Raw genomic sequence first — 57253 nt, forward strand, 5'->3', positions numbered from 1 at the left:
CGCTGCGCACCCGTCTGCGCTACAGCGCGCACAAGCCGCTGAACGGCAGCGGGGTGGACGATTGGCTGGCGATGGACAGCGAAACCCTGATGCAGGTGGAGGGCGCCAACGAAACCACCTTGCAGCAGACCTTGCGCACTTACCACGAGTTGATTGGGAACGCGTTCTTGCATGGCCGCCTGGCCAGCCAGCAAACCCTGCTCAATGGCACGACCAGTACGACCTTGTATGAATACAAGACGCTGCCGAGCGTGTTGACCGGTGAAACCGTGTTGGAAACCACTGAAACCTTCATCGGTTACGATGACGCGCCCGATGGCGAGGTTCGAAAAACGATCGTCAGTGAAGACTCATTGCTTCACGGTCAGCCATTGCTGACTCGCGACGACAATGAAGTGAAAATTCGCTACACGTACGACGCCCTGACTCGCGTCGTGACCGAAACCGTCGCGCCGGACGAACCGGAGTTCGAAGCAACGCGTCAGTATTCGTACCTACTGACCGCCCTGGATGGACAGCGGGCCGAGCAATTGGTCACTGACGTCAAGGGCGTGAAGACCCGGACACGGGTCGATGGGCTTAACCGTCCGGTGTATGCAGAACGCCAGGACGCCGATAACCTTGTGCGTGCCGAAGAGTTCCGTCAGACGTATTCGGCGAGTTACGACGTGTTTGGGGACCTGACCGAGGAAACTCAATACGACTGGCGCGATGAGCAGCAGGCGGCGTTGGCCTCCACCTACGAGTACGACGGGTGGGGCGCGCAGCGCAGTGTCACCGGACCGGACGGGATCAAGGTCTACGAAGAGACGAATCCGATTGGTTCTGAGCTATGGCAAGGCCCTATCCAGACCGCTTGGCGGGAAGGAACCGACACTGAGGCGAAGGTCAGCGGTAAAACGGTGACCTACTTGAACTTGTTGGAGAAGCCCGATCATGTGGAGCGCTTCGAGACCGACGGAACGCTGATTAGTCGGCACCGTTATGGTTATGACGGGCTCGGGCGAACTGTCGAGGAAACTGACGCTCGCGATGCCACTACAAAGTACACCTACGATATCTTTGACCGTATGGTGACCACTGTTCTTCCCGGTGGTGCTACGGTTCGACGCAGCTATGCACTGCATAGTTCGGAAGACCTTCCGACGGAAATAAGTGTCAACGGTATTGAATTGGGCCAGCAGGTTTTCGATGGATTGGGACGCAAGGTCGAGTCGACTACGGGGGGACGCAAGCAAACGTTCACCTACGATTCGGGGCAAACCCAACCGGCGACCCTGACCACCGCCAGCAATCAGCTGATCAATTATGTCTATCAACCTCAATTGGGTGAAGAACCCAGCCAGCGGAGCCTACCAGGAGGCGTCACGGCGGAATATGTACGAGACGGTAAAAATGCTCGACTTGTCAGTTGCAAGGAAGGCGGATTGGAGCTCTCCCGTGATTATTTCACGACCGGCGAGCTGAAAAGCGAGACGCGGGTACAAGGGGAAGACACTTATGCGATGCACTACCAGCACAGTCGATTGGGTCTTTTACTGAGCTATACCGATGTGCTGGAACAGACCCAGTCGTATACCTACGACAAGGCGAACCGTCTCGAACAAACCCGTCTTGGTAACACGCTCTCTTCGGATTTTACGTTCGATAGCCTGGGGCAGCTCAGTTCAGTCAGCACCCAGGACCGCGTCGGCGGGCAGGGCGTGACAATCAGCCTGCATTACGACGGGTTGGGGCGTGAAATACAGCGTAACTTCGACCTTGACGGTGTCGAGCAGCAACTGACCCAGGTATATAACAGCGTTGATGCATTGATCGAGCGAACCCTGTCCAAAGGCGAGACGTTGTTGCGCAAGGAAACTTACGAATACGACCCGCGTGGGCGCTTGGTGCTCTACACCTGTGAAGGCAGCGAACCGCCAGTGGACCCCTACGGTAAAGTCATTCTCAGTCAGCTGTTCCGATTCGATGCGCTGGACAATCTGATCCGAGTGAATACCACGTCTCCTAAAGGTATCAATGTGGCTGTCTATATCTATGACGACCCGAAGGACCCGACGCAATTGCGCAGAATAACCAATACAGGAGTCCCCGGTTACCCACCCGAAATAGTGCTCGAGTATGACGCCGACGGCCATCTGATCCGCGACGAAGAAAACCGCAGGCTCGAATATGACCCTCTCGGTCGGTTGGTTTCCGTCAGTGATCCGTCGGGAGGGGGGGATACCGGCTACAGCTACGACCCATTGGACACGCTGGCCGGCCTGGATGATGGGAGTGGGAAAGAGCAGCGCTTTTACCAGGGCGGTGAATTGACGAGCCAGGTCAAAGGCGCCAGCAGCAGCACTTTCATTCGCGCGGATGGTGTCGTGCTCGCCGAGCACCAGGCGGGTGCTGACCCAAAGTCGTTATTGTTGGCCGGTGATGACAAGAACAGCGTGCTGTGGGAAATCGATCGCGATGCAACCCAGGAGGTTGTTTATGCACCGTATGGCCATCGCGCGGATGAAGCGTCGGTCAGCAGCCACCTGGGTTACAACGGTGAGCGGCGGGAAACCCAAACGGGTTGGTACCTGCTGGGGAAGGGCTATCGGGCGTTCAATCCGGTGTTGATGAGGTTTCATAGCCCGGACAGTTGGAGTCCGTTTGGGGATGGGGGGCTGAATGCTTACACCTATTGCCTGGGGGATCCGATTAGTTTTACGGATCCGACGGGGCATGTGATAGGTCGGCTATTCGCGCCCCCCAAGATTATGACGCCAATCAAAGTGCCTCCCCAATTGGTCAAAAGTCCGGTTAAGGCATTAAACACTAGAGTCGCATCCGGTACCGCCAACGTGTCAGAGGTGTCCGGTGGCGCTCTTCCGTCGACTACCAGCCAGCCCAGCCGCCTAGTTGTTGAAACCGGCTATATATCTGAGCTTCCAAAAGAAAGACGCTACATTGCCCGACCCAGGAATCAAAATTTTGAAACAGGCAGTATTGCTGATCTCGCAAGAAACCGCAGACCTCCAGGATTCATCGATCATTCACGACGAAAGCCAATGCCTCTTCCAGACGCATCGAGGTCGGCACCTGATCCGGTGCCTATCCAGCCTAAGCAAGTTGCACCTATACCAGATGTGCCTAGGACAAACCCCAATCAAGCCAAGATAGATGCTTTGCAAAAGAGAATAGATAAAATGCGGAACAGTAAACGGGAAGGCGATATAAGTGCTAACGATCTGGCTAGTTGGCGTGCGCAGATACTCCGTTTGAGCTGAGTTCAATAAAAAAGAGCAAACGTCACCATCCCACCGTCATGGCCAGGTCCGAACTGATCATGGCGGTGCGCTTTTGTCGGATGATGGTTTCAGAACGCTCAGATCAAGCCGCATTCCCGCGCAATCTTCCCCGCGAGATGCCGCGAACTGACGCCGAATTTTCGGCGGATGTTATTGAAGTGATAATTGACGTTAGCTTCGCTGCAATCGACGATCATGGAAATCTCCCAGGAAGATTTGCCGGCTTCGCTCCACTGCAGGAATTCCTTTTCACGTTTGGTGAGTCGAATCGCTTGGGGTGGGTTGCTCTCCGTGGAATGGAGAGGGCCCTGATATGGCGACGAACGTCCAGAAATCGCGGTGCTGTGGTACATGACTGAAACTCCCATTCATCATCAATGATGGCGTGGGGGCGGCGGAATCTTCCTACTTCTTGATGGCATGGTTCACACGACCCGTCTTCAAGCCCTGAGGCAGGGCTGGAGGCACGGGGTCGTTATATCTCGATTCAAGCCACCTGAAACCTGTCAGACATTACAGGTGGTGAATGTCCATCAAGGGTTATCGGAACGGCTTTGAGGCAAAAGCCTTTGATAATCATGGTTTTTTCTATGCGCATGAGACCGCGAGCAAAAGCGCAAGAACGGATGACGGGAAGGACGCAGCGCTGCGAGGTCTGTGCACAATCCGGAAAAACTGTGGGAGCGAGCTTGCTCGCGAAGGCGGCGGCACAGTCAACATCACTACAAGCTGACCCACCGCTATCGCGAGCAAGCCCTTCTTTGATGAGTGCTTCGCACTCAAGCGGGAGCAAGCTCTCTCGTCACGGATTCAATCAATCCTTAAATGAGCAAGACCGAAACGCCTCATTTAAATTTGCATTCCGCCAACCCCGGGTATATACACGCACCATGCTTCCTTCCCAATGTCTGTGCATCAACCTGCGTCGTGCCGCCCGTGGCGTCAGCAGGTATTACGACGGCGCCCTCGACGGCTTCGGGATCAATGTCGCCCAGTATTCTTTGCTGAGCAACCTGGCGCGCCTGGACCAGCCGAGTATTTCTTCCCTGGCCGAGGCCATGGGCCTGGACCGCAGCACCCTGGGGCGTAACCTGCGGGTTCTGGAAGGCGAGGGGCTGGTGGCGCTGGCCGAGGGTGACGACCTGCGCAACCGCATTGTCGTGCTCACTGAAACGGGGCAGGCCCGGCTGGCGGCGGCGTTGCCGGCCTGGGAAGCGGCGCAGCAGAAACTGATCGATAAGCTGGGCGCGGAAAAGCGCGCGACCTTGCTAGCCTTGCTGGATGAACTGGCATGAAGCCGGTTCGTTCGATGATAAGTGGGTATATACCCGCGAGCGGAGAATAAGAATGACATCGATGTGGCGTACCTGTGGTTGGGTCCTGGTGGGCAGCGCGCTGATCCTGGCGTTGTCCCTGGGCGTGCGGCATGGCTTCGGCCTGTTCCTGGCGCCCATGAGTAGCGAGTTCGGCTGGGGCCGCGAGGTGTTCGCCTTTGCCATTGCCTTGCAGAACCTGATCTGGGGCCTGGCGCAGCCGTTCACAGGTGCGCTGGCCGACCGCTTCGGTGCGGCGAAGGTGGTGTTGATCGGCGGTGTTCTTTATGCCGTCGGCCTGGTGTTTATGGGCATGGCCGACTCGCCATGGTCCTTGTCGTTGAGCGCGGGTCTTTTGATTGGCATCGGCCTGTCGGGCACGTCGTTCTCGGTGATTCTGGGTGTAGTCGGACGGGCCGTGCCGCCGGAAAAACGCAGCATGGGCATGGGTATCGCCAGTGCCGCCGGATCCTTCGGCCAGTTCGCCATGCTGCCCGGTACGCTGGGGCTGATCGGCTGGCTCGGTTGGTCGGCGGCGTTGTTGGCGCTGGGGCTGCTGGTGGCGTTGATCGTGCCGCTGGTGAGCATGCTCAAGGACGCGCCATTGCCGGTCGCCGGCCATGAGCAAACCCTGGGCGAAGCCTTGCGCGAGGCGTGCAGTCACTCCGGGTTCTGGCTGCTGGCGGTGGGCTTTTTTGTCTGCGGGTTCCAAGTGGTGTTCATTGGTGTGCATTTGCCGGCGTACCTGGTGGACCAGCACCTGCCCGCCAGCGTCGGCACCACCGTGCTGGCCCTGGTCGGGTTGTTCAATATCTTCGGCACCTATACCGCCGGTTGGCTGGGCGGGCGCATGTCCAAGCCGCGCCTGTTGACCGGGTTGTACCTGTTGCGGGCGGTGGTGATCGGTTTGTTCCTGTGGCTGCCGGTGACGACCACGACAGCGTACTTGTTCGGCATGGCGATGGGCTTGCTGTGGCTGTCGACGGTACCGTTGACCAACGGCACCGTGGCGACTCTGTTTGGTGTACGAAATCTCTCGATGTTGGGTGGGATCGTGTTCCTGTTCCACCAGTTGGGCTCTTTCCTCGGTGGTTGGTTGGGCGGGGTGGTGTACGACCGCACCGGCAGCTACGACTTGATCTGGCAGGTGTCGATCCTGCTCAGCCTGTTGGCGGCGGCGTTGAACTGGCCCGTACGTGAACGTCCGGTGGCGCGCCTGCAAGTCCAGGCCAGTGCAGCATGAGCCGCATCGGCCCGTGGTTGATCGCTGCGGGCGCCGGCCTGCTGCTGGCGTTCGCCTGGTGGGGCTGGCATCAGGGCGGGCTGGCCTTGATGCAACTGGGCATGGGCAACTGCTGAACAATGGACGGCATCGGACGCTGCGAGTAACGTCGTGGTCTGACGTGCTTTTAAGGAAAATCGACATGTTGATGCGCTGGTTTGCTGTTCCCGTCCTGTTGCTGGCTGTGACCGGGCAAGTCTGGGCCGCCGATTGCCCACCGTTGCTGGAGGGGTCGTTGCCCAAGCTGCGGGCCAAGGAAACCATTGATTTGTGCCAGCGCTTCGCCGGCAAGCCGCTGGTGGTGGTCAACACTGCCAGCTTCTGTGGGTTCGCCCCGCAATTCAAAGGCCTCGAGGCGCTCAACCAGCGCTACAAGGACCAAGGGCTGCAAGTGCTGGGCGTACCGTCCAATGACTTCAAGCAGGAATCCAAGGACGGTGCTGAAACCGCCAAGGTCTGCTACGTCAATTACGGTGTGACCTTCACCATGACCGAACCACAACCGGTGCGCGGCGCGGATGCGATACCGTTGTTCAAGCACCTGGCTGAACAATCCGGCGCGCCGAAATGGAATTTCTACAAGTACGTGGTGGACCGCCAGGGTAAGGTCGTTGGTAGTTTTTCCAGCCGGATCAAGCCTGATGATCCCGATTTCATCAAGGCGGTCGAAGTGGCCATTGCTTCCAAGCCCTGATCGCAGACCACGAAAAAGCCCCGCCTCTTTGCAGAGCGCGGGGCTTTTTTCGCTTCAGGTGGCGAGTGGTTCATGTTCGCCGTGAAACATCAGAAGCGGTAGGTTGCACCGACGCCGAAACCGTTGGCGCTGTTTTCGTATTCAGCGTTGTAGGATTGGCCGAGCGCATTGCTGCCGCCGACTTTGACTTTTTCTTCCTTGAGGTAGGAATAAGCCACGTCGATGGTCAGGTCTTCTGTCGGGCTCCAGCCGGCACCGAGGCTGAAGATGGTCCGGTCGCCGGTCGGAATGCGTGGCGAGCGGTCCTGGTTGTTGGTCGGCGACTGGTCGAAGGTCAGGCCGGTACGCAGTACCCACTGCTTGTTCAACTGGTAGGAGGTACCGATGGCGTAGGCCCAGGTGTCGTGCCAGTTTTGCTCTTCGGTGATGGTGCCCAGAACAGGGTTCAGTGCACCGCCACTGCTGGTGCCTTCGTTTTCCACGGTGATCTCTTTCAGGCGGCTCCAACGCGTCCAGGTGCTGCCGGCGTAAACGGTCCAGGCATCATTGATTTGTTGGGTGACCGAAAAGTCCACCGACTCAGGCGTGGTGATGTCCAGCGAAGCGTCGTAGCGACCGTCGGTGAGCAGGAAGGCAGGGGTACCGGCGCCCGGGCTCACTTCAGTGTGGCCTTCAAGCTTGTACTTGACCTTGGAATGGTAGGTCAGGCCGACACGAGTGGTGTCGGTTGCCTGGACCAGCACGCCAATGTTGTAGCCGTAGCCAATGTCGTCACCCTTGATCTCCACGCCCGCCTCGGGCAGGCCTGGTACGCCCAGTTTCGATTCCAGGGAGCCGGAAATACGGTTGATGGTTGGGCCGAAACCGATCGATACCTTGTCGTTGAAGGCATAGCTGACGGTTGGCTGGAACGTGACGACTTTCACTTCGCTCTTGCTGCCGAAGCTCCGGCCCTGGAAGCCATTTTCGTAATCGGTGATCAAGCCGAACGGTGCGTAGACACCCAGGCCGAACGCCCACTGATCATCGATAGGCTTGACGTAATAACCCATCGGAACGCCGGTAAGCGGGACCATGTCGCCCTTGTTGGTGCCGGACTGGGTGCCGCTGGCATCGTCGATATCGGTGGAGGCATCAATGGCGGCGAAGCCACCGGTGACTTGCTGGCGCTTGAGGCGCGACATGCCGGCAGGGTTGCCAAACACGGTGCTGGCGTCATCGGCAGCGGAAGAACGACCTGCGAAACCAGTGCCCATGCCACTGATGCTTTGTTCGTTCAAGGCAAAGCCACTGGCGAAAAGTTGAGTGGATGCCAAGGTAACGGCAAGGCCAAGGGTGGTTTTGAGCATCATTTTTTTCATTGTTAGAACTCCTGGTGATCACCGGGGCGAAAATTACCAACATTTTCGGCCAAGCGCTATAGCCTTTATCGCTTGATTTAGAGTGGTTTTGTAGGACAATCAGACCAAATTCGCGACCGTTGTAGGAAGTTTCCAAATTTCCCGTCAGCAAGCGACTTGGTTCAGTGGCGAGACGTAGCTTCGCCAGGCACGGGTGAAATCTCGCAGGCGCCCTTGGGGGTGAAAGGTCTGTCGCCAGATGCGGGCCATGCCCAGCAGGTCATCGGCTTCGGGAAGCGGGGTGTTCTGTTCCTCCACCAGCAGCCAGGCAATGGCGGTGGCGTAGCGCAGGTTGACGGTCAACTCCAGGTGCGGGCCGCTGAGAAAGGCGTGCTGGCTGGCCAGGCCGCGTACCAGGCTGGCACGCTCCGGGTCCAGCGCCAGGTAATGATCCCAGAGTGCCTGGTGTCGGGGTTCGGTAATGCGATACAGGCCGTGCCCGCGGCGATCATGCAGGGCCGAACCGAGGGCGGACTGGCTGGCGGCAATGCCCAGCAACAAGGATTCCGCGGTTGCGCTATGACGCTCAAGGTAGAGGAGCGTCGGGCGGATCACATATCGACACAGTTCGCTGGCAGCGATACCCATAAAACCCTCGAAGTGTGAATGGGCGGGGCCTGAAGAGTGTGGGCTTGGCAGCGGTGGATCGGTCCAGGCCCCGCCGGAAGCGGATCATGCCGCTTGACTTGAAGTGTAGTGTCATATTTGCGCTGTAAAGGACTGTTTTTAAAACATCTTAAACGAACGGTTATAACTGTTATATCCCTTGGTACTTACGCCGTTTCGCTTGAGCGAGAAATTCCAGGCAATAAAAAACCCCACTTTCTAGGCGGGGTTTTTGGGTTTTCAGCCTTTCTGGCGTGTCAGGCAACCAGTGCCTGGCGGGTACGCTCGATCACGGCCTGCAGCGGTTCGGCGCTGGAGTACTGATCGGGGTACAGGCGTTCGCTGTGACGGGCGATGCCGTGTTCGTTGACCAGGGTGAAGCTGAAGCAGCCTTTGCGAGCGGCCATGATCAGGCAGTTCATCGGGGCAAAAGCGTTGGTGAGGGTGCGGATAGCATCCTGTGCGTGGATTTGAGTAGACATGTTATGGGTGTTCCTACAAATGACACGGTTAAGAACCGTGCAACGTTAAAACGTTCCAGTAACGTCGACCACCATTGGTCGAACGAAGAACCCGACTGGAACAAAGCAGCCAGTTTGAGCGCTATATGAAGTGCGCGCTTGGGCTGGCAGGTAGGTACTTAGGAGGGCAGGCAGCACATCAAGGGCAAAGGTTCTGGGCCCAGGGTGAAGATCCTGATCAATTTGCAGGTTGGTTCGGTCAGAGTAATGAGCCTGGCAACACCCTTTGCATTCGATCAAAGGCTGTGTTGGCGCAAGGTTTACCTGGAAACCATCGAGGGGGCCGGTCTCTTTTTTTCGGTGAGGCGTCCTTTGAAGGATGGCTGACCGTGGAGATGTGTTCGACCCGGAATTGACTTTCAGCTTGGTACTAACGCCGCGGATAGTAACGGATCGAACGGGTGAAGGGAAGGGCATTGGTTAAAAAATATTCAAATAGGGCCTCACCCTGATGCCGATTAGTTAAGAGAACAGCCTAGTAATATTCTCGTGGCGAGGGAGCTTGTTCCCGCTGGGCTGCGTAGTAGCCCCAAAACAGGGCCGCTTCGCGCCCCAGCGGGAGCAAGCTCCCTCGCCACGGGTTTATCCCCAGGTTTTACCGCCAGATGCGCCAAAAAATCGCAGCGTTATAACCAGTTCGGCTGTTACTTGTGCACACTCGCTACACCACTTGTCACTGTACTGTCATGTCGAAACAATCCGGGGTGGGTGCCTGTATCCAAAATTTAAGTCAATGAAAAACATCGCTTTTTTTTGCTGGTGAAAAAATCGTCAGTTTAAGCGCAGGCCCCGTTCCACAGGGCTTTGCGCGAGTTCAGGGTGGGTTGTCCACTGAGTTATCCACAGCTTCTGTGGATTGTCCCAAGCGCTTGCTCTAGCACGGGCGTGCTGGTTTTTTTCGGCTTTACCCGTGCGAAAAAAGGAGTAGAGTGGCGCGCCTTCCGATCTGCCCCACAGTGTTTTATGAAGTTTCGCTCAGTATCAAATCCTGTTACCTCCACACCCCCTGGTGTTACCCCACCCAAGCGTATTTCGATGCGGGTGGCTGAGTGGTTGCTCGACAGCCCGCGACTGGGGGACAGCCCCAGCGTCAAGCACTTGGCCGGCCGTTTACTCAAGCAACCGGCCCGTGAAGGCGTGGTGGCCGCGCAAAGTCGCCTCGGGCAGTTGATGTGCCGTGAATGCGGCAACGCCCGGGATCGACGTATCGGCCATGACCTGCTGCGCCAGGCCGCGCGGGCCGGCGATGATCGAGCCCGCCGGGCCCTCGGTGAAATCGAAGGCTGAAAACGAAGACCGCGCTGGGCAACCCCCGGCCGCTTGGTTAACCTTCGGGCTTTAATTGATCGGCAGGAATTGTCATGGCTATGGATTTGACCAGCCTGTTGTTTGGCCTGGCAGGCGCTGCGGTGCCGTTGCTGGCACTGGCCTGGCACCTGCAACGCCAGGCCGGCGCTGCGCAGACCGAACAGGCCCTGCTGGAAGAACGCCTGGCCACCGCGCACATGGCCCACGACGGCCTCAACGCCCAGCTCGATGCCTGCCGTGACGAGATCAGCGACCTGAGCCAGGCCAACGCTGCCAAGCAAGCCGAGCTCGCCGCAGCCTGTCGTGAAGTCGAGTTGTTGCAGATCGAGCGCGACAATGCCCGGGATGCGGCCCACGCCTGGAACCTGGAGCGCGCCAACAAGGAAGCGGAACTGCGGCGGCTCGATGCCCAGGCGGCGTCGTTGCATGCCGAACTGCGCGAGCAGCAGGAAAGCCATCAGCAACGCCTGGATGATCTGCAAGGTTCGCGCGACGAGTTGCGGGCACAGTTCGCCGAGCTTGCCGGAAAAATCTTCGATGAGCGTGAGCAGCGTTTCGCCGAGACCAGCCACCAGCGCCTGGGTCAGTTGCTCGATCCGCTGAAGGAGCGCATCCAGTCCTTTGAAAAACGCGTCGAAGAAAGCTATCAGGCCGAGGCCCGGGAACGTTTCTCCCTGGGCAAGGAGCTGGAGCGCCTGCAGCAACTGAACCTGCGCTTGAGCGACGAGGCAACCAACCTCACCCGCGCGCTCAAGGGCCAGAAGACCCAGGGCAACTGGGGTGAGCTGATTCTGGAACGGGTGCTTGAACATGCCGGCCTGGAGAAGGGCCGCGAGTATCAGACCCAGGTCAGCCTCAAGGGCCCGGACGGTGAGCGTTTCCAGCCGGACGTGTTGATTTATCTGCCTGGCGACAAGCAGGTGGTGGTCGACTCCAAGGTCAGCCTCACGGCCTATCAGCAATATGTGGCCGCCGAAGATGACGCCATTGGCCAACTCGCCCTCAAGCAACATGTGGTGTCGTTGCGCGCCCACGTCAAAGGCTTGGCCGGCAAGGACTACAAACGCCTGGACGGTTTGCACAGCCTGGATTTCGTGTTGTTGTTCGTGCCGATCGAAGCGGCGTTTTCCGCCGCCCTGCAAGCCGAGCCGAACCTGTTCCAGGAAGCCTTCGACCGCAATATCGTGATCGTCAGCCCGACCACATTGCTGGCGACCCTACGGGTGATCGACAGCTTGTGGAAGCAGGAACGCCAGAGCCAGAACGCCCGGGAAATCGCCGAGCGGGCCGGGTGGCTGTATGACAAGTTCGTCTTGTTCATCCAGGACCTGGACGAGATTGGCAGTCGCTTGCAGCAGCTGGACAAAGCCTACAGCGCGGCGCGCAACAAGCTGACGGAAGGGCGCGGCAACCTGATCAGCCGCAGCGAACAGCTCAAGCTGCTCGGCGCCCGGGCCAGCAAGAGCTTGCCCAGCGAATTGCTCGAACGGGCGATGACCGATGCGGATGGGCTGCCTGAGTTGCCGGAAGAAGCCAGCGAGAAAACCCAGGGCTGAAGCAGATCCCAAGGCTGAAGCAGAAACTTGTGGCGAGGTCATCTTGTGGGAGCAAAGCTTACCCACAATGGAATCTTGTGGGAGCAAAGCTTGCTCGCGATGGCATCCTTGAGACCGCCATCGCGGGCAAGCCTTGCTCCCACAAGATTTTCCATCGCCACAGGGAACCGCGTGTTCCTCTGCCCATTACAACGGCAAATGCCGACTCAACAACGCCCGCAACGCCGCCGGCTTCACCGGCTTGGCAACCTGATCAGCCGCAGCGAACAACTCAAGCTACTCGGCGCCCGGGCCAGCAAGAGCTTGCCCACAATGGAATCTTGTGGGAGCAAAGCTTGCTCGCGATGGCATCCTTGAGACCGCCATCGCGGGCAAGCCTTGCTCCCACAGATTTTCCATCGCCACAGGGAACCGCGTGTCCCTCTGCCCATTACAACGGCAAATGCCGACTCAACAACGCCCTCAACGCCGCCGGCTTCACCGGCTTGGCCAGGTAATCCAGCCCTGCGGCATGCACCTGGGCTATCATCTCAGGTCGGCCGTCCGCGCTGATCACCACCCCCGGCACCGGTTCCCCCATGCGCGTGCGCAACCAGGCCATCAGTTCGGTGCCGGTCTCGCCGTCGTCCAGATGAAAATCCACCAGCGCCAGTTGCGGTCGGCCGCCCTGGGCCAGCCAGCGCTCGCATTCTTCCCGGTTGCGTGCTGTCCACACCTGGCAACCCCAGCGCGTCAGCAGGCTGTTCATGCCGATCAGGATGCTGTCTTCGTTATCGACGCACAGCACCAGCGCGCCGCTTGGCAAATGACCGTTGGGTTCGACCACGGGGCTCGGTACGACGGCTTGTGTATGGGCCAAGGGGACGCTGACGCTGAATACGCTGCCGCGCCCCGGCCAGGAACGCACGCGCAAGGTATGGCCCAGCACACGGCACAGCCCGTCGGCGATGGCCAGGCCCAGGCCCAGGCCTTTTTCGGCGCGGGTCTGGTGGCTGTCCAGACGCTTGAACTCTTCGAAAATGACCTGCAGCTTATCCTCGGCGATGCCCGGCCCACGATCCCAGACTTCCAGGCACAACTCGCCGTTGCGCCGACGTACCCCCAACAGCACCGGGCCCTTGGCGTAGCGGAAAGCGTTGGTCAGGAAGTTCTGCAAAACTCGCCGCAACAACTTGATGTCGCTGTCCACCCGCAGCCGTGAGCCGCGCATTCGGAATTTCAGGCCTTGTTCCTGGGCCAGCGCCGTGAACTCGGCGCCCAAGGTGTCGAACAACTCGTTGAGGACGAATGGCTTGCGGTCGGGGTTGATCTTGCCGTTTTCCAGACGGGAGATGTCCAGCAGGTCGGTGATCAGGTCTTCAGCGGAACGCAGCGAACTGTCCAGATGCTGCACCAGTTGCCGGGCCTCGCTCGGCAAACCCTCGTGCTGGTGGGACAGCGCGGCAGAGAACAGCCGCGCGGCGTTGAGCGGTTGCATCAGGTCGTGGCTGACTGCCGCCAGGAACCGGGTCTTGGATTGATAGGCCGCTTCGGCGGTGCTCTTGGCTTCGGTCAGGGCCAGGTTCAGCTGTGACAATTCCCGAGTGCGTTCGGCCACCCGTTGCTCCAGCCCCTCGTTGGCTTCGGTCAGCGCTTGTGCGGCCTCGCGGAACGCGGTGATGTCGGTGAAACTCATGACGAAACCGCCACCGGGCATCGGGTTGCCGATCAGCTCGATCACCCGGCCGTTGGGGAACAGTCGCTCAGAGGTATGGGCGCGGCCCTGGCGCATCCAGTGCAGGCGTCGGGCGACGTGAACTTCGGCTTCGCCCGGCCCGCAGAGGCCACGTTCGGCGTTGTAGCGGATGATATCGGCAATGGGCCGGCCGACACTGATCAAGCCGTCCGGATACTTGAACAGCTCCAGGTAGCGCCGGTTCCAGGCCACCAGCCTGAGGGACTGGTCGACCACGCTGATGCCCTGGCTGATGTTCTCGATGGCGCCTTGCAACAGCGCACGGTTGAACTGCAGCACTTCCGACGCTTCGTCTGCGATCCGGACGACGTCTTCGAGCTGCATCTCCCGACCTTCAATGGCGGCTTTTACCACAGCCCTGGTCGAAGAGGCCCCGAGTACACCGGCCAGCAGGCGTTCGGTGTGGGCGATCCATTCGCTGTCGGCGTTCTGGGTCGGGTTGAAGCCTTTGCCCTGGCGGTAGGCAAAACGGATGAAGCTCTGCCGCGCCCGCTCCTCGCCGACGAAACGGGCGGCCAGTTGCAACAGGTCTTCGATGTGCACCGCCAGCATTGAGCGCGGGTTGGGGCGGGCGCTGATTTCCTGGCCGATGAAGCGTCCGGCCTGCCAGTGTTCCGAAACGCGTGTGCGCGACAGCACGGAGATCCAGGCAAACAGCGTGAAGTTGCCGGCCAGGGACAGCACCACCCCCTGGGTCAGCGGGGTAATCGGCAGGTTAAAGGGATTGCCATGCAACCAGGCCAGGCCCGGAAAGCTACTGAGCGACCAGCCCAGGCTGTGGGCGGCAATCGGCAACACCAGGGTGTAGAACCACAGGAAGATCCCCGTGGCGAGGCCGGCGAACACACCGCGGCGGTTGGCCTGTTTCCAGTACAGCGCGCCGAGCATGGCCGGGGCCAGTTGGGTCACGGCGGCGAAGGCGATCTGGCCGATGGTCGCCAGGCTCGCCGTCGAACCCAACAGCCGGTAGCTGACATAGGCCAGCAACAGGATCACGACGATGCTCACCCGCCGCACCGAGAGCATCCACTGGCGGAACACTTCGAAGGGCCGTTCGGCGTTGTTGCGGCGCAACAGCCACGGCAACAGCATGTCGTTGGAAACCATGGTGGACAGCGCCACACTCGCGACGATCACCATGCCGGTGGCCGCCGAGGCGCCGCCAATGAACGCCAGCACGGCCAGGGCCGGATGGGCCTGGGCCAGCGGCAGGCTGATAACGAACGAGTCCGGCAGTACCGAACTGGGCAGCATCATTTGCCCGGCGAGGGCGATGGGCACCACGAACAGCGCGGCCAGGGCCAGGTAGGCGGGGAATACCCACTTGGCCAGGCGCAGGTCCTGGGGTTCGATGTTTTCCACCACGGTCACGTGGAACTGCCGCGGCAAGCAGATGATCGCCATCATCGCCACCCCGGTTTGCACCACCATGGATGGCCAGTTGATGGTTTCTTTCCAGTACTGCTCCAGGCGTGGGGCGAGCATGGCCTGGTTGAACAGGTCGTCGAAGCCGTCGTACAGGCCGTATGTCACGAACGCACCGACCGCCAGGAAGGCGAACAGCTTGACCAGGGATTCGAAGGCAATCGCCAGCACCATGCCACGGTGGTGTTCGGTGGCGTCGAGGTTGCGGGTACCGAATACGATGGTGAACAAGGCCAGGATCAGCGAGACGATCAGCGCGGTGTCCTGGGCGCGGGTGCCCATGGCATCGGCGCCGGCACCGATCAACAGGTTCACCCCGAGCACGATGCCCTTGAGTTGCAAGGCGATATACGGCAACACGCCGACCAGGCAGATCAGCGCGACCACCACTGCCAGGGATTGGGACTTGCCGTAGCGGGCGGCGATGAAGTCGGCGATGGAGGTGATGTTCTCCTGCTTGCTGATCATCACCATTTTCTGCAGGACCCACGGCGCCAGCACCAGCAGCAGGATGGGCCCGAGGTAGATCGGCAGGAATGACCAGAGCTGTTCGGCCGCCTGGCCGACGGCACCAAAGAACGTCCAACTGGTGCAATACACCGCCAGCGACAGGCTGTAGACCCAGGCCCGCACCCGCGGCGGCAGCGGTGTGCTGCGCCGGTCGCCGTAGAAGGCGATGGCGAACATGATGGCCATATAGGCCAGGGCGACAACGGCGATCAGCCCGCTGGACAACGACATGGAAACTCCCGGACGAAGACACCGGGACTTGAACCCGGCACGACAGTCTCGCATGCCCGCACGGGTTCGTCAGTGTCGACCAAGGTCGAGGCGTGGTGGGGTGTCGCGGGTGGGGTAGTTGCTCAGTTATGCAGTGTATGTGCAGGCCTCATCGCGAGCAGGCTCGCTCCCACCTTCGATCTGAAGTGAACTCAAGTTTTGCATTCACTGGAGATCAAGTGTGGGAGCGAGCCTGCTCGCGAAGGCGGCCTTACTGAGCCAACGCGATATCCACCAGCCGATACAACTCCTCACCCGCTAACGGCGCGGTAGCAAAGAGGATACGGAACACCGTCGGCGCCACCACTACATTGATCAGCCGTTCGACGCCTGGATTGGGCTCATCGGGGTAGCGATCCAGGATGATCTGCAACTGACGGCTGAGGATCCCCACGCAATACCCCGGCGTGGCGCAGGCCTGGATGTCGCGCATCATGTTGCGACCGGGCTCGGAGCTCATTTCGTCCAGGTATTGCTCAGCCCAGGCGCGCAGGTCGCCGCGCAAACTGCCGGTGTCGGCTGGTTCGCCGTCAGGGCGCATGCGCGCGATGGCGACGTCGGCCAGTAGCGCCGGCAGATCGCCCCAGCGCCGGTAGATGGTGGACGGCGTCACCCCGGCGCGCGCAGCGATTTGCGGCACGGTCAGGGTCGCGCGGTCCTGCTCTTGCAGCAGGTCGCGGACCGCCGAATGAATCGACTCTTGGACCCGGGCGCTTCGACCGCCGGGGCGTAAACCTTCTTTGATAGCCATGCGTCAGACCTTAACACAAAGAATTTGCTTTAAGCGCACGCCGGTAGCACACTTCGCAAAAGCAAAAAATTAGCTTTTGCGAGTACTCCTGTGGAGTGTGCCCATGTCCCGTCCAGCTTCGACCCGCGCCAGCCTGATATTCCTGGCGCTCACCTTGCTCGGTTTTCTCGCTGCGTCCAGCGCGCCGACGCCGTTGTATCACCTCTATCAGGAACAACTACAGTTTTCCCCGGCCGTCCTGACGCTGATTTTCGGTGTGTACGCCTTCAGTCTGCTGGCGGCCTTGCTGACAGTGGGTTCGCTGTCGGATTACCTGGGCCGCAAACCGGTGATCTTCGCGGCATTGTTGCTCAACATGCTGGCGATGCTGCTGTTCATCAGTGCCGACAGCGTTGCCTGGTTGATCAGTGCTCGGTTGATCCAGGGATTTGCCACCGGCATGGCCACCAGCGTACTGGGGGCAGCCTTGCTGGATTTCGACCGTCGCCAAGGCCCGCTGATCACCAGTGTCGCGCCGCTGTTGGGCATGGCATGCGGGGCACTGGGCTGTGGCCTGCTGGCTGAATTCGCGCCATTGCCCTTGCAACTGACGTACTGGCTGCTGTTGGGCTTGTTCCTGGCCCAGGCCGTTTACCTCTGGCGCCTGGCGGAAAGCGTCAGCCCGCAACCGGGTGCCTGGCGGTCCCTGCGGCCAACCCTGCACGTGCCGCCCCAGGCGCGGCAAGCCTTGTGGCGAGTCCTGCCACTGGACCTGGCGGCCTGGGCCGTGGGCGGTTTCTACCTGTCACTGGCACCGTCCCTGGTGCGGACGGCAACCGGATCGACCTCCAATCTGATCGGTGGCGCGCTGGTGGCGGCGCTGACCCTCAGCGGCGCGTTATCCATCTACCTCTTGCGCAACCAAGGCGCAGACAAAATGTTGCGCCTGTCCGCGAGCTTGCTGGTGATTGGCCTGGCATGGGTGCTGGTGGCGGTGCATGGCGCTAGCTTGCCATTGTTCTTCATTGGCACGCTGGTCACCGGTGGCGGCTTTGGCGCAGGATTCCTGGGCGCGCTGCGCAGCATCATGCCGCTGGCCTTGCCCCACGAACGGGCCGGCTTGATGTCGGCGTTCTATGTGCTCAGTTACCTGGCCTTCAGCCTGCCGTCGCTGCTGGCGGGGAACCTGACGCGGGTGTTCGGGTTGATCCCGACCACCGATGGCTATGGCGCGGTGTTGATTGTGCTGTGTGTCTTCGCGTTGTTGGGGTTGCGTCAATCCATGAGACCGGTCAGCGATGGCGCGCGGTCTTGAAACCAAGCATGCAGGTGCTGCTGGCGGTGGGTTAGTCTTGGTGCCTCAGCCTTTTTCCGGACGATCCCTTGAAAATCATTCGCAGCAAATCCTTCACCGGGGACCGCGCCTGGGCGGCGCTGGATATCGCCAACATGAACGGCATCACCACGCGCCTGCACTGGACCGACCAGCCGTACAAATGGCACGTCAATGACGGCGAGGAAGTCTTCGTGGTGCTCGATGGGCAAGTGCGGATGTGTTATCGGGAAGAGGGTGTCGAAAAGGAGACCTTGCTGGAGGCCGGGGACATTTTCTACGCATCGGTGGGCACCGAGCATGTGGCCAGGCCCTTGGGCGAAGCGCGAATCCTGGTGATCGAGACCGAAGGCAGCGTCTGATAGCTATCTGTGAAATCGATAACATATAGAGAAATTACCCGTTATATAGATATTCGATCCGGCTCTAGCATGGCTCCACCTCATCCGAGGACAGGAGTTCGTCATGACATGCTGCGCTGCAAAAAACCGCTTGCGTCCATTGAGCCATTTGCCCAGGCCGCTGGAGGCCATTCGCCAATTCACGCCTAACTGGTTTGCCGTGGTCATGGGTACCGGTGTGCTGGCGCTGGCCTTGGCGCAATGGCCTGGGGATGTGCCGGGCCTGCGCCTCTTGGGTGAAGGCTTGTGGTTGTTCAACACGCTGTTGTTCGTGGTGTTCGCCCTCATGTACACGGCCCGTTGGGTGCTGTTCTTCGACGAAGCGCGACGGATTTTCGGCCATTCAACGGTCTCGATGTTTTTCGGCACCATTCCGATGGGGCTGGCGACCATCATCAACGGCTTTCTGGTTTTTGGGCTGCCGCGCTGGGGGGAGGGCGTGGTGGCGGTGGCTGAGGCGTTATGGTGGATCGACGTGGCCATGTCGCTGGCCTGTGGTGTGCTGATCCCATTCTTGATGTTCACCCGCCAGGAACATCGCATCGACCAAATGACCGCCGTGTGGCTCTTGCCGGTGGTGGCCGCCGAAGTCGCGGCGGCCAGCGGCGGGCTGTTGGCGCCGCATCTGGCCGACGCCCATGGGCAATGGGTCATGCTGGTGACCAGCTACGTACTCTGGGCCTTTTCCTTGCCGGTGGCGTTCAGCATCCTGACGATTTTGCTGTTGCGCATGGCCCTGCACAAACTGCCTCACGAAAACATGGCCGCCTCGAGCTGGCTGGCCCTCGGCCCGATCGGCACCGGCGCCCTGGGCATGTTGCTGCTGGGCAACGATGCCCCGCTGATTTTTGCCGCCAATGGCCTGCCCGGCGTAGGCGAAATCGCCGCCGGGTTGGGGCTGGTGGCCGGCATCACGCTGTGGGGGGTGGGTTTGTGGTGGATGTTGATGGCGCTGTTGATTACCGCGCGCTACCTGCGTGCAGGCATTCCCTTCAACCTCGGTTGGTGGGGCTTTACCTTTCCCCTGGGTGTGTACGCGCTGACCACGCTGAAGCTTGCGGACCTGCTGGGCCTGGATTTTTTCAGCGTGTTCGGGGCTGTGCTGGTGGCGATGCTGGTGGTGATGTGGCTGATCGTCGGGCGGCGTACGGTGCAGGGCGCCTGGCACGGTGAGTTGTTTGTGTCGCCCTGTATTGCAGGGCTGGCGAAATAATCGCTAAAGACAGGTAATGTGTGGCCTGGATCGAAAAAACGTTCATTCCAATAAGCGTCCACGCCACTCAGGAACATGGAAGATGAGTCACCCTTCGCAGTTCACCTTGCTTCGCACGCGGCGTTTCCTGCCGTTCTTCATCACGCAGTCCTTGGGCGCGTTCAACGACAACATTTTCAAGCAGTCGCTGATCCTCGCCATCCTCTACAAATTGACCATCGAGGGCGACCGCTCGATCTGGGTCAACCTCTGCGCACTGCTGTTTATCCTGCCGTTCTTTCTGTTCTCGGCGTTGGCAGGGCAGTTCGGGGAAAAATTCGCCAAGGACGCGTTGATTCGTCTGATCAAGCTCGGCGAAATCGCCATCATGGCAGTCGGCGCAGTAGGGTTTCTGTTCGATCACTTATCGCTGATGCTGGTGGCGCTGTTCGCCATGGGCACGCATTCGGCGCTGTTCGGCCCGGTGAAGTATTCGATCCTGCCCCAGGCCTTGCGTGAGGAGGAGTTGGTCGGCGGCAACGGCCTGGTGGAGATGGGCACCTTCCTGGCGATTCTGGCCGGCACCATCGGCGCCGGGATCATGATGTCCTCGGCGCAATACGCACCCGTGGTGTCCACCGCGATCATCGGCGTTGCCGTGCTCGGTTACCTGGCCAGCCGCAGCATTCCGCGCGCGGCGGCGGCCTCGCCGCAAATGCGCTTGAACTGGAACATCTTCAGCCAATCCTGGGCCACCCTGAAACTGGGGTTGGGGCAAACCCCGGCAGTGTCCCGGTCGATTGTCGGCAACTCCTGGTTCTGGTTCGTCGGTGCGATCTACCTGACGCAGATCCCCGCCTATGCCAAGGAGTGGATGCACGGTGACGAAACCGTGGTGACCTTGATCCTAACGGTGTTCTCGGTGGGGATCGCCTTGGGTTCGATGCTCTGTGAAAGGCTTTCCGGGCGCAAAGTCGAGATCGGCCTGGTGCCGTTCGGCTCGTTCGGGCTCACCGTATTCGGTCTGTTGCTGTGGTGGCATTCCGGTGGAATCCCCGACAGCGTCGAGGGTCACGGTTGGCTTGAAGTGCTCGGTTTCGGTCACGCCTGGCTGGTGTTGATCGACATCCTGGGCCTGGGCATCTTTGGTGGTTTCTACATCGTGCCGCTGTACGCCTTGATCCAGTCGCGCACGGTGGAGAACGAGCGGGCGCGGGTGATTGCCGCCAACAACATTCTCAACGCGTTGTTCATGGTGGTCTCGGCCATCGTCTCCATCGTGTTGCTGAGCCTGGCAAAACTGTCGATTCCACAACTGTTCCTGGTGGTGTCGTTGCTGAACATCGGTGTCAATGCCTACATCTTCAAGATCGTCCCCGAGTTCAGCATGCGTTTCATGATCTGGCTGCTGAGTCATTCCATGTACCGCGTGGAGCATCGCAACCTGGAGGCGATACCCGATGAAGGCGCTGCGCTGTTGGTCTGTAACCACGTTTCCTTCGTCGATGCCTTGCTGATTGGCGGCGCGGTGCGTCGGCCGATTCGCTTCGTGATGTACTACAAGATCTACAACTTGCCGGTGCTGAATTTCATCTTCCGCACCGCCGGGACGATCCCGATTGCCGGGCGCCAGGAAGACATTCACATCTACGAAAAAGCCTTCAAGCGAATCGCCCAATACCTGAAGGACGGTGAGTTGGTGTGCATCTTCCCTGAAGGAAAACTGACTGGCGATGGTGAGATCAATGAGTTCAAGAGCGGACTGACCCGCATCCTCCAGGAAACCCCGGTGCCGGTGATTCCCCTGGCGTTGCAGGGGTTGTGGGGCAGCTTCTTCAGTCGCGACCCGGCCAAAGGGCTGTTTCGTCGGTTCTGGTCGCGGGTGACGCTGGTGGCGGGTTCGGCTGTGGCGGTGGAAGTGGCTGAGCCGGCGAAGTTGCAGGCGTTGGTGGGGGAGTTGCGTGGGACTGTCCGCTAGAACGAAAAACTGTGGGAGCAAAAAGCTTATGGGAGCAAGCCCTATGGGGTTAAAACCTGTGGGGAGCAAGTTCTGTGGGATTAAACTTGTGGGAGCAAGGTCTGTGGGAGCAAGGCTTGCCCGCGATAGCGATCGCAAGGACGCCATCGCGAGCAAGCTTTGCTCCCACAAGTTTGCTCCCACAGACCTTGCTCCCACAGGTTTAATCCCACAGACCTTGCTCCCATAGGTTTGGCTCTTGCAGGAAAATTCAGGTGCTGACCTTGAGCCCGATCAATCCTGCAACGATCAACGCCACGCTGGCCAGGCGCACCAGCGCCATCGACTCACCAAACAAAATGATTCCGGCGATCACCGTGCCCACGGCACCGACCCCGGTCCAGATCGCGTAGGCGGTACCCAGCGGCAGTTCCTTCATCGCCAGGCCGAGCAGGCCGAGGCTGATCGCCATGGCGGCGATGGTCAGTGCAGTGGGGAGAGGGCGGCTGAAGCCGTCGGTGTATTTCAGGCCGACAGCCCAGCCGACTTCGAACAGGCCGGCAAAAAACAGAATGATCCAGGACATCACGCACCTCATCGATGTGTGGGGTCGTCCCCGGATAATGAACGCTATGGCGTTGCGAGGTCGTCCCCGCATTGGGCGCAAGAGTGCCCAATGCTGACGATTCGGTCAAGATTGTCCTTCAATCTGCCGCTTGACGGGCCAGTAGCTCACGGTCCTGTTTTTCGCTCATGCGCCGGAAGTAAGTCGAGAGCAGGGCGCCGGAAATGTTGTGCCAGACGCTGAACAGCGCGCTGGGCACCGCCGCCAGTGGCGAAAAGTGCGCGCTCGCCAATGCCGCGCCCAGGCCGGAGTTCTGCATGCCCACCTCCAATGACAGAGTTTTGCGCTGGGCCAACGGCAAGCCGAACAAACGCCCGGTGAAGTACCCCAGCAGATAACCGAAGCTGTTGTGCAGCATCACAATGGCCATGATCAGCAGGCCGGATTCGGCGATTTTCGCCTGACTGGCCGCTACCACCGCCGCCACAATGATCACGATGCTCACCACCGATATCAGCGGCAGCACGTCTATGGCATGGCGAACCCTGGGTCCCAACAGGCGTTGGGCAACGATGCCCAATGCGATCGGCACCAGTACGATTTGCAGGATCGACCAGAACAGCGCCGAGAACGACACCGGCAACCAGGCCGAGGCCAGCAGCCAGATCAGTGCAGGGGTCAGCAGAGGGGCAAGCAGGGTCGTGAGGGCGGAAATCGCCACGGCCAGGGCCAGGTCACCGCGAGCCAGCCAGGTCATGACATTGGACGATGTGCCGCTCGGGCAGCAACCCACCAGGATCACGCCGACGGCGATCTCCGGCGGCAGACTGAACACTTGGCAAAGCAGCCACGCCGTACCGGGCATGATCACGAATTGGGCAACCACGCCCAAGGCTACGCGTCCCGGATGACGGGCCACTTCGGCGAAGTCTTCCAGCTTGAGTGCCAGGCCCATGCCGAACATCACCAGGCCCAGCAGCGGCACGATGGCGATTTTCAGGCCGACGAACCACTGCGGTTGCAGGAATGCCAGTACCGCGAAAAACAGTACCCAGTAAGCGAAGGTATTGCCGACAAAACGGCTCAATGCAGCCAATGCGCGCATGACCTGATCCTTATTATTAAGAACACCACAAAACCCAATGTGGGAGCGGGCTTGCTCGCGAAAGCGGAGTGTCAGTCAACATCATCGTTGAATGTCAGTCAGTCTTCGCGAGCAAGCCCGCTCCCACACTAGAGATCAACAGTCTTTAGATCCCCTGCGGAATCTCTTCCCCACCCAAGGCTTCAACCAGCGCCGGCAGGAACTCGCCGAACGTCAACATCATCAGCGTGAAGCTGGCGTCCAGTTGGCCGAGGGCTTCGTCGCCACCGTCCTGCTCTGCCTGGTCCTGCAGCAGGTCTTCGAACTTCAGGCGCTTGACCACCATCTTGTCGTCGAGCACGAAGGACAGCTTGTCCTGCCAGGCCAGTGACAATTGCGTCACCACCTTGCCGGTATTCAGGTGCAGCTGGATTTCGTCGCTGGTCAGGTCCTGGCGCTTGCAGCGCACGATGCCGCCGTCTTCGTGGGTGTCGCGCAGTTCGCATTCATCCAGCACGAAGAAATCGTCTGCGGCTTTCTGGGTCTTGACCCAGTCGGTCATGGTGGCGGTCGGGGCCATCTTGACCGTCAGCGGGCGTACCGGCAGCGAGCCGATGACTTCGCGCAGGGTGGACAGCAGGTCTTCGGCGCGTTTCGGGCTGGCCGAGTTCACCAGGATCAGGCCCTGTTTCGGCGCGATGGCGGCGAAAGTGGACGAACGACGGATGAACGCACGCGGCAGGAACGCCTGGATGATTTCATCCTTGAGCTGGTCCCGTTCCTTTTTATAGACCTTGCGCATTTGCTCGGCTTCGATCTCTTCGACCTTTTCCTTCAGGGCATCGCGTACGACGCTGCCCGGCAAGATGCGTTCTTCCTTGCGCGCGGCGATCAGCAGGAAATCCTGGCTGACGTGCACCAGCGGTGCGTCTTCGCCTTTGCCAAACGGCGCGACGAAACCGTAAGTGGTCAACTCCTGGCTTGCACATGGACGCGCCAGTTTGCTGGCCAGTGCAGTTTCCAACGCCTCGGCATCAAAAGGCAGATCTTGGGTCAGGCGATAGATAAGCAGGTTTTTGAACCACATGGGGTGAGTCTCTCCTTTATACAAAGGGGGGCATTATTCTCTTCGCGGCGCCATAGGCCAACCCTTCGCTAAGCCTTTGGAAGGCCTGAAAAAATTAATTTAAAAAGTGCTTGCCAGCTTAAAGAGTGCTCCGTAGAATGCGCGCCACACCGAAAGCGAAGGGTGATTAGCTCAGCTGGGAGAGCGTCTGCCTTACAAGCAGAATGTCGGCGGTTCGATCCCGTCATCACCCACCATTCGTTCAACGTGTTACGCGCAGCGGTAGTTCAGTCGGTTAGAATACCGGCCTGTCACGCCGGGGGTCGCGGGTTCGAGTCCCGTCCGCTGCGCCATATTCGGTAACCTGGAACACTGAACGCCAGGTCACCACGGAAAGCCCGCTAACGCGGGCTTTTTGCTGTTTGCAGTTCCTGCGGTGTGCGTTGCTCATGTTTTTTTGCTGAATTTGCTAATTAAATCAGCACGTTACAAAAAACTGTGAGAGAATGCGCCCCGCATCGAAAGTGAAGGGTGATTAGCTCAGCTGGGAGAGCGTCTGCCTTACAAGCAGAATGTCGGCGGTTCGATCCCGTCATCACCCACCAAACTTTCAGTGTTACGCGCAGCGGTAGTTCAGTCGGTTAGAATACCGGCCTGTCACGCCGGGGGTCGCGGGTTCGAGTCCCGTCCGCTGCGCCATATTCGGTTATCTGGAATGCTGAACGCCAGGTGACTACTAGAAACGACGCTTTTCCTTTGCGAGGGAAGAGCGTCGTTTTTTTTTGTTCTCTTTTTTGTGGGTATATCCGTTGCTGCGGTTACGGCCACTAATGGTTCCGCTCTTACAGCGGGTCACTTTTGGCGCTCCTCCAAAAGTGACCCGCCGTCAGGGCGGAACCCTAAGTAGCCGTTACCGAAGAAACGGATATACACCCAAAACCCATCGTCTACTGCTCAGCATTCCGCCGATGACGATAATCGCTGACCGCCTCATACACCGCCTTACGCAAGCGATTGATCCCACCAATAGGCCGGTGCGCCTCAATCCCAAACCAAGGATTGAACGACTGATTATCACAAGCCAGATTCAGCTTGGGCGTATCAAAATCCTGAGCCGGCACCTTAATGCGTGCCACAGTCTCGAACGGTGCATCACTTTCCTGCCATTCAATACTGGTGTCTTCGATCGGCATGTACTTGCTCGGATCCTGACGCTGGATCTGCAAGACAAAACACGCCGGCACCCGGTCGGTGGACAACTGCTGGTTCAATGCGCTACGCAAGAAATTCGGCAGGTCCTGGTTCTGCGGAGGCAAGGTGTAGCTTGGGCAACTGTCCGGGTCCGGTGCGACGCGAAACTTGGCGTTGGCCTCACCGAACTTGTAAGGCGATACCGAGAAGTAAGTGGTCTGGGTCGGGCTGGCCGGAGCCGGCGAGAGGGTCGCCAGGGCGATGAATAAATGCCGAATCTGCCAGCTGCGCGGGTCCAGGCTTGGAAAGAAAGCCATCGCCTTCTTCCCGTCAGCCTGAGCGGCCACATTCTGACGGTACTCGGCGACATCACTGACGAAGAAGTTCGGATGATTGAACATCACGAAATCCTGCTCACCCTGTGATTGCCGGTCAGCGAGCAGTTGCTTGCCCGGTACGTTCATCAGCTTGATCGCCATCCCTCGTGCATCGCGCAGGCTATCGAATTGCGGATAGGCGTTGCCGTTGGACAGGCGAATCGTCGCCTGCCAGACCTTCCCCGGTTCGGCAAATACCCCTTGGCGCAACGCTGCCGGCAGGTCGCTCGGCACCTGGACTTCGGCCATGACGCACCCGTGCGCTTTGGCATGGGCATCGCGCAGGTAGCGCGTGCTTTCGCGGTGCTGCTCGACGATGCGAATAGCGGTCTGGATGATGTCCTGGGTCATGGCCGCTTCGCCGGGCGCAACCTGTTCCTTGTCCGGGACCGGTCCCTTGTGTTGCCAGGCAAACCAGGCCGTGGACAGTGCCCAGCCGAGCAGCCCGATGCCCAGCAGCCACAGGAGCGTCTTGCCCAAAAAGGCACCGAGGCGCAGCCAGAGCGTGATCAACATTGAAACTTCCTTTTACCGGTGGGGTTCATCATTACAGTTGCGACTCCAGTGGCCCGCCCAGCACCTTTAAATACTCCAGCAACGCCCAGCGTTCCTGCGGTTGCAGCAGACGCCCAATGACGCCGTTGCCGCGCTCGCCCGCGCGGAATTCATGGCCACTGTTGTGGTTGCCAGTGATCCGGGTATCGAAGAGAAATGCGTTGGTGAAGGCTTCGGTGCGATAGCCCAGGTGACGCGGGTCGTATTCGTAATTGCCTTTATAGAACGTGGTCGCGCGCTCGTCCTGGGGGGACAGCAGTTGATAGATCGTCGGCACCGAGCCGTTGTGCAGGAACGGTGGCGTGGCCCAGACGCCCGCCAGCGGCCGGGCCTTGTAGGCGCGCAATTCACGTACGCCGATGGGCAAGCCGAAACCGTCCAGGGCCGGGCGCTCGGCGGGGGTGACGCCGGCGTCGCGGTAAGCGCGGTTTTCGACGAATGCCGTGACATAGGCCAGGCCTTTGGCGACCGAGAGTTGGCTCAAGTCCAGCGGCTCCGTCGGGGTCGGGTGCAGTTGCACGTCCAGCTTCGCCAGCTCGGCCGGATCCCATTGCAGGCTGGTCAGGTCGTAGCGGTGGTCGGCGATGTTATTGGCGGTGCCCGGGTCGGTGCCGATCACTTGTACGGGGAGCATGTGCAGTTGTTGGACCGGCCTGTCAGGCCCCTGAACCACTTTGGGCACATGGCAGCCGGCGCAGTTTTCGGTAAACAGGGCCCGGCCCTTGGCCGCCAGCGGTTTGTCGATCGAGCCCAGCAGCGCTTCCGGCCACACGGGCGGCTTGAGCAGTTGTAGGGTCTCTTCGATCTTGTTCAAGTCGCGCACACGCACGCTGGAGGGGTAGCGCGCATCGCCTTGCAGCGGTTTGCCTTGGGCGTCGAAGAAATTCAGCGTGGCCCCGACCCCCAGCGCCTCACCGACGTTGCGGGCCATCGGTTGCTGGGCCGATCCGTTCCACTGGACCCAGTCGAATGTCCACATTTCCCACAACTGCGGGTAATCCACCGGTGCGTTGGCCACCCGGTAGTTTTGCGGCGAAATGGCGTCGCCGAAGCTGGCATTGGCGATGCGACCGAAGGCGTCGGTGCGGCCAGGGCCTTCTTCGGTGGGGTAGAGGCCGCGATGGGTGTCATTCCAGGCCACCCGCAGGAACGTGTCCAGGGAAACCTTGAACGCCTTGCGCAATTCCTCATGGCGGGCGTCGTAGTCCTTGCCCAGTACTTGGCGGGCGAAGCGCTCGAATTTCCAAGGGTTGTAGTAGGTAGACGCCAGACTGGCGACCAATGCCTGCCCGAAACTGCCACCGCGCAATGTAGGAACACTGGAAGGCAGCACGTGTTGAGCCGAGCCACCATCGATTCGTATCGCCTGGCCCTTGAAGCGCAATTCGCCGGTATGACACGCCGCGCAGGTGATATCGAGGTATTGGTCGGTGCTGCCCGGATTCTGGTGCCGGGCAAACCCTACCGGCAAGTTGCCGGGATTGGCCGACGAGGCTTTCTGCGCCGGATCGATCAGGAAGCCGAAGCGCGCCAGGTACTCTGGCGATGCGAAGCGTTGTTGCGAAAACGGCAGTTCGAGGGCGGTGAACCAGTCGTAGCGCAAGCCTTTGACCTGGGTGCCCTGGGGCGTGAAGTAATACGTCTGGCGCTCGGCGGCGCTCCATTGATCCAGGTAGTGCACCTGTTCGATGGGCGTATAGAACGGCAAGCGAGGATTGGCGACGTAATAAAGCACCACGGCCACGACGACGATCAGCAGCGCGAGGAGCAGCAAGAGAATGCGAGAGAGGAGGCGCACGGTAACGTCCTTGTTTTTTTTTGATAAACCCTTATGCCTCAGTGCTGCGCGTCGGGCAAGTGGCCATTACCCTGGCCTGTGGAGGAGCGGCAATTTGCCCCTGTACGTAACAGATGACAGATGCTTCATTCGTCCAGGCTTAAAAAGCGTTTGCAGACCTGAACTTATCATTACTTTGTGGCTCACATGCCGGTAGCCATTGGTCGTGGCCGCCTGATAAGCTCGCGGCTTTATTCGATTGCCCTTTAGGCGCATGAACAAGGAAATAGCATGAAACAGCATCGGTTGGCGGCGGCGGTGGCCCTGGTTGGCCTGGTACTCGCGGGTTGCGACTCGCAGACCAGCGTAGAGCTGAAGACCCCGGCGCAGAAAGCTTCCTACGGTATTGGCCTGAACATGGGCAAGAGCCTGGCTCAGGAAGGCATGGATGACCTGGACTCCAAAGCGGTCGCCCAGGGCATCGAAGATGCCGTCGGCAAGAAAGAACAGAAGCTGAAAGACGAAGAACTGGTCGAAGCCTTCGCCGCGCTGCAAAAGCGTGCCGAAGAGCGCATGGCCAAGATGAGCGAAGAGTCGGCAGCTGCCGGCAAGAAATTCCTCGAAGAAAACGGCAAGAAAACCGGTGTCACCACCACCGCTTCCGGCCTGCAGTACGAAGTGGTCAAGAAAGCCGACGGTCCACAGCCTAAGCCGACCGACGTAGTGACTGTTCACTACACCGGCAAGCTGACCAACGGTACTGTGTTCGACAGCTCCGTTGAGCGTGGCAGCCCGATCGACCTGCCGGTCAGCGGCGTGATCCCGGGTTGGGTCGAAGGCCTGCAACTGATGCACGTCGGCGAGAAGTACAAGCTGTACATCCCGAGCGACCTGGCCTACGGCGCCCAGAGTCCGAGCCCGGCCATCCCGGCCAACTCGGTCCTGGTGTTCGACCTGGAACTGCTGGCGATCAAGGATCCGGCAAAAGAAGGCGCAGCCAAGTAATCGCGTCTGCTATAACGACAACGCCTCGCTTATGCGGGGCGTTGTCGCATCTGGGCTTCGGCAAAATGGCAAAAAAACCGAACGCACGATGCAGGGTATAGTCATAGGCAATACAGGCGCTGTGCTAGACGCAGTCAGCCGGTCAAGTCAATGAAATATTGGGTTTTTTTATGTGAGTAAAAAACGCCCGATCTAAGCCGGGCCCTTATGAAACGGGGGCTTCAGCGGTGAAATGCAGCTCTGTTCACAAGGTTATCCACAATTTGTGTGGATAACATTTCAGTGGGAGAAAAAATGAAGGCCCCGTGGAATTTTGCGCGATTTCTGCCCTTGGCAGGCCGCCTGCTGGCCCGCGGTCGATTGCCGACGTTGCTGTTCGCCGTTGCCAGCAAAGGTGCCCGGGAGGGCGGACGGCTGGGCAAGCTCAAGGAGGACCTGCGTCTGTTGCAGGCCTTGTGCCTGGCCTACTGGCGAGGCGAATACCGTGCTGTCAGCGCCAAGTCGATGCTGTCGGTGGTGGCAGGGCTGATGTATTTCCTCAGTCCCCTGGATGCGATTCCAGACATCTTGCCGATGTTTGGCATGTTCGACGACATCGCGGTGCTGGCATGGATCATGAAAACCCTCGACGTTGAACTCGAGGCATTCCGCGCCTGGCGTTATCGGCAATCGCCCGAGAAGCTTGCACAGGTCGAAAGGCTTCCCGATACCCCGGAACAACTCCAACTCCAAGGTCAGAAAAAAACCTGATTCGGTAGCACTTACCCCAGAGAATTCATCGCCCCGCGACCTTAGCCGGTATTAGGATTACACTTCCCAGAAAAAAGGCTGACTCGCTAAGTGTTGTTGTCCTACGGGGTAGACATGGATATTCAAATAATCACACGTGACGGAGAGCCCGAATACGCGGTTTTGCCGTGGGATCAGTACCAGTCGTTGTTGAAGGCAGCAGGCATCGATCAAGCTCCGCCGCGCGAAGCGACAGTCCGTCACGCGGCGGCACCGGGCCAGGTTCTCCCTGGCCTGGATCAATTACGCAGTTTACGCGAAGGGAAGGGCATCGCCATCGAGGCGCTGGCCCGCACGGTAGGTATCAGCCCGTCTTATCTGGCCTTGATCGAGAGCGGCGAGCGTCAGCCCGATGCCGCGATTCGGCGCAGTCTGGCCTGGGAGTTGACGGTGCCGGGTTGGAGGGAAGAATCGTGAGCGTACGCATCAGTCGGCAGCATTGGGATGGGTTGTTGGGTGAGTTGGACCAGGCGCGTCGCCAGCGCCATTTATTGACCTACCGCGCCTTGCTCGAGCGTTTGCAACTGCCCAGCCCGGCCATGCAGACCTTGACCGCGGCCCTTGAACACCTGGCGGCGCTGGACGCACGGGCGGAACAGCCGCTACGCAGTTCGTTGGTGATCAGCCAGGGCGCCAGTCGGTTGCCGCGCACGGGGTTCTTTGAGTGCGTTGAACGCCTGGGCCGCTTTTCCGGGCCTTCCGATGGCGTGGCCGCCGCCTCCTGGCACGCTTCGGAAGTGGTTCGGGTATTTGAATACGAGTACCCCGAATCGGCGGAGGCCTGAGTGCTCTGGCGACTCAAGGCGCGGGCCGGTTACTGGCTGGCGCGTCGGTTGTTTCATTGGCCCTGGTTCGTCCGCCAGCCGCGTGGCTGGACCTGGCTCGAGGGTCAGTTCTCGCGCATGGCGAACCTGGGCGACGTCGGTGCGCAAAGCTTCTATGGGCATATCCTCACGTTTCGCGGCCAAGGGCTGGGCGCTCGGGAAGAAGGGATTCGCCTGTTGCGGTTGGCGGCACTGGCCGGTGATGGCAAGGCCGCCTACCAGGTCGGCGTGATCAGCCTGGCCGGTACAACCAGCAAGGCGCCGGACCCGGTGGAAGCGGCACGTTGGTGGACCTTGGCGGCGAAAGCCGGGCACCCGCTGGCCGAAATCAAGCTCAAATCACTTGAAACTCGCGATATCTAGGGTTATCCACAGGCGATTCGTTGTGCAGCTCGGACGAATTTAGCGAATCGCCCTACGCGCTCTGTCTCCTTCCCCTGACTTAATTCCCCTGTCATCCCCGGCAAAGTCTCGCGCTCCCTGAGTGCTGCGAGACGTCTGCCCATGTTCGACCGTTTTTTCCTGCCGGCCCTTGAGCGAGCCCTGTCCTGATGGATCAGGTGAGCCGAATCGAGCAGGAACTCGACAGCTTCAAAGGCACCTTGTCGGTCTACCGCGAGCAGCTCGAGCGCTGGTACAGCCGAGCGGCGGACCGTGCCAGCCATGCCGCTGACCTACCGTCATTGATGGGCATGGAGCGGCTGATCCGCTTTGGCGACAGCACCACCGCTGTCAGCACCGGTGACGATGACTTCCTCTCCACGGTCGTCCAGTGCCCCAAGGGCGGGCCGATGACGATCGAAAGCAAGTTCGAGTCGGTGTACGACATCCCGCTGGGCGACATCGTGGTGGATGTGGTGGATGTGGCCAGCGGCGAGGTCACGCCGGTGACCTTGGATGCCCAAGGCCTGGGGACCTTCACGGGGGAGGCGGGCAAGTCCTATCGGGTTCACGTTCAGGGCGAGGTGTCCGCCAGGCAAATTGCGAATCTGTTTTCTTCCTACGATGGCCTGACCACCGATCTGACGGACTGGTTGCGCGGTGAGTGGCAGGGTTTCAAGCCGCGATGGGCGCAGCAGTCCTTGGCGACTTCCGCAGCAGCTGTGGGGAACGGGTTGCTCGCCGGCAGTTGGGCGGCGATTGAAAGTGTGTGGGACAGCATCAGCTTGCTCTCGGACATCCTCAAGGATCCCGGTCAGTTTGTTGATCGGTTGGGCGAAAGCGCTGATCAGTTGAAAAAACTGGCTCAGGACACGCCGCAAGTGATGGCCAAGCTGCAACTGCTGGCCAGCGACGAAGCGGCACTGTGCCTGTTGGTGCGCACCGCCAGCCTCTGGCTGGAGATGTTGCCGCCCAGTGAAGTCGCTGGCGAAACGGCCAAAGGGCTCTCGACCGTGGCGGTGCAACTGGTGATCGACTTGCTGATCGGCGTGGTCTTGACCTTTGCCGGGGCGGGGGCCGGGATTGCCTACTTGTCGATGCGGTTGGCCAGGCACGGCGCAACCCTGCTGAACGCCATGCAGCGTTTCATCCGTGCGATCTTCGCAGTGGTAAACGGCTTCATGAGCTACGTGGACCGCTACAAAACTGTGGCGGCGCGCGGCATTGCGGCGGGGATAAAGAAAGGTCGGATGCAACTGCGCTGGGATGCACAGCACAACACCACGCTGAAAAGACACGAACTCCACGACGACGCCCCCGCCCAGTCGAAAAACCCCAACGGCGACCCCGCCGATACCGCGTCCCAGACCCAGACCAGCGGCTGCCCGGTGTCGATGGTCACCGGCGAAGAACTGCTGACCCTCGACGACGGCACCCTCGATGGCCGCTTGCCGTTTGTCTTCACCCGTTTATACCGCACCAGCGCCGCCGACTTGGATGTCGGCCTCGGGCGTGGTTGGAGCCATGCCCTGGCCCATCGCTTGGAACTCGACGGCGAGCAGGTCACCTGGGTCGACCAGGAAAACCGCCGTACGACCTTTCCACTGCCCAGCGCCCAACGTCCGGCGATCCACAACAGCCTGGCCCGCGCGGCGATCTACCTGGGCACTGAGGCAGACGAACTGATCGTCGCCCAGCCCGACGAAAACGCAGCGTTCCTGCACTTTCGCGACGGCCACCTGAGCGCCCTCAGCGACCGCTACGACAACCGCCTGACCCTCCAGCGCAACATCCATGGCGACATCTGCCGTTTGGACAACGGCGCCGGGCGCGCCCTGCGCCTGCGTTACGAGCAGCGCCACCTGATCGCCGTCGATTACCAGAGCTTCCATCCCGCCATCACCCTCGACGAAGCCTGGCGGACCGAACAGACGCTGGTTTCCTACCGCTACGACGGACGTTTCCGACTGATCGAAGCGACCAATGCCGCCGGTGAAAGCGAGCGCTACGACTACGACGACCAACACGTCATCCTCCAGCGGCAACTGGCCGGCGGGGCGAGCTTTTATTGGGAATGGCAAGGCGTCGGGCCGGCGTCCCGCTGCGTACGGCATTGGGCCTCGTTTGCGCAGATGGACAGTCGCTACACCTGGGGCGAAGACGGCAGCGTCACGGTCCGGCACCTGGATGGCAGCCAGGAGGTGTATGTCCACGACGACCGGGCGCGGTTGGTGCGCAAGGTCGAGCCCGACGGCGGTGAGCACCTCAAGGCCTATGACGAACAAGGTCGCTTGATCGCCGAGCAGGACCCGCTGGGCGCGGTGACCGAATACCGCTACGACGACGTCGGACGGCTGGTGGCGCTGCTTCCCCCGGACGAGGCGTCGACGTCCTACGAATACCGCAACGGTTTCCTGCATACCCGTACGCGCGGCAAGGCCGTGTGGAGCTACCGGCGCAATGCCCGGGGCGAGGTGATCGTCCTCATCGACCCGGACGGCCGGCGCACGGAATATGCCTACGACGCCCATGGGCAACTGCTGGCGACGTATGACCCGGACGGCGGCGAACATCGCTTCACCTGGAGTCGCCTGGGCCAACTGACCGAAGAGATCCTGCCCGACGGCAGTCGCCGGTGTTTTTCCTACGACGCCCTGGGGCGTTTGCTCAGCCGCCAGGACGAACACGGCGCGCTCACGCACTACCAATGGGACGCCGTCGGCCGCCTGCTGCAGGTGACCTTGCCCAACGGTGCCACCCGGACCTGGCGCTACAACGCCTACGGCAAGGTCACCGCCGAGTGCGATGAACAAGGGCGGGTCACCCGCTACGAATACGCCGACGACCTGCATCTGGTCAGCCGCCGCCTGAACCCCGACGGCAGCGAGCTGAAGTACCGCTACGACTCGGCGCGGCTGTTGCTGACCGAAATTGAAAACGAATCCGGCGAAAAATATCAGCTGGACTACACGCCCAACGGCTTGATCCGACAGCAAGTCGGCTTCGACGGCCAACGCACCGCCTACGCCTACGACCTCAACGGCCACCTACTGGAGAAAACCGAGCACGGCGAAGACGGTTCGCAACGGCTCACCCAGTACCAGCGCGACGCGGCTGGGCGGCTGCGGGTCAAGACCTTGCCCGACGGCCAGGCCATCGAATACCGCTACGACGAGCTTGGCCGGCTGGTCCACGTCAACGACGGCAGTAACCATCCGCTGGCCTTCGAGTACGACGCCCAGGATCGGCTGGTCTGCGAGCACCAGGGCTGGGGCACCCTGCGTTATCGCTACGACGCTTGCGGGCGCCTCAACCACCTGCGCCTGCCGGACGACAGCCAACTCGACTACCGCCATGCTCCAGGTGGCGCACTGACCGCCATCGACCTCAACGGCTCGCGCCTGACCGAACACCGCTTTGTCGGCGGTCGCGAACGGCAACGCCAGCAAGGCCGGCTGCTCAGTGACTACGACTACGACGAACAGGGCCGCCTCAAGGCCCAGACTGTGTGGCAGACCCAGCAGCAACAACTGTTCTGGCGCGATTATGCCTACAGCGCCAAGGGCAACCTGCAAACCCTTTCCGACAACCGAAACCGCCGCAGCTACCAGTACGACCCGCTGGATCGCCTGACCCGCATCGACTTTTCCCACAGCGAACCGTCGGAACACTTCTGCCACGACCCGGCTGGCAACCTGATGATGCAGGATCGCCCCGGCCCGACCACCCTCAAGGGCAACCGCCTGCTGAAGGAGGGCGACCGCCACTACGACTACGACGCCTTCGGCAACCTTGTTCGCGAACGCCGCGGCAAAGCCCAGTGCCTAATTACCGAGTACCGCTACGACAGCCAGCACCGCCTGATCGGCGTCACCACGGCGGATGGGCGGGAAACGTCCTACCGCTACGACGCCTTCGGCCGACGCATCAGCAAGACCGTGGACGGCCTGACCACGGAGTTTTTCTGGCAAGGCGACCAGGTCGTCGCCGAAAACAGCCCGCGCCACCACCGCAGCTACGTCTACGAACCCGACACCTTCCGCCCGCTGGCGATGCTCGATGGCGAAGGCCCGGAAAAAGCCACGCCGTTCTACTACCACCTCGACCACCTGGGCACGCCCCAGGAACTGACCAGCTACAGCGGCCAGATCGTCTGGTCGGCGCGCTACAACGGCTACGGCCAACTCACCGAACTCCAGCACGACGGCGGCGAACAGCTTGAGCAACCGCTGCGCTTCCAGGGCCAATACTTCGACCCCGAAAGCGGCCTGCACTACAACCGGCACCGCTACTACAATCCCGAGACCGGCCGCTATTTGACGCCTGATCCGAGCAAGCTGGCGGGTGGGCTCAATGGGTATCGGTACACCCTGAACCCGACGGGGTGGGTGGATCCGTTGGGGTTGGAAGGTTGCCCTGGTGACGGATGTAAAACGCCCGCCGTCGGTAAGCAAGACCCGACGGCCAAGCTTGGGGTGGATGAGGGTGAGCCGGCGCTGCCGATGACGGCGGCGCAGCGGCGGGCGCGGATTGATGAGTTGGCGGAGGCGAATGCTAAGAGACGGGTTGTTGCTATGGAAGAAAGATACGGTATGCACACAGTTGAGAAGCACAGTTCAGAAATATCAGACGTTGCGCTCAAACAGCGGGCCATTAACGGGGCGAATCCGCATACCGGGGAAATTCCAAAAGGAGCTAAAGGAAGCTTAAGCTCTCAATTCAGTAGCTGGCGAATTCATTTGAATGCATTAAATAAAGCTATGACAAGAGAAAGGCTTGGACTAGATCCATTTACAGGTCTGGATCACAAAAAAGATAGAATTGTCAGGCAGGAATTGCCGGGGGCAGGGCGTGGCTACAAACCCAATAAAAAGGATAAGGAGAATCCTAAGTTGAACGAGAATTTAAATTGGTTTGAAGTTAAGTTTAGTAAGGATGGCGTTCCTTACACCGGATTTCCTATGGGGAAAAAATAATGCTAAAAAATCCTTTTATAGACGAAGCGTTTGTTCCGGATCTGATGTGGTTTATAGGCCAGTTTGATGTGTATGACCGTGAGGAAACACTCGGGGTAATACTAGGAGACTACAATCCTGACGACGAGCGCGATAGATTAGTGCTGATTGCTAAATACGGCTTGGATTTGGAATGTCTGTCCTACAGGCATAAATATGTATTGATGAGTTTTTTGGAAAATAAGCTCAATGACCCGGATTTTAACTTTCAAAGTTTGTTTGAGATAGATGAAGATTGCGCGGGCAGCTGGCCCCGAGGGGAATGGTATAACTTAAAGGATCCAAAGAGGTTTCTTCAGGATGTTTATATCTTGGCAAAACAAACTTGGAAAGAGGATCTCCAAAGAGCAGCTCTTGAAGATCCGTCTACTTGGTAGGCGAGGGGTAGATAATTGAGTTTCTACTGCTTAATCACCACACCACCAAACCGTTTTTCGTGGCGAGGGGGCCTGCTCCTACTGGGCCTGTAGGAGCTGCCGAGCGAAGCGAGGCTGCGATCTTTTCCCCAGGCAGTTGAATCTCAAGCGAAAGAGCAAGATCAAAAGATCGCAGGCTTCGCCAGCTCCTACAAAGCCCAGCGGGAGCAAGCTCCCTCGCCACAGGGTTAGCGCCAGGCGTTCGGGCTGTGGTGAATGGAGAATCTGCTTACACCGTCAAACCCAACGCCACCACAGACTCCCGCTCCGCCAAACCCTCCACCAAATACACACTCCCGCCCAAAATCTCCTTGGCATGATGCTTGGCCTGCGAAGCCAGCTCAGCCAACTGGCTGGCATCCAATTCCTCACAGGCCTCGGCGCGCAGGTGCACCACGCCAATCGACAATGACAACAACGCGAACTCCTGCCGAATGCCCTGTCGATTCAATGCGGTAAAACATCCCGCCTCCAAGTGCTCGGAGCGGTAGAAGCGGCGGCAGTGGGTCTGGAAGTCGCTGAGTAGCTGGTCCAGGCGTCTGCGCCAGTCTTCCGGGCCGAGGACCAGCAGGAAGTCGTCGCCGCCGATGTGGCCGACGAAGTCACGGCTGGGGTCGATGCGTTCGTTCAGGCATTGGGCCAGGCACAGCAGGACTTCGTCGCCGCGGCCGTAGCCGTAGATGTCGTTGAAGGGTTTGAAACTGTCGATGTCCACGTAGCAGATCACCGATTCCTGCCGTTGTTGCAGCAGGCGCGTGAGGCATTGCTGGATCGGGACGTTGCCCGGCAGCAGGGTCAGGGGGTTGGCGTAGCGGGCCTGCTGGATTTTCAGTTCGGTGATGAGCTTGAGCACGTCGATCACCCGGCCCAGGCCCAGGTAGCCGCCGTTGAGGGTGATGATGAAGTCTTCTTCGATGCGTTGTCGGGCGCGGCTGGTGATCAGGCGGCTGACTTGTTGCAGCGACTGGTTCAACTCCACCGCGAGAAAGTCATCGCTCATCAAGCGGCTGATGGGTTTGCGGGCGAACAGGTCGGTGGCGAAGGGCTTGAGCAAGGCGTCCGAGAGCGAATGGCGATGGACGATGCCACAAGGCTGGTTCTGATTGTCCAGCACCGCCAGGGAGTTGAGGTTGGCCTGACGACGAAACGCTTCCAGCACGGTGGCTGTCGGTGTGTTGTGGGCCACTGCCGGTTGTTCGTTGAGCAGCGCACTGAGGTCGTTGACCTCATCGCTCAACGCCGCCACACCGCTGTCCTGCTTGGGCATCAGCGCCCTGGCATCGCGTGACGGTTGTTCTTGAGGCCGTGCCAGCAGATAGCCCTGGACCAGGTCGACGCCCATTTCGATCAGCACCGCCAGTTCTTCCGGCAGTTCGATGCCCTCGGCAATCACCTGGGCGCGGGAGGCCCGGGCGATTTTCAGGATCGAGCCCACGAACTCGCGCTTGAGGGCGTCCTGATGGATGCCGTCGATGAAATGCCGGTCGATCTTCACGTAATCGGGCCGCAATTCAGACCACAGCCGCAGGCTCGAATAACCGGCACCCAAGTCGTCCAGGGCAATCGAGAAACCCATCGCACGATAATGATGCAGCGCGGTTTGCAGGAGCTGGAAGTCATCGATGGGGGTTTGTTCGGTCAGTTCGATCACCACCTGGCTGGGCGCAATGCCCAGGTCCTGCAGCAGTTGCAGTGTGCGCCCGGTCTGGTGCGCGGATTCGAGCAGCGACTCGGGCGAGACGTTGAGAAACAGCTTGCCCGGTAACTTTTGCTCATTGAAGCGTTGGCAGGCGCTGCGGCGGCAGGCCAGTTCCAATTCGCTGAGGCGGCCGGCCTGGCGCGCCACGGAAAGCAGCGCAATGGGGGAGTGCAACGGGCTGTTGGAGGGGCCGCGGGTCAAGGCTTCATAACCCACGATGCGCCGTTCGGAAAGGCAGATGATCGGTTGGAACAGGCTGTGCAAACCGCTTTGAGCCAGGATCGAACTCAAGGCACTCAGCTGCTCTGTCGTGGTCATGGCAATCTCTGGCGATAAAAAAAGGACCGGGTGCGCGGCACCCAGTCCTGTATTTCACGACAGACTGATGTCAGTTTGATGACACTCCGACGAGCATCACCATTAAATGGCCATCATTTTAGTGCTTGGCGATCGCCGTGTTGAGTTTCAGGTAATCCAGCAGGATCCGTCCGGTCTCGCTCAGGTAGGCATCGTCTTCCGGCTTGGTTTTCTCCGGCTCGGTGATCAGGTCTTCGTCTTCTTTCTTCAGCTCTTTGAGCGGATCTTCGCCCTTGGCCTTGCGACGCAGGTTTTCCATGACCAGCTGCTTGGTCTCGATGTCGGCATGCTGCGCGCGACGCTCGGCTTCGTTGAGGGTGACGGTTTTCTCCATCATCAACTTCTGCGCCAGGGCCAGCTTGTCGCGGATGAACACGAATTCCGCGTCCTGGGACGAACGCGCATCGTGGTCGGACTTGAGTTGGGCCAGGTACGGCTTGAACGGGTCCACGGCCGGTTTGATCGCCGGCCGGATGGTGTCCCACGGCATGGCTTCGGGCAGGGCGCTTTCACCGATTTCCTTGGTGTCGATGATCGACGGGTAATCGATGTCAGGCAGCACGCCCTGATGCTGGGTGCTCTGGCCGGAAACCCGGTAGAACTTCGCCAGGGTCAGCTTCAGTTCGCCGTGGTTGAGCGGCTGGATGGTCTGCACGGTGCCTTTGCCGAAGGTCTGGCCGCCGATGATCAGCGCACGGTGGTAGTCCTGCATGGCACCGGCGAAAATTTCCGAGGCCGACGCGGACAGGCGATTGACCAGCAAGGCCATCGGTCCCTTGTAGAACGCGCCCGGGTTTTCGTCTTCCAGCACATCCACTCGGCCATCGGCGTTACGCACGAGCACGGTTGGGCCCTTGTCGATGAACAGGCTGGTCAGCTCGGTGGCTTCCTGCAGGGAGCCGCCGCCGTTGTTGCGCAAGTCGATGACAACGCCGTCGACCTTTTCCTTCTGCAGTTCGGTCAGCAGCTTCTTGACGTCGCGGGTGGTGCTCTTGTAGTTCGGATCCCCGGCACGGAAGGCCTTGAAGTCCAGGTAGAAGGCCGGGATCTCAATGATGCCGAGCTTGTAGTCCTTGCCGTCCTGCTTGAGGTTGAGGACCGATTTCTTCGCCGCTTGTTCTTCCAGCTTCACCGCTTCACGGGTGATGGCCACGACCTTGCTGGTCTGGTCGTTCGGCGCATTGCTGGCCGGGATGACTTCCAGGCGCACGACCGAGCCTTTCGGACCACGGATCAGCTTGACCACTTCGTCCAGGCGCCAGCCGACCACGTCGACCATCTCTTTGTTGCCTTGGGCGACGCCGATGATCTTGTCCGCCGGGCTGACCTGTTTGGTCTTGTCCGCGGGGCCGGCCGGGACCAGGCGCACGATTTTCACCTGGTCGTTGTCGCTCTGCAGCACCGCACCGATACCTTCCAGGGACAGGCTCATGTTGATGTCGAAATTTTCCGCGTTATCCGGCGACAGATAATTGGTGTGCGGGTCGTAGGACATGGCGAAGGTGTTGATGTACGCCTGGAAGATGTCTTCGGCGCGGGTCTGGTCCAGGCGAGCCAATTGGTTCTTGTAGCGCTTGGTCAGGGTTTCCTGGATCTGCTTGGGATCCTTGCCGGCGATCTTCATGCGCAGCACTTCGTCCTTGACGCGCTTGCGCCACAGGTCATCGAGTTCGGCCGTGCTTTTGAGCCAAGGGGCATCCTTGCGGTCGACCTGCAAGGTTTCCTTGGTGTTGAAATCGATTTTGTCGACGCCTTTGTTCAGCTCGGCAAGGGCGTAGTCCAGACGCGACTTCACGCGGTCCAGGTAGCGCTTGTAGATGGTGAACCCGGCGTTCAGGTCGCCGCTCTTGAGGAAGTCGTCGAACTGGGTTTTCCACTTGTCGAATTCAGCGATGTCGCTGGCCAGGAAATAACTGCGCGACGGATCAAGCAGCTTCAGGTAGCTGTCGTAGATGATGACCGAGCGCGCGTCATCGAGCGGCGGCTTGCTGTAGTGATGGCGCTTGAGCAACTCGACGACGTTAAGGCTGGCAATCACCTCGTCACGATCGGGCTGAAGCTTGTCCCAGCTGTTGGCCGCGAACGTATCGTTCGACAGCGGTAACAGGCCGAGGCCAATGACTAGCGCGAGGGCGGTGCTGGGGAACAGGTGCTTCATGCTGATTCGACGCAGGGACAATTGATAACGCATATTAGGCCGTCTTTGAAGTCGCCGGTTCCATGTGGCCCGGGCGCATAATGCAAGAAAGCCCGGCGTTGAAGCAGCGGGCCCAGTCGAGACTCACTATGGAGGCACCGTGAAAGCATTGCAAGGCGTTGAAGGCCAAGTGGTATGGGCAGATGAGCCGAGCCCGGCATGTGATGTCGGGCAAGTTCGTATTCGTGTGGCAGCCGCCGGCCTGAATCGGGCCGATTTGTTGCAAAAAGCCGGGCTTTACCCGCCGCCCCCCGGCGCCAGCCAAGTGCTGGGGCTGGAGTGTGCCGGGGTGATCAGCGAGGTCGGGCCGGGCTCGTCCTGGCAGGTGGGCGACCGCGTTTGCGCCTTGCTGGCCGGCGGTGGGATGGCTGAGGAGGCGGTGGTCGATGGGCGGCATGTGCTGCCGGTCCCGGAGGGCTTGTCATTGGCCGAAGCGGCCGCGCTGCCGGAGGTCTACAGCACGGCGTGGCTGAACCTGTTCCAACTGGCTGCGCTCAAGCCGGGTGAAAAGGTGCTGCTGCACGCTGGGGCCAGTGGCGTCGGTTCGGCCGCGATCCAGCTGTGCAAGGCCTTCGGCAACCCGTGCTGGGTCAGTGTCGGTTCGACCGAACGGCTGGCCTATTGCGAGGCCCTGGGCGCCCAGGGTGGCGTGGTGCGCACCGACGGCCTGGAGAGTTTGAACGACCTCGGTCCCTTCGATGTGATCCTCGATCCGGTGGGCGGCAACTACGCCAAACTCAACGTGAAACTTTTGTCAGTTGACGGCCGCTGGGTGTTGATCGGCCTGATGGGCGGGCGCTCGACCGAACTCGATCTGGCGCAGGTGCTGGGCAAACGCATCCAATTGCTCGGCTCGACCTTGCGCAGCCGTGACGAGCAGTTCAAGGCCGACCTGATCAGCGAGCTGGGCCAACAGGTGTGGCCGCTGTTTGCCGACAAACGCCTGAGCCCGCAACTGGCCCGGACCTTCGCCATCAAGGACGCCGAAGCAGCGTTCGCGGAGCTGGCGACCAACCAGGTGTCCGGGAAGCTGGTGTTGGTGATCGATGAGAGCCTGAGCTGATTTCGACAGCTATATGCAACCTGTGGCAGCTGTGTAGGAGCTGTCGAGTGAAACGAGGCTGCGATCTTTCCCCAGACACTTGAATCTCAAGCGAAAGATCAAAAGATCGCAGGCTTCGCCAGCTCCTACAGGCCGGCACCGACATCTTGGCACCCTCATTTCTATCAGCGGTGGCCTTCACTGTTGACTGGAGACCACGGGCAAGCTGACCTCTGGTCGGCAGCCCGTATCCAATACGTGCGCCCTGCTAGCGTTAACTAATGGGGGATGGGGTAACCGCAGCTTTCATTTCACCCGCCAGGTGAAGAGGTTGATCATGGCCATCGCCGAATGGCGCATGCAGGGCGTCGAATTCATTGCCTGCAACTGCAATTGGGGCTGCCCCTGTCAATTCAATGCGCCACCGACCCATGGTCACTGCCAGGCGGTGGCGTCGATGCGAGTGGAGCACGGGTATTTCAATCAGGTAGCGCTGGACGGTTTGTGCTGGGCCGCCACCTTCGCTTGGCCAGGGGCTATCCATGAGGGCAACGGCAGTTGCCAGGTGTTCATCGATGAACGCGCCGACGAGGCGCAACGCCAGGCCCTGTTGACCATCCTTTCTGGCCTGGAGAGCGACCCCGGGGCCAACGTGTTTCAGGTGTTCAGCAGCACCATGAGTGAAGCGTTCGAACCGCTGTTCGTGCCCATCACCCTCTCCATTGATGTCGATCAGCGCTTGGCGCACCTGGACATTCCAGGCGTGTTGCAGGCCAGTGGCGAACCGATCCGCAGCCCGATCGACGGCTCACCTCATCGAGTCCGGCTGTCCCTACCCAACGGCTTCGAGTTCCTTGAGGCCGAAGTAGCCAGCGGCAGCTACCAGACGCATTCAGCCCTCAAACTACAATCCCAGGGCAGTCATAGCCACCTCGCCCACGTGCACTTCACCGGCCATGGCATAGAGCCGTAACGATGGCAGAACCTCAGGCGGTGACGCCGAGCAAGCGACTGACAGGCGAGCAGTGGCTGCTCCTGCTCTGCCTGCTCGCGCTGACCGCCCTGGCCTGGCTGCTGCTGTTGCACATGGCCCGCGACATGAGTGCACCGGGCGGCATGGCTGATGCGGCAATGGGCGGCATGCTCATGCCCTGGAGCCTGGCCGATGCGCTGCTGATGTTCGCCATGTGGGTGGTGATGATGGTTGGCATGATGCTGCCCAGCGCCTTGCCCATGCTGTTGATCTACCAGCAGATGCTGCGCAAGCGCATGCCGGCACCGCAGCGACACCTGGCCCTGCTGCTGTTCTGCAGCGCCTATGTTCTGGTCTGGGCCGGTTTCGCCCTGGGCGCCACGGCGCTGCAATGGGCGCTCGAGCAACTCGCTCTGCTCAGTCCGGGGATGCACAGTACCAGCACCGCCCTGGGCGCCGGCCTGCTGCTGGTCGCAGGCGTCTATCAGTGGCTGCCAGGCAAGGCGGTCTGCCTTGAGCATTGTCGCGGGCCGCTGCATTTTCTGCTCAGCTACTGGCGCCCCGACGTGCTCGGTGGCTGGCGCATGGGGCTGGCCCATGGCGCTTATTGTGTGGGTTGCTGTTGGGCCCTGATGGGCCTGCTGTTCGTGGTCGGTGTGATGAACCTGCTCTGGGTGGCAGTGATCGGTGCCTTCATCCTGCTGGAGAAAAACCTGCCGCAGGGACTCTGGCTCAGTCGTCTCTGCGGTGTGGTGTTGCTCGGCTGGAGCCTGTGGCTGCTGCTGGGCTGAACCTGAATCTGAATCTGAACCTGTGGGAGCTGAGCTTGCTCGCGATGGCGGTGTATCAGATAAATCAATGCCGGCTGATTCACCGCTATCGCGAGCAAGCTCGCTCCCACACGAGGCTGCTTATTTCCAGGTATGGATTGGCCACCCGGCCGATTCGGCATGGGCCTTCAATACCGGGTCCGGGTTCACCACATGCGGGTAATCGACCTTGAGCAGCAGCGGCAGGTCATTGCGCGAGTCGGAATAGAAACTTGCGCCTTCCAGGTTCTCTTCCTCGGCATCCAGCCAGTCCAGCAGCCGGGTGATCTTGCCTTCGCGGTAGGTCAGGGTGCCCACGGTCTGGCCGCTGTACACCCCATGGGTCACTTCAAGTTCGATCGCCAGGATCTCGTCGATACCCAGGCGTTCGGCAATTGGCTTGACCAAGTGCGTGCCCGAGGCCGAGATCACCAGGATCCGGTCACCGGCCTTGCGGTGTTCGGCGATGGTCTTGGTGGCGTCGCTGAAGATGATCGGTTCGATGAAGTCTTCCACCCACGGCGCCACCAGGTGCTCGATCTCCTCGGGGGTGCGACCGATCATCGGCTCCAGGCTGAAGTCCATGTACGCTTCCATGCGCAGCTTGCCGTGGCTGTAGGCGTCCATCAGCTCGTTGTTGCGCCGCATGAAGGACTCGGGATCAACCCAGCCCAGGCGTCCCATCTGTTCGCTCCAGAGGGTGGCGCAGTCGCCGTGGATCAGGGTTTCGTCCAGATCAAAAATTGCCAGGGCCATCAGCGCGTTTCCTTTTCAAAATCAGTTTCAAAATCAACAAAGCCGTCAGGCTACCTCACACAGCGCCGACGGATCGATGGAAAGTGACAACCGTGCGCCATCGGGGTGCAGGTCGGCGGCCGAACGATTGAGCACATCCACCACCAATTCCACGCCACGGGCCTCGACCCGGTAGCGAATCACGTTGCCCAGCAGACTGTGGCTGCGGATCAGCGCATCGGCCTCGCCATTGCGGCTCAGCTCGATGGCTTCCGGGCGGATGGCGATACGGCCACTCACCGGCCGTTGCAGCAGTTTGGTCGCGCTGTCGGCATCCAGCAGGTTGTAGTTGCCGATGAAACCGGCGGCAAAGACGTCGATTGGCGCTGTGTAAAGGGTTTCGGCATCGCCGCTTTGTACGATCTTTCCTTGGTTCATCAGGAAAATCCGGTCAGACATGGTCAGGGCTTCTTCCTGGTCGTGTGTGACGAAGATCGTGGTCAGGCCCAACTCACGCTGGATCTGTCGGATCTGTTCGCGCAGGTGCTTGCGAATCCGTGCATCCAGGGCCGACAGCGGCTCGTCCAGCAGCAACAGGCGCGGCCGGGTCACCAGGGAGCGGGCCAGGGCGACGCGCTGACATTGGCCGCCGGACAGTTGATGGGGGTAGCGCGCGGCAAAATCATGCAGCTCCACCAGGCGCAGGATCTCCAGCACACGCTGGCGGCTGTCCGCGGCGTCGACTTTTTGCATGCGCAGGCCGAAGGCGACGTTCTGCTCCACGGTCATGTTGGGGAACAAGGCGTAGCTCTGGAAGACCATGCCGATGCCGCGTTTCTGCGGGCTCAATGGGACGATGTCTTGCCCGTCGAGGATGATCTGGCCGGCATCCACCGCGGTCAGGCCGGCAATGCAGCGCAACAGCGTGGATTTGCCGCAACCGGAAGGGCCGAGGAGGGTGACGAATTCGCCCTTGCGGATCTCGCAATTGATGTCGCTGAACACCGGCGTACCGGCGTAGCTTTTTTGCAGGTGTTGGACACTGACGTAGCTCATTGGCTTTTGTCCTTGCTCAAGATGTTGGCCGCCCAGGTCAGGACCAGTACGAAGAGGAAGTAGGAAATCACCAGCGCACTGGTGAAGTGACCGCTGCTGTTGCGCATGTTGTTCAGGTACACCTGCAGGGTTTCATAGCGGGTGCCAACGAGGATGTTGGCAAACACGAATTCGCCGAACAGGAACGAGAAGGACAGCAGCAGCGCCACCATCAGGCCCTTGCGCAGGTTCGGCAGCACCACCAGGAACGCGGCCTGGAAGGTGCTGGCGCCGAGCAGTTGGGCGGCGTCCATCAGGTCGCGCAGGTTGATGGCTTGCAGGTTGTTGGTGATCGCCCGGTACATGAACGGCAGGGCGACGGTGAAGTAGCAGCCGATCAGGATCCACGGCGTACCGACCATCGCCAGCGGCCCGGAGCCGTAGAGTTGCAACAGCCCCACCGATGACACCACCGGCGGCACCGCGAAGGGCAGCAGGATGAGGATGTTCATCAGGGCGTCGAGCTTGGGGAAGTGGTAATGCACCACGAACAGCAACGGCAGGATCAGCACCACCGAAAGCACCAGCGCACCGACGCAAACCAGCAGCGATTGACCGAAGGCGTGGAGAAAACGCGGATCGCTCCACAACTGTACATACCATTTGAACGTGAAGCCGCTGGGCAGCACGGTGGCCGACCAACTGCTGGCGATGGAGTAGACGAGCGTGCCGGCCAGGGGCAGCAGCAGGATGGCGAACAGCAGGTACACCACCACCCGATGATAGAGCCCGACGGAGCCCGGTTCAGCGCGAGACATGGTAGCTCCTCTTGAGCAGCAACTGATGGACGATGGTGACCACGGTCATCAACGCCACCAATATCACGGCCAGGGCACTGGCCATGTTCGGGTCGAGGGAAATGTCGCCAGAGACCATGGCGGCGATGCGAATCGGCAGCACGTTGAAGTTGCCGGTGGTCAGCGCATAGACCGTGGCGTAGGCGCCGAGGGCGTTGGCCAGCAGGATCACGAAGGTGCCCAGCAGCGCCGGGGTCAGCACCGGCAAGCCAATGTGTCGCCAGAACTGCCAGCCGTTGGCGCCCAGCAGCTCGGCGGACTCGCGCCAGTCTTCGCGCAGGGCGTCGAAGGCCGGATAGAGCAGCAGCACGCCCAGGGGGATCTGGAAGTAGGTGTAGAGGATGATCAGCCCGGTTTTCGAGTACAGGTTGAAATCCTCGATGATCCCCGCCTGTTTGAGCATGATCGTGATGCTGCCGTTGAACCCGAGCAAAATGATGAAGGCGAAGGCCAGGGGCACGCCGGCGAAGTTGCTGGTCATGTTGGCGAAGGCGTTGACGAAGTTGCGCAGCCGCGAATCCACCCGGCGCAGGGAGTAGCTGCCCAGCACGGCGATGACGATGCCGAACACACTGGACCAGAAGCTGATCTCCAGGCTGTGCTGGATCGCTTGCAGGTAGAACTTGGAACTGAAGATCTTGCTGAAGTTGGCCAGGCCCCAGCCGAACTCTTCCGATTCCAGGCTGTTGACCAGCACCCAGAGCAGCGGGGCGATCTGGAACACGATGAAGAAAATCGCGAAGGGCACCAGGCACAACGCTGCCAGCCATTTGCCGCGCGTCATGGCGTTCACTTGAGTAACTCCTGGCAGTAGGGTTTGTCGTGGTCGACGCCGAGCAATTGGCAAATGGTGCCGCACAGTTCGGTCTGCCGGGGCGTGGCGGCGGGATCGAAACTGAAGCCGCTGCCCAGGACAAACAGCGGCACTTCCCGTTCTTCGGCCAGCAGGCCGTTATGGGAGCGATCGTTGTTCATGCCGTGGTCGGACGTCACCAGCACCTGGTAACCGGCGTCGAGCCAGGCTTGCAGGTAGACCGCCAGGTTGATGTCGGCGGAGCGGGCGCTGTTGCGGTATTGCGGGGTGTCGAGGCCGTGCTTGTGGCCGGCGTCGTCGATGTTCATCGGGTGCACCAGCAAAAAGTTCGGCAAGTAGCGCTGGCGCAGGTGTTCGGCGTCGGCGAACAGATGGGAATCGGGGTAATGGTCATTCCAATAGAAATGCCCGTGTTGAATCGGCAAGTCGAGGTTGTCGGTGTGACGATCGCGACCGGCCACGAAGGGCGAAACGTTGTAGAGCTCGCTGACCCAGTGATACGCCGCGGCCGCCGTACTCAAGCCGGCCTGGGTGGCGTAGTGGAAAATGCTGCGCTGGTTCGACAGGCGCGAGACGTTGTTGTGCACGATCCCGCTGTCGATGGGCACGACGCCGGTGAGGATGCATTCGTAGAGCGGACGGGACAGGGCGGGCAACTCACATTCCAGTTTGTAGAGGGCCGCGCGTCCTGCGCCGACGTAAGCCTGCAAATGCCCCATGGCATGCCGGGCGACCTCATGGTTGAGACCGTCGAGCACCACCAGGATGACGTTGTGCTTCATGGGTACCGGGACTCCGGGCAGATACCAGAAAACTCGAATCCCCCAAGCTCCACTGTAAGAGCAGGCCTGTGGGAGCAAAGCTTGCTCGCGATGCTGGCGATACGGTGCTACTTCAAGACCGTGTCATCGTTTATCGCGAGCAAGCTTTGCTCCCACAGGGACTGCTCCACAGTTGGGTGCCCAGTGGATATCCGAGCGGGAGCGACCGCCTTATTGCATGTTGATGATCACTTCTTCCTGCCACTTCTGCGGCAGTGCCTTGGAAGTCTTCTCCCAAGCATCCGCGTCCTTGATCGGGGTCACGCCTTTGTACTGCTCGTTCGGCAGCAGCTTGGCCTTGACCTCTTCCGGCAGGGTCAGGTGCTCGGCGCGGATCGGACGGGCGTTGCCCTTGGCCAGGTTGATCTGGCCGGCGTCGCTGAAGATGTACTCGCGGGCCAGCTTGGCGGCGTTCGGGTGCTTGGCGTATTTATTGATGATGGTGGTGTAGCCGGAGATGACCGAGCCGTCGGACGGAATCAGCACAACGTAGTCATCCGGGTTGGCCATCTTGGCCTTGTAGCTCAGGCCGTTGAAATCCCAGACCACGCCGACTTCGACTTCACCTTTTTCCATCGTGGCGATAGTCGGGTTGGCCATGGACAGGCGTCCTTGCTTGGCGATCTCGGCGAACATCAACAGTGCCGGCTGGACGTTCTTCTCGTCGCCACCATTGGCCAGGGCGGCTGCCAGCACGCCGTTGGCGGCTTGGGCAGCGGTGCTCACGTCACCGATGGAGACTTTGTATTTGCCGGTCTTCAGGTCCGCCCACTTGGTCGGTACTTCGGAGCCGTGCAGCAGCTTCTTGTTGACGATGAACGCGATGGTGCCGGTGTAGGCCAATGCCCAGTTGCCGTCCTTGTCCTTGGCCCAGGCAGGGACTTGTTCCCAGGTACTTGGCTTGTAGGGTTGGACCACGCCCTGCTTGACCGCGATCGGGCCGAACGCCGCACCGACGTCGCCGATGTCGGCGCTGGCGTTGTCTTTCTCGGCGGCGAACTTGGCGATTTCCTGCGCCGAGCTCATGTCGGTGTCGATGTGTTTCAGGCCGTAGAGCTTGGCCAAGTCGTCCCAGGTGCCTTTCCAGTTTGCCCAGTCATCGGGCATGCCGACGCTGTTCACGGCGCCTTCCGCTTTCGCAGCGGCTTCCAACGTTTTCAGATCGGTGTCAGCGGCCATGGCGGCGGTGCACATGGCAATGGTCGAGCCTAACAGTGATGCCAGGAAAAGCTGTTTCATCCGAAGCTCCTATGGGCGTTTTCAACGCTGCGATTGCGGTTGTGTTGGTCTAGGTCAGCAATACCTGAGCCAATGTAGGCGAGCCCTGTGACATTTTGATGTCGGTTCAGGATCTCCCGGGAAATGCCAGGCTCGTGGGGGTTGGCTGCGAATTAAGCGTAGACCATGGTTAAACAGCTGATCTGCAAGGACTTGGCCGTTAATTTGCACGCTTGCAAAACGACCGTTCGGCGGCTCTGTCATCTGCCAGTCATGTGCAGTGCCTAGGCTTGCTGGACCCAGAAACGGGTTGATGAACCGTCGATCTTGCCCCGAAACAGTGCTGGTCTAGTCCAGATAGGTAACGTTGATGCGCATCGATGCAACCAAAGCGGTGACAGCCATCGGACAGGTCCTGCAAGAGCAGCTCGACCACGGGTTGCTGGCGCCCGGCAGCAAATTGCCGGCCGAGCGCAAGCTCAGTGAGTTGTTCGGGACCACGCGCATTACCGTGCGTGAGGCGTTGTTGCAGCTCGAAGCCCAGGGGCAGATTTATCGGGAGGAGCGCCGGGGCTGGTTCGTCTCGCCGCCGCGCCTGGCCTACAACCTGATGCAGCGCAGCCATTTCCACGCCATGGTCGCGGCCCAAGGGCGTGTGCCTTCTACCCAAGTGATTTCGGCGCGTCTGCAACCCGCTTCGGCGGCGGTGTGCGCCTGGTTGCAGTTGCCGGCGTTGTCCAGCGTGATCCAGATCTGCCGCGTGCGGCGTATCGACGAGCGGCTGGTGCTGTACGTCGAGCACTACCTGAACCCGCAGTATTTTCCGGACATCTTGGGGTTCGACCTCAACCAGTCCATCACCGAGCTGTACGCCCGCCATTACGACCTGCACTACGGCCGGGTGAAGTTTGAAATCGTGCCCACCTCTCTACAGCCGGAAGCGGCAGCGGCGTTGAAGGTTTCGGTGGGCAGCCCCGGGCTTCGTATTGCACGGGTCAACTATGACCAGCATCAGCGGCTGATCGATTGCGACCTGGAGTTCTGGCGACACGATGCGATCCATGTCGGCGTGGATATGCCGGAGCAACCTGAGCCGGAACAATCGCCGACAGCCTGAGACAGGGTTAGAGCGACTCGTTGAGCTTGCTCAGGATCTTGATCACCACCGTGGCGAGGATCAACAACATGCCGATCCACATGGCAAAGACCCCGACGTTCTTGTCACGGAAGTTGAAGCCGATGGCCAGCAGGATCATGCCGGCAATGATGGGCACCAGCATGGCGTTGAACGAAGACATCGAGATCATGGCGACAGCCTTGTCGGGGAAGGATAAGGCCAGTCTAGTTGGGGTTTTGTCGGGGTGTGCTGATGTATGTCACATCGCCCTCATTCCCGAGGCAAACACTGTGTGGGAAGAAAACTGTGTGGGAAGAAAACTGTGTGGGAGCAAGCTGTGTGGGAGCAAAGCTTGCTCGCGATGAAGGCGACTCGGTCTTTCCAGAAATCGAGTCGCCTTCATCGCGGGCAAGCCTTGCTCCCACAGGGTTCATCATGCCTTCGGGGCGGCTATGGCAATTCGCGAGAGGCGTAGAACGCGCTCAGCACCTTCACCAGATGCGCCAGGTCATGGCTGCCGCACAGTTCGCGGATCGAATGCATGGCGAAGGTCGGCAGGCCGATGTCCACGGTACGCACGCCCAGCTGGCTGGCGGTGATCGGGCCGATGGTCGAACCGCAGCCCATGTCGCTGCGCACCACGAAGCTCTGCACCGGCACTTCTTCAGCCATGCACAGGTGGCGGAAGAACCCGGCGGTTTCGCTGTTGGTGGCGTAGCGCTGGTTGCTGTTGACCTTGATCACCGGGCCGGCGTTGAGCTTGGGGCCATGGTTGGCGTCGTGCTTGTCGGCATAGTTGGGATGCACGCCGTGGGCGTTGTCCGCTGAAACCAGCAGGGATTTCTGAATGGTGCGGACGAATTCTTCACCTTCAGGCAGCAGGCGACGCAGGGTCTGTTCCAGCATCGGACCGTCGGCGCCACAGGCCGAGCACGAGCCGACCTCCTCGTGATCGTTGCACACCAGCACGCAGGTTTCTTCGGTGTCGGCGTTCAGCAAGGCTTGCAGGCCGGCGTAGCACGACAGCAGGTTGTCCAGGCGCGCGCCGGCAATGAAATCGCCGTGCAGGCCAATGACCGCAGCGCTTTGCGTGTCATAGAAGCTCAACTCGTAATCGAGCACCACGTCGGCATTCAGGCCATGTTCGCGGGCCAGTTGATCGGTGAGCACAGCACGGAAGTCAACGCGTTCGTCACCGGCGAACTGGGCAAGGATCGGCGGCAGCTCATTCTGCGGGTTGATGGCCCAGCCCTGGTTGGCTTCGCGATTGAGGTGGATGGCCAGGTTCGGAATCGTGGCGATCGGCGCCTTGAAATCGATCAACTGGCTTTCGACCTTGCCGTCGCGACGGAAGGTCACGCGCCCGGCCAGGGACAGGTCGCGGTCGAACCACGGCGCCAGCAGCGCGCCGCCGTAGACTTCCACACCCAGTTGCCAGAACCCGTGGCGTTGCAGTTCCGGCTGCGGCTTGACCCGCAGGCAGGGGCTGTCGGTGTGGGCGCCGACCAGGCGGATGCCGTCGTGCAACGGGGAGTTGCGGCCGAGCTTGAAGGCGATGATCGAGGAGTCGTTGCGCGTGACGTAATAGCGACCGTTGGCCTCGGTGGCCCAGGTCTCGCGTTCGTCAAGACGCTGATAGCCTGCCGCCTCCAGGCGCTTGGCAAGGCTGGCGGTGGCGTGGAACGGGGTAGGGGAGGCCTTGAGAAAGTCGATCAGGCCCTGGTTCAACTCTGCGCGCATAAATAACTCCAGACAGCAATGGGCGGGAGTTTACCGTATTGGCAGCCCGCGTTGCAGAGCTGTTCTCCGTCATGGATTGTTGTGCGGCCTCGATATATCGATCAGCCCGAGGCCATGATTCGCTTGCGCAGGTGCGCCATGATCAACGTCTTGTCTTGAGCCTTGGATGGCTCCGGTAGGTGCTGCGGCCAATGCTCCAGTTGGCCGAACAGCTGTTGCCGGAGCTCCGGATTCAGCCGAAGAATCTCCCTTGATGCCGAATCCCACCAATGGTGCCGGCTAAGGTCGAAGTAAGGATTCTCTGGCGCCGCGCTGCCATACAACAGGTCGCGACCGATCTTGTTCAAGGCGCCGCGCTGACCGCGCAATTGCCATTTTATCTTCAGGCGCCGCCAGGTCGATGGGGATGGCCGGGTGCGTGGTACGTCATGGCTGCGCTCGACCAACTGCGCGCTGAAAGCCTCGCCGTGTTGGGCAAAGAAATGCGCATGCATGGTGTGGAAAAAGCGTTTCTCACCGAAGTAGTGATAAACGAATTTTTTGCTTTCTTTAACGGTCTTGGTGTGCAGCGCGAACGAAATCGCGATCTGTTCGATGGTATGGATGTCGAAGCCATCCTCGGTCCATTCATCGATCAGTCCGATGGCCTGGGCAAGCAGCGCAGCGTCGTTGTCGGTCACGCCGCATAGGCCGCTGTTGTAGAGATTGAAGCTACTGCTCGGAGTGATGCCGTGGGCGCGCAGGTGCGTCCCCAACGTTTGGTAACTCTCTCGCTTGCAGACGTAATCCCACTTGTATTCCAAGCGGTCCATCAGGTATTGCCCTGGCTCGATTTGCTTGAATAGCAGGTCGGGGTCGGCGAAAAATAGCGTGTCGGTGTCGACAAACAGGGTTTTTTCCGCCAGCTTCAGGCCTGACGCTATGGCACAGGCTTTGCGCCGATGTATGTAACCGTTGTTGCCTTGCCACTCGCTTAGCAGTTGGGGAGACAGCGCGAGTGTCTCGACCGGCCAGCCCAGGTAATCCTCAGGCCGGTCGGTCAGGATCCTGATGCTGGGAAGGGTGGATGGATTACCATGAGCAAGGGCCGTCAGGATACTGAACTTGGCCTCCTGACGATAAACGTCCTTGTCGCCGTAAATCAGATACAGCATCTGATGACGAACTTTTTTGACGGGTGTTCCCTGAAAATTAATAACCTGCATGTGAAGCCTTTATCTCCAGACAGCAATGGCCGGGAGTCTACCCTATCAATTAACGACATTGCAGGACCAATGCCGCGCCCCGGATGGGTCAGCCGAGCATAAGCCGGCCTTGCAAAAAAACCTCACGACGTTCCTTGCGGCCCAGGTGACTGTGCTTGCTGACTTGGTACACCTCGTTGAAGTTATCCATCGACACCGTTGGCTTCTGCCTGAGAAATTCCCTCACCAGGCTGTCATAACGGGCTTCGGTGATTAGCTTGTAAATCTCACGGTGATAAAGGAAGCCGAGCTGGAAGCCAAGTGTTTCACTGAGGTATGGCGTCGACCGTGAGAAGCAATTCTCAAAATCGATGGCCTTGAGTGGCCCTTTTCCATCAGTAGGCTGCATGAGGTTGCCCACCCAGAAATCCATGTGGCTGATGTTCCTGCTCGTTAGAGAATCCAGAAGTTGGAAAGCTTTTCGGATGAATGTTTCGATTTGCCCGGGGTGTTCGGCCAACCATTTCTTGCCGTCTATGTGGTCTTCCAGCAACTGGGTAATAAGGAAGTAATCCTGAGCCAGGCCCAGTCCACTCCTTGTGTAGCCAAACCCCAGCAGCGCCGACGTCTCAATGCCTCGTTCCTCGGCATGCAGCATGTTCTGCAATTCTTCCAATGGCCAGTCGAAGCGTCCGTTGCGCTGGGGCGTACCCAAGGTGATGCGAACTTTGCTTTTAAAGCTGTCCAGGCGCTGTACCTTGGCGAACAATGATTGCTCGCTGCCTGGGATGATCGCTGTCGTGCGCGTCTCGGCACACTTGCGGCGATTGGTGATCAACTGCCGCAGCGAGTGCTCGATGTGGTGACAAGGTTTTTGCCGAAAATGTAGATCGGTATTCAAAAAACGAAAGGTGAAAGGGTAGTTCTGCTGAAGCATCGCGAGGTATGGCACGGGCGTCCTGCCTGAGTGAGAAGTAGCATCATTCTAAATTCTTAATTCCAAGTGTAAATTTTTTACTGTTTTTTGTAGGAAATTTTACAGCCCAAGGCTTGTTCGTTGATTCCATAGAGCCGCTTGAGACGTCAGCCTAAAACGGCGCAGGGCACTCGAAGCGCAGGCGCTCACCGCTTTGCGGATGGGTGAAGCTCAGCATGCTGGCGTGCAGGCACAGGCGCGGCCAGGCAGCGAGGGCCTGCGGGTGGGCGTAGAGCCCGTCGCCCAGCAACGGATGACCGATGGACAGCATGTGCACGCGCAATTGATGCGAGCGCCCGGTAATCGGCGTGAGTTCGACCCGGCACCAATCGCCGCAACGTTCCAGCACGCGCCAGAAGGTCAGGGCGTGTTTGCCCTGTTCGTGGTCCACCACGTGCCGAGGTTTGGTCGGCGGGTCGTAGCGCAAGGGCAGGTCGATGCTGCCGCTGTCCAGTTCCGGTTGGCCCCAGCACAGCGCCGTGTAGGCCTTTTCGGTTTCGCGATCATGAAACTGCCGGGACAGTTCGCGATGGGTGTCCGGGTCGCGGGCCAACAGGATGATGCCGGAGGTTTCCCAGTCCAGTCGGTGCACGATTCGCGCTTCCGGATAGCCGTTTTCCTGCAGACGGGTGATCAGGCAGTCCTTGTTGTCGTCGGCCCGGCCGGGCACGGAGAGCAACAGGGTCGGCTTGTCGACCACCAGGACAGCGGCGTCCTGATGAATGATGCGGATGTTGGACAGGGGCATTGAAAACAGTCTCGTTACAAACGCCAACGGCGGCTCGGGCCTGTCGTCCTATATGTAGGAGCTGGCGAAGCCTGCGATCTTTTCCGAGCTTCCTTGAGTTCAAGTCAAGATCAAAAGATCGCAGGCTTCGTCAGCTCCTACACAAGGGCGCTGAGCCCGAGCCGCCGTGGCTACCGCAGGATCTATCAGCGATCCGGCAGGGTGATGTTGAGTTCCAGGATCGAGCAGCTGCCCTGGCTTTCCAGTGCCACATGCACGTCATCGCTACCGATGTTGACGTATTTGCGGATCACTTCCACCAGTTCCTTCTGCAAGGCCGGCAGGTAGTCAGGGGTGCTGCGTTGGCCGCGTTCGTGCGCCACGATGATCTGTAGACGCTCTTTCGCGACCGAGGCGGTACTGGGCTTTTTGTTGGCACGAAAGAAGTCAAAAAGGTTCATTACCTACCTCCAAACAGGCGCTCGAAGAAACCCTTCTTCGTTACATCGAGGAAACGATGCTCCACGGTTTTGCCCAGCAGGCGATCAACGGCATCGCTGTATGCCTGGCCGGCATCGCTCTGGTCGTCGAGAATCACCGGCACGCCAGAGTTGGAAGCCTTGAGTACCGCTTGGGATTCCGGAATGACACCCAGCAGGGTGACGGCGAGGATTTCCTTGACGTCTTCGACGCCGAGCATTTCGCCATCGCTGACCCGTTGCGGGTTGTAGCGGGTCAGCAGCAGGTGTTCCTTGATCGGCTCTTCGCCCTTCTCGGCACGACGGGATTTGCTCGCCAGCAGGCCCAGCATGCGGTCGGAGTCACGGACCGATGACACTTCCGGGTTGGTCACGACAATCGCTTCGTCAGCGAAGTACATGGCCAGGTGGGCACCTTTCTCGATACCGGCCGGGGAGTCGCACACCACGAACTCGAAGTCTTCCTTGAGTTGCATCAGCACTTTTTCCACGCCTTCCTGGGTCAGCGCGTCTTTGTCGCGGGTCTGACTGGCGGCCAGCACGTAGAGGTTCTCAAGGCGCTTGTCCTTGATCAGGGCTTGTTGCAGGTTCGCTTCGCCATTGACTACGTTGACGAAGTCATAGACCACGCGACGCTCGCACCCCATGATCAGGTCCAGGTTACGCAGGCCGACGTCGAAGTCGACGATGACTGTCTTGTGGCCGCGCAGAGCGAGGCCGGTACCGATAGCGGCGCTGGTGGTGGTCTTACCCACACCACCCTTGCCGGATGTAACCACGAGAATCTTGGCCAAGGTGTTTCACCCCTAAGGAAAAAGGACTTTGTCAGTCCCTGAAAAACATCTCTGGAAAACGGCTGCAATTGGACAGGCTTGGCTGGAATCGGATGTCGGGCGGGGTTTACCTCCGGTAAACACTGCCTGATCCTTTTTCCTACGTCGTTTAAGCCGTTTTCGCTCGTTTTAGAGATGCTTGGAAAATGCGGCAGTATCCGTTAAAGCCGAATGATGTTCAACACGTCGCCCGACAGGCTGATCTGAACGCCGGCCCCCCACAACGGATCGCGGCGCAAATCCTCGGAGACCTTGTACTGTCCGGCGATGGAGACCAGTTCAGCGCTCAATTGCTGACAGAAGATCCTGGCTTTCGTATCCCCCTTGACGCCGGCCAGCGCTCGACCGCGCATCGGGCCGTATACATGGATGTTGCCATCGGCCAGAAGTTCCGCCCCCGGACTGACCGAGGACACGATGACCAGATCGCCACCCTGGGCATAGATCTGCTGCCCGCCGCGCACTGGCGAAGTGATGACGCGCGTCGGCCTGATGGTGGGCTCCGGTGGTTTTTCCGGGGCTTTCTTCGCTTCGACCGGGCTCAGCTCAAGCACGCGCTCCCGGGCGCCTGACGGCGGCAGCACCGGAATGTCCACGGCGATGGCGGCGGCGATGTCTTCGATGCGGCTGGCACGGATCGCCAGCGTGCGCAGACCGTGCTGGCGGCAAACGCGCATCAGGCCTGGCAGATCCACCGCGCCTTCGCCGGCCGGCAGTTTGTCCAGGGCCAGCACCAGTGGGGCGTTGCTGAAAAAATTCGGGGCCTGGGCGACTTTCGCCGCCAGTTGCCGGTCAAGGCTTTCCAGGTCGTTGCGGGCCAGCTCCAGCACCGTAATGGCGAGCATGCTGCCCTTCAGCTGGAACACGGGATCTTGGTCTAGCGGTTCGGTTTGGCTCATGGTCGGCGTACAACGGCTTGTCACTAAAAGTGCCGAGACTTATAACGAGATCGTCCGCCAGCCGCAACCCGGGTCGAACAATGTAGAATGCGCGGCCCATGTCTTAATGGAAGCTGTAATGGATCGCCCGCGTTTTCGAACTGCATTTTTTCATCCGCGTTTCTGGCTGCTGTGGTGCG

General features: G+C 60.0%; 50 protein-coding genes, 4 tRNA genes and 1 pseudogene (1 of these 55 cut by a window edge). 28 read left to right on the plus strand and 27 right to left on the minus strand.

Annotated features, from left to right (window positions below; all coding sequences use genetic code 11):
- Positions 1 to 3263 (plus strand): RHS repeat-associated core domain-containing protein (locus B0E42_RS02785; protein ID WP_139353082.1); only part of this gene is annotated, 3263 nt, incomplete at its 5' end.
- A gap of 98 nt (positions 3264 to 3361) precedes the next feature.
- Here the strand turns inward: B0E42_RS02785 and B0E42_RS02790 are convergent.
- Positions 3362 to 3637, minus strand: a complete 276-nt coding sequence (locus tag B0E42_RS02790; RefSeq protein ID WP_018604312.1) for a LuxR family transcriptional regulator — start codon at positions 3635 to 3637, stop codon at positions 3362 to 3364.
- A 173-nt stretch (positions 3638 to 3810) separates the two neighbouring features.
- On the opposite strand from B0E42_RS02790, the gene B0E42_RS31015 reads away from it, so the two are divergent.
- The 4 genes from B0E42_RS31015 (at position 3811) to B0E42_RS02805 (ending at position 6573) form a co-directional block, all read left to right on the plus strand.
- Positions 3811 to 4017, plus strand: a complete 207-nt coding sequence (locus B0E42_RS31015; RefSeq protein ID WP_168188490.1) for a hypothetical protein — start codon at positions 3811 to 3813, stop codon at positions 4015 to 4017.
- A 157-nt stretch (positions 4018 to 4174) separates the two neighbouring features.
- Entirely contained in the window at positions 4175 to 4579 is a 405-nt protein-coding gene (locus B0E42_RS02795; RefSeq protein ID WP_003204618.1) for a MarR family winged helix-turn-helix transcriptional regulator, read from the plus strand.
- A gap of 52 nt (positions 4580 to 4631) precedes the next feature.
- Positions 4632 to 5840, plus strand: a complete 1209-nt coding sequence (locus tag B0E42_RS02800) for an MFS transporter (protein ID WP_033062554.1) — start codon at positions 4632 to 4634, stop codon at positions 5838 to 5840.
- Positions 5841 to 6021: 181 nt separating this feature from the next.
- Entirely contained in the window at positions 6022 to 6573 is a 552-nt protein-coding gene (locus B0E42_RS02805) for a glutathione peroxidase (protein WP_077505587.1), read from the plus strand.
- Positions 6574 to 6662: 89 nt separating this feature from the next.
- Here B0E42_RS02805 and B0E42_RS02810 read toward each other — a convergent pair whose 3' ends face one another.
- The 3 genes from B0E42_RS02810 to B0E42_RS02820 all read right to left on the minus strand — a co-directional run bounded on the left by B0E42_RS02810 (position 6663) and on the right by B0E42_RS02820 (position 9061).
- Positions 6663 to 7934, minus strand: coding sequence for an OmpP1/FadL family transporter (locus tag B0E42_RS02810; RefSeq protein ID WP_053182204.1), 1272 nt, complete (start codon positions 7932 to 7934; stop codon positions 6663 to 6665).
- Between the two features lie 144 nt (positions 7935 to 8078).
- Complete coding sequence (locus tag B0E42_RS02815) at positions 8079 to 8561, minus strand: hypothetical protein (protein ID WP_053182201.1); 483 nt, start codon at positions 8559 to 8561, stop codon at positions 8079 to 8081.
- Between the two features lie 275 nt (positions 8562 to 8836).
- Positions 8837 to 9061, minus strand: coding sequence for a hypothetical protein (locus B0E42_RS02820; protein WP_003204606.1), 225 nt, complete (start codon positions 9059 to 9061; stop codon positions 8837 to 8839).
- Between the two features lie 1002 nt (positions 9062 to 10063).
- Between B0E42_RS02820 and B0E42_RS02830 the strand changes: the two genes are divergently transcribed.
- The 3 genes and pseudogenes from B0E42_RS02830 to B0E42_RS31670 form a co-directional block, all read left to right on the plus strand.
- The gene (locus B0E42_RS02830) at positions 10064 to 10387 is read left to right on the plus strand and encodes a sel1 repeat family protein (RefSeq protein ID WP_024616481.1); all 324 of its coding nucleotides are present in this window, start codon (positions 10064 to 10066) and stop codon (positions 10385 to 10387) included.
- A gap of 188 nt (positions 10388 to 10575) precedes the next feature.
- Positions 10576 to 11964 carry a DNA recombination protein RmuC gene (rmuC, locus tag B0E42_RS02835; protein ID WP_162493988.1) on the plus strand — a complete coding sequence of 463 codons (1389 nt, stop codon included), beginning with the start codon at positions 10576 to 10578 and terminating at the stop codon, positions 11962 to 11964.
- Between the two features lie 243 nt (positions 11965 to 12207).
- Positions 12208 to 12321: pseudogene (locus B0E42_RS31670) on the plus strand (hypothetical protein); the annotation flags it as partial.
- Positions 12322 to 12394: 73 nt separating this feature from the next.
- Here B0E42_RS31670 and B0E42_RS02840 read toward each other — a convergent pair.
- Both B0E42_RS02840 and B0E42_RS02845 read right to left on the minus strand, forming a co-directional pair.
- Positions 12395 to 15865: a PAS domain-containing hybrid sensor histidine kinase/response regulator gene (locus B0E42_RS02840; RefSeq protein ID WP_018604302.1), complete on the minus strand. Its 3471-nt coding sequence runs from the start codon at positions 15863 to 15865 to the stop codon at positions 12395 to 12397.
- A gap of 250 nt (positions 15866 to 16115) precedes the next feature.
- Positions 16116 to 16655, minus strand: a complete 540-nt coding sequence (locus B0E42_RS02845; RefSeq protein WP_053189688.1) for a TetR/AcrR family transcriptional regulator — start codon at positions 16653 to 16655, stop codon at positions 16116 to 16118.
- Positions 16656 to 16758: 103 nt separating this feature from the next.
- Here B0E42_RS02845 and B0E42_RS02850 point away from each other — a divergent pair, with 103 nt between their 5' ends.
- The 4 genes from B0E42_RS02850 to B0E42_RS02865 all read left to right on the plus strand — a co-directional run bounded on the left by B0E42_RS02850 (position 16759) and on the right by B0E42_RS02865 (position 21538).
- The gene (locus B0E42_RS02850) at positions 16759 to 17949 is read left to right on the plus strand and encodes an MFS transporter (protein ID WP_077505589.1); all 1191 of its coding nucleotides are present in this window, start codon (positions 16759 to 16761) and stop codon (positions 17947 to 17949) included.
- 68 nt (positions 17950 to 18017) lie between these two features.
- Positions 18018 to 18329 carry a cupin domain-containing protein gene (locus B0E42_RS02855; protein ID WP_018604299.1) on the plus strand — a complete coding sequence of 104 codons (312 nt, stop codon included), beginning with the start codon at positions 18018 to 18020 and terminating at the stop codon, positions 18327 to 18329.
- A gap of 103 nt (positions 18330 to 18432) precedes the next feature.
- Positions 18433 to 19581: a TDT family transporter gene (locus tag B0E42_RS02860; RefSeq protein ID WP_077505591.1), complete on the plus strand. Its 1149-nt coding sequence runs from the start codon at positions 18433 to 18435 to the stop codon at positions 19579 to 19581.
- 82 nt (positions 19582 to 19663) lie between these two features.
- The gene (locus B0E42_RS02865) at positions 19664 to 21538 is read left to right on the plus strand and encodes an MFS transporter (RefSeq protein ID WP_024618200.1); all 1875 of its coding nucleotides are present in this window, start codon (positions 19664 to 19666) and stop codon (positions 21536 to 21538) included.
- Between the two features lie 250 nt (positions 21539 to 21788).
- Here the strand turns inward: B0E42_RS02865 and sugE are convergent, their stop codons facing one another.
- From sugE to rdgC, 3 genes are all read right to left on the minus strand, one after another.
- Positions 21789 to 22103: a quaternary ammonium compound efflux SMR transporter SugE gene (sugE, locus tag B0E42_RS02870; protein WP_014339708.1), complete on the minus strand. Its 315-nt coding sequence runs from the start codon at positions 22101 to 22103 to the stop codon at positions 21789 to 21791.
- 118 nt (positions 22104 to 22221) lie between these two features.
- A complete protein-coding gene (locus tag B0E42_RS02875; RefSeq protein WP_018604296.1) occupies positions 22222 to 23187 on the minus strand; it encodes a bile acid:sodium symporter family protein in 966 nt (321 codons plus the stop codon).
- Between the two features lie 145 nt (positions 23188 to 23332).
- On the minus strand, positions 23333 to 24253 hold the full coding sequence (rdgC, locus tag B0E42_RS02880; protein ID WP_014339706.1) for a recombination-associated protein RdgC: 921 nt from the start codon (positions 24251 to 24253) through the stop codon (positions 23333 to 23335).
- Between the two features lie 160 nt (positions 24254 to 24413).
- Between rdgC and B0E42_RS02885 the strand changes: the two genes are divergently transcribed.
- From B0E42_RS02885 to B0E42_RS02900, 4 genes are all read left to right on the plus strand, one after another.
- Positions 24414 to 24489 (plus strand) — tRNA-Val (locus B0E42_RS02885).
- A gap of 19 nt (positions 24490 to 24508) precedes the next feature.
- A tRNA-Asp gene (locus B0E42_RS02890) sits at positions 24509 to 24585 on the plus strand.
- A 176-nt stretch (positions 24586 to 24761) separates the two neighbouring features.
- Positions 24762 to 24837 (plus strand) — tRNA-Val (locus B0E42_RS02895).
- 17 nt (positions 24838 to 24854) lie between these two features.
- Positions 24855 to 24931 (plus strand) — tRNA-Asp (locus tag B0E42_RS02900).
- A gap of 248 nt (positions 24932 to 25179) precedes the next feature.
- Here the strand turns inward: B0E42_RS02900 and B0E42_RS02905 are convergent.
- Together B0E42_RS02905 and B0E42_RS02910 are read right to left on the minus strand one after the other, a co-directional pair.
- Positions 25180 to 26316, minus strand: a complete 1137-nt coding sequence (locus B0E42_RS02905; protein ID WP_053182183.1) for a catalase family protein — start codon at positions 26314 to 26316, stop codon at positions 25180 to 25182.
- Positions 26317 to 26347: 31 nt separating this feature from the next.
- Complete coding sequence (locus tag B0E42_RS02910) at positions 26348 to 28153, minus strand: di-heme-cytochrome C peroxidase (RefSeq protein WP_077505593.1); 1806 nt, start codon at positions 28151 to 28153, stop codon at positions 26348 to 26350.
- Between the two features lie 270 nt (positions 28154 to 28423).
- On the opposite strand from B0E42_RS02910, the gene B0E42_RS02915 reads away from it, so the two are divergent.
- From B0E42_RS02915 to B0E42_RS02945, 7 genes are all read left to right on the plus strand, one after another.
- Positions 28424 to 29137, plus strand: coding sequence for an FKBP-type peptidyl-prolyl cis-trans isomerase (locus B0E42_RS02915; protein WP_018605396.1), 714 nt, complete (start codon positions 28424 to 28426; stop codon positions 29135 to 29137).
- Positions 29138 to 29431: 294 nt separating this feature from the next.
- Complete coding sequence (locus tag B0E42_RS02920; protein ID WP_018605394.1) at positions 29432 to 29887, plus strand: YkvA family protein; 456 nt, start codon at positions 29432 to 29434, stop codon at positions 29885 to 29887.
- A 114-nt stretch (positions 29888 to 30001) separates the two neighbouring features.
- Positions 30002 to 30343: a helix-turn-helix domain-containing protein gene (locus B0E42_RS02925; RefSeq protein ID WP_003204574.1), complete on the plus strand. Its 342-nt coding sequence runs from the start codon at positions 30002 to 30004 to the stop codon at positions 30341 to 30343.
- Positions 30340 to 30711, plus strand: a complete 372-nt coding sequence (locus B0E42_RS02930; RefSeq protein ID WP_003179080.1) for a hypothetical protein — start codon at positions 30340 to 30342, stop codon at positions 30709 to 30711. The genes B0E42_RS02925 and B0E42_RS02930 overlap by 4 nt, the downstream gene beginning before the upstream one ends.
- Positions 30712 to 31113 carry a sel1 repeat family protein gene (locus B0E42_RS02935; RefSeq protein ID WP_077505595.1) on the plus strand — a complete coding sequence of 134 codons (402 nt, stop codon included), beginning with the start codon at positions 30712 to 30714 and terminating at the stop codon, positions 31111 to 31113. It abuts the gene before it with no gap.
- Between the two features lie 188 nt (positions 31114 to 31301).
- Entirely contained in the window at positions 31302 to 36107 is a 4806-nt protein-coding gene (locus B0E42_RS02940; protein WP_077505597.1) for an RHS repeat-associated core domain-containing protein, read from the plus strand.
- Positions 36107 to 36523, plus strand: a complete 417-nt coding sequence (locus B0E42_RS02945) for a hypothetical protein (RefSeq protein WP_256578270.1) — start codon at positions 36107 to 36109, stop codon at positions 36521 to 36523. Before B0E42_RS02940 ends, B0E42_RS02945 begins: the two co-directional genes overlap by 1 nt.
- Before the next feature lie 268 nt (positions 36524 to 36791).
- Here the strand turns inward: B0E42_RS02945 and B0E42_RS02950 are convergent, their stop codons facing one another.
- Both B0E42_RS02950 and B0E42_RS02955 read right to left on the minus strand, forming a co-directional pair.
- The gene (locus B0E42_RS02950) at positions 36792 to 38579 is read right to left on the minus strand and encodes a bifunctional diguanylate cyclase/phosphodiesterase (protein ID WP_077505601.1); all 1788 of its coding nucleotides are present in this window, start codon (positions 38577 to 38579) and stop codon (positions 36792 to 36794) included.
- A 118-nt stretch (positions 38580 to 38697) separates the two neighbouring features.
- Positions 38698 to 40776 (minus strand): carboxy terminal-processing peptidase, encoded by a 2079-nt coding sequence (locus tag B0E42_RS02955; RefSeq protein ID WP_168188491.1) that lies wholly within the window; start codon positions 40774 to 40776, stop codon positions 38698 to 38700.
- Between the two features lie 139 nt (positions 40777 to 40915).
- Between B0E42_RS02955 and B0E42_RS02960 the strand changes: the two genes are divergently transcribed.
- The 3 genes from B0E42_RS02960 (at position 40916) to B0E42_RS02970 (ending at position 43621) form a co-directional block, all read left to right on the plus strand.
- Positions 40916 to 41878, plus strand: a complete 963-nt coding sequence (locus tag B0E42_RS02960) for a zinc-binding dehydrogenase (RefSeq protein WP_077505603.1) — start codon at positions 40916 to 40918, stop codon at positions 41876 to 41878.
- A 316-nt stretch (positions 41879 to 42194) separates the two neighbouring features.
- Positions 42195 to 42830: a DUF1326 domain-containing protein gene (locus tag B0E42_RS02965; RefSeq protein WP_024618494.1), complete on the plus strand. Its 636-nt coding sequence runs from the start codon at positions 42195 to 42197 to the stop codon at positions 42828 to 42830.
- 2 nt (positions 42831 to 42832) lie between these two features.
- On the plus strand, positions 42833 to 43621 hold the full coding sequence (locus tag B0E42_RS02970) for a DUF2182 domain-containing protein (RefSeq protein WP_077505605.1): 789 nt from the start codon (positions 42833 to 42835) through the stop codon (positions 43619 to 43621).
- A gap of 120 nt (positions 43622 to 43741) precedes the next feature.
- On the opposite strand, the gene B0E42_RS02975 is transcribed toward B0E42_RS02970, so the two are convergent.
- The 6 genes from B0E42_RS02975 to B0E42_RS03000 all read right to left on the minus strand — a co-directional run bounded on the left by B0E42_RS02975 (position 43742) and on the right by B0E42_RS03000 (position 49140).
- Positions 43742 to 44395: an HAD family phosphatase gene (locus tag B0E42_RS02975; protein ID WP_014339694.1), complete on the minus strand. Its 654-nt coding sequence runs from the start codon at positions 44393 to 44395 to the stop codon at positions 43742 to 43744.
- 45 nt (positions 44396 to 44440) lie between these two features.
- Positions 44441 to 45430 (minus strand): ABC transporter ATP-binding protein, encoded by a 990-nt coding sequence (locus tag B0E42_RS02980; RefSeq protein ID WP_018612462.1) that lies wholly within the window; start codon positions 45428 to 45430, stop codon positions 44441 to 44443.
- Entirely contained in the window at positions 45427 to 46227 is an 801-nt protein-coding gene (locus tag B0E42_RS02985) for an ABC transporter permease (RefSeq protein ID WP_018612464.1), read from the minus strand. Before B0E42_RS02985 ends, B0E42_RS02980 begins: the two co-directional genes overlap by 4 nt.
- Positions 46214 to 47050, minus strand: coding sequence for an ABC transporter permease subunit (locus B0E42_RS02990; protein ID WP_161798371.1), 837 nt, complete (start codon positions 47048 to 47050; stop codon positions 46214 to 46216). The genes B0E42_RS02985 and B0E42_RS02990 overlap by 14 nt, the downstream gene beginning before the upstream one ends.
- Before the next feature lie 5 nt (positions 47051 to 47055).
- Entirely contained in the window at positions 47056 to 47862 is an 807-nt protein-coding gene (locus B0E42_RS02995) for an alkaline phosphatase family protein (RefSeq protein ID WP_077505607.1), read from the minus strand.
- A 210-nt stretch (positions 47863 to 48072) separates the two neighbouring features.
- Positions 48073 to 49140, minus strand: coding sequence for an ABC transporter substrate-binding protein (locus B0E42_RS03000; protein WP_024618498.1), 1068 nt, complete (start codon positions 49138 to 49140; stop codon positions 48073 to 48075).
- Positions 49141 to 49489: 349 nt separating this feature from the next.
- Here B0E42_RS03000 and B0E42_RS03005 point away from each other — a divergent pair, with 349 nt between their 5' ends.
- The gene (locus tag B0E42_RS03005; RefSeq protein WP_077505609.1) at positions 49490 to 50236 is read left to right on the plus strand and encodes a UTRA domain-containing protein; all 747 of its coding nucleotides are present in this window, start codon (positions 49490 to 49492) and stop codon (positions 50234 to 50236) included.
- Positions 50237 to 50243: 7 nt separating this feature from the next.
- Here B0E42_RS03005 and B0E42_RS03010 read toward each other — a convergent pair whose 3' ends face one another.
- From B0E42_RS03010 to minC, 8 genes are all read right to left on the minus strand, one after another.
- The gene (locus tag B0E42_RS03010) at positions 50244 to 50426 is read right to left on the minus strand and encodes a hypothetical protein (protein WP_014339687.1); all 183 of its coding nucleotides are present in this window, start codon (positions 50424 to 50426) and stop codon (positions 50244 to 50246) included.
- Positions 50427 to 50686: 260 nt separating this feature from the next.
- Positions 50687 to 51976 (minus strand): M18 family aminopeptidase, encoded by a 1290-nt coding sequence (locus B0E42_RS03015; protein ID WP_014339686.1) that lies wholly within the window; start codon positions 51974 to 51976, stop codon positions 50687 to 50689.
- 101 nt (positions 51977 to 52077) lie between these two features.
- The gene (locus B0E42_RS03020; RefSeq protein ID WP_033062870.1) at positions 52078 to 53181 is read right to left on the minus strand and encodes a hypothetical protein; all 1104 of its coding nucleotides are present in this window, start codon (positions 53179 to 53181) and stop codon (positions 52078 to 52080) included.
- 88 nt (positions 53182 to 53269) lie between these two features.
- Positions 53270 to 54112, minus strand: coding sequence for a hypothetical protein (locus B0E42_RS03025; RefSeq protein ID WP_256211748.1), 843 nt, complete (start codon positions 54110 to 54112; stop codon positions 53270 to 53272).
- 136 nt (positions 54113 to 54248) lie between these two features.
- Positions 54249 to 54884, minus strand: coding sequence for an RluA family pseudouridine synthase (locus B0E42_RS03030; protein ID WP_018612476.1), 636 nt, complete (start codon positions 54882 to 54884; stop codon positions 54249 to 54251).
- 185 nt (positions 54885 to 55069) lie between these two features.
- Positions 55070 to 55324, minus strand: a complete 255-nt coding sequence (gene minE / locus B0E42_RS03035) for a cell division topological specificity factor MinE (protein ID WP_003179111.1) — start codon at positions 55322 to 55324, stop codon at positions 55070 to 55072.
- Complete coding sequence (gene minD / locus B0E42_RS03040; protein ID WP_003179114.1) at positions 55324 to 56136, minus strand: septum site-determining protein MinD; 813 nt, start codon at positions 56134 to 56136, stop codon at positions 55324 to 55326. Before minD ends, minE begins: the two co-directional genes overlap by 1 nt.
- Before the next feature lie 200 nt (positions 56137 to 56336).
- Positions 56337 to 57074, minus strand: coding sequence for a septum site-determining protein MinC (gene minC / locus B0E42_RS03045; protein ID WP_024618502.1), 738 nt, complete (start codon positions 57072 to 57074; stop codon positions 56337 to 56339).
- Between the two features lie 118 nt (positions 57075 to 57192).
- On the opposite strand from minC, the gene B0E42_RS03050 reads away from it, so the two are divergent.
- Positions 57193 to 57253 carry the 5' end (the start) of a lipid A biosynthesis lauroyl acyltransferase gene (locus tag B0E42_RS03050; RefSeq protein WP_053182339.1) on the plus strand. It continues 872 nt past the right edge of the window, so the window shows 61 of its 933 coding nt (coding positions 1-61); the start codon lies at positions 57193 to 57195; its stop codon lies off the right edge, out of view.

It is taken from the genome of Pseudomonas sp. A25(2017) (genome assembly GCF_002001065.1).
GTDB lineage: Bacteria > Pseudomonadota > Gammaproteobacteria > Pseudomonadales > Pseudomonadaceae > Aquipseudomonas > Aquipseudomonas kilonensis.

Excerpts from the sequence above, each read along its gene's own strand:
- B0E42_RS02820 (WP_003204606.1), bottom strand. The coding sequence starts at position 9,061 with ATGTCTACTCAAATCCACGCACAGGATGCTATCCGCACCCTCACCAAC.
- minE (WP_003179111.1), bottom strand. The coding sequence starts at position 55,324 with ATGAACCTTTTTGACTTCTTTCGTGCCAACAAAAAGCCCAGTACCGCC.
- B0E42_RS03005 (WP_077505609.1), top strand. The coding sequence starts at position 49,490 with ATGCGCATCGATGCAACCAAAGCGGTGACAGCCATCGGACAGGTCCTG.
- B0E42_RS02795 (WP_003204618.1), top strand. The coding sequence starts at position 4,175 with ATGCTTCCTTCCCAATGTCTGTGCATCAACCTGCGTCGTGCCGCCCGT.
- B0E42_RS02955 (WP_168188491.1), bottom strand. The coding sequence starts at position 40,776 with ATGAAGCACCTGTTCCCCAGCACCGCCCTCGCGCTAGTCATTGGCCTC.
- B0E42_RS02800 (WP_033062554.1), top strand. The coding sequence starts at position 4,632 with ATGACATCGATGTGGCGTACCTGTGGTTGGGTCCTGGTGGGCAGCGCG.
- rdgC (WP_014339706.1), bottom strand. The coding sequence starts at position 24,253 with ATGTGGTTCAAAAACCTGCTTATCTATCGCCTGACCCAAGATCTGCCT.
- B0E42_RS02905 (WP_053182183.1), bottom strand. The coding sequence starts at position 26,316 with ATGTTGATCACGCTCTGGCTGCGCCTCGGTGCCTTTTTGGGCAAGACG.
- B0E42_RS03015 (WP_014339686.1), bottom strand. The coding sequence starts at position 51,976 with ATGCGCGCAGAGTTGAACCAGGGCCTGATCGACTTTCTCAAGGCCTCC.
- B0E42_RS02970 (WP_077505605.1), top strand. The coding sequence starts at position 42,833 with ATGGCAGAACCTCAGGCGGTGACGCCGAGCAAGCGACTGACAGGCGAG.
- minC (WP_024618502.1), bottom strand. The coding sequence starts at position 57,074 with ATGAGCCAAACCGAACCGCTAGACCAAGATCCCGTGTTCCAGCTGAAG.
- B0E42_RS03020 (WP_033062870.1), bottom strand. The coding sequence starts at position 53,181 with ATGCAGGTTATTAATTTTCAGGGAACACCCGTCAAAAAAGTTCGTCAT.
- B0E42_RS02920 (WP_018605394.1), top strand. The coding sequence starts at position 29,432 with ATGAAGGCCCCGTGGAATTTTGCGCGATTTCTGCCCTTGGCAGGCCGC.
- B0E42_RS02815 (WP_053182201.1), bottom strand. The coding sequence starts at position 8,561 with ATGGGTATCGCTGCCAGCGAACTGTGTCGATATGTGATCCGCCCGACG.
- B0E42_RS02805 (WP_077505587.1), top strand. The coding sequence starts at position 6,022 with ATGTTGATGCGCTGGTTTGCTGTTCCCGTCCTGTTGCTGGCTGTGACC.
- B0E42_RS02965 (WP_024618494.1), top strand. The coding sequence starts at position 42,195 with ATGGCCATCGCCGAATGGCGCATGCAGGGCGTCGAATTCATTGCCTGC.
- B0E42_RS03030 (WP_018612476.1), bottom strand. The coding sequence starts at position 54,884 with ATGCCCCTGTCCAACATCCGCATCATTCATCAGGACGCCGCTGTCCTG.
- B0E42_RS31015 (WP_168188490.1), top strand. The coding sequence starts at position 3,811 with ATGTCCATCAAGGGTTATCGGAACGGCTTTGAGGCAAAAGCCTTTGAT.
- B0E42_RS02790 (WP_018604312.1), bottom strand. The coding sequence starts at position 3,637 with ATGTACCACAGCACCGCGATTTCTGGACGTTCGTCGCCATATCAGGGC.
- B0E42_RS02950 (WP_077505601.1), bottom strand. The coding sequence starts at position 38,579 with ATGACCACGACAGAGCAGCTGAGTGCCTTGAGTTCGATCCTGGCTCAA.
- B0E42_RS02940 (WP_077505597.1), top strand. The coding sequence starts at position 31,302 with ATGGATCAGGTGAGCCGAATCGAGCAGGAACTCGACAGCTTCAAAGGC.
- B0E42_RS02915 (WP_018605396.1), top strand. The coding sequence starts at position 28,424 with ATGAAACAGCATCGGTTGGCGGCGGCGGTGGCCCTGGTTGGCCTGGTA.
- B0E42_RS03010 (WP_014339687.1), bottom strand. The coding sequence starts at position 50,426 with ATGATCTCGATGTCTTCGTTCAACGCCATGCTGGTGCCCATCATTGCC.
- B0E42_RS02810 (WP_053182204.1), bottom strand. The coding sequence starts at position 7,934 with ATGAAAAAAATGATGCTCAAAACCACCCTTGGCCTTGCCGTTACCTTG.
- B0E42_RS02975 (WP_014339694.1), bottom strand. The coding sequence starts at position 44,395 with ATGGCCCTGGCAATTTTTGATCTGGACGAAACCCTGATCCACGGCGAC.
- B0E42_RS02845 (WP_053189688.1), bottom strand. The coding sequence starts at position 16,655 with ATGGCTATCAAAGAAGGTTTACGCCCCGGCGGTCGAAGCGCCCGGGTC.
- B0E42_RS02850 (WP_077505589.1), top strand. The coding sequence starts at position 16,759 with ATGTCCCGTCCAGCTTCGACCCGCGCCAGCCTGATATTCCTGGCGCTC.
- B0E42_RS03000 (WP_024618498.1), bottom strand. The coding sequence starts at position 49,140 with ATGAAACAGCTTTTCCTGGCATCACTGTTAGGCTCGACCATTGCCATG.
- B0E42_RS02980 (WP_018612462.1), bottom strand. The coding sequence starts at position 45,430 with ATGAGCTACGTCAGTGTCCAACACCTGCAAAAAAGCTACGCCGGTACG.
- B0E42_RS02995 (WP_077505607.1), bottom strand. The coding sequence starts at position 47,862 with ATGAAGCACAACGTCATCCTGGTGGTGCTCGACGGTCTCAACCATGAG.
- B0E42_RS02830 (WP_024616481.1), top strand. The coding sequence starts at position 10,064 with ATGAAGTTTCGCTCAGTATCAAATCCTGTTACCTCCACACCCCCTGGT.
- B0E42_RS02860 (WP_077505591.1), top strand. The coding sequence starts at position 18,433 with ATGACATGCTGCGCTGCAAAAAACCGCTTGCGTCCATTGAGCCATTTG.
- B0E42_RS02990 (WP_161798371.1), bottom strand. The coding sequence starts at position 47,050 with ATGACGCGCGGCAAATGGCTGGCAGCGTTGTGCCTGGTGCCCTTCGCG.
- B0E42_RS02875 (WP_018604296.1), bottom strand. The coding sequence starts at position 23,187 with ATGCGCGCATTGGCTGCATTGAGCCGTTTTGTCGGCAATACCTTCGCT.
- B0E42_RS02945 (WP_256578270.1), top strand. The coding sequence starts at position 36,107 with ATGCTAAAAAATCCTTTTATAGACGAAGCGTTTGTTCCGGATCTGATG.
- B0E42_RS02840 (WP_018604302.1), bottom strand. The coding sequence starts at position 15,865 with ATGTCGTTGTCCAGCGGGCTGATCGCCGTTGTCGCCCTGGCCTATATG.
- B0E42_RS02985 (WP_018612464.1), bottom strand. The coding sequence starts at position 46,227 with ATGTCTCGCGCTGAACCGGGCTCCGTCGGGCTCTATCATCGGGTGGTG.
- B0E42_RS02925 (WP_003204574.1), top strand. The coding sequence starts at position 30,002 with ATGGATATTCAAATAATCACACGTGACGGAGAGCCCGAATACGCGGTT.
- sugE (WP_014339708.1), bottom strand. The coding sequence starts at position 22,103 with ATGTCCTGGATCATTCTGTTTTTTGCCGGCCTGTTCGAAGTCGGCTGG.
- B0E42_RS02865 (WP_024618200.1), top strand. The coding sequence starts at position 19,664 with ATGAGTCACCCTTCGCAGTTCACCTTGCTTCGCACGCGGCGTTTCCTG.